We start from the raw sequence: 45,511 nt of genomic DNA, 5'->3' as shown, positions 1-45,511 counted from the left end.
GCACCTCACCACCGGCGCCCCCACCATGTCCTCCAACCCCGTCGTCGACTACCACGTCGTCTACGCCCTCGCCATGATCGTCTTCGCCGCGACCGCCGCCGGCACCGCCTGGGGCCTGGGCCGGCTGTGGGCCCGGCTGCCGATCGTCCGCGACCACCGCTGGCTGCGGTAGCCGGCCGGCACGGGCACAGGAACGGGGCACCGCCTACCGGGCGGTGCCCCGTTCCGTCGTGCGGCCGAGCCGCGGGCGCGTGCGTAGGATCGGGCGCATGGCGCTGCGACCTGTGCAGGTGAACGTCAAGGCCGTCGACCACGCGGCGGTCGGGCGGTTCTGGGCGCAGGCTCTCGGCTGGAGCGCGTACGCCGGGCCGGCCGGCCGGACGACGTATGTCGGGCCCGGCGGCGGGCTCGTGTGGCCGCACCCGGTCGTCCTCGGGATCGACGTCGTCGGGGTGCCGGAGGGCAAGCCGGCGGTGAAGAACCGTATGCACCTGGACCTCGCGACGACCTCCGCGGCCCATCAGGCCGAGTGGGTCGCCCGGTTGCTCGACCTCGGGGCGAGGCACGCCGACGTGGGGCAGGGCGACGACGTGCCGTGGGTCGTGCTGGCCGACCCCGAGGGCAACGAATTCTGCGTGCTGGAGCCGCGGGAGGTCTACCGGGACACCGGGCCGGTCGCCGCGGTGGCGGTGGACTGCGCCGATCCGCGGGCCATGGCGCGCTTCTGGGGCGCGGCGCTGGACTGGACCCTGCGCGAAGTCACCGACGACATCGCGGTGTTCCGCTCCCCCGGCGGCGTCGGCCCGTACCTGGAGTTCATCCGCAGGCCGGGCGACGCCAGGACCGTACCGGACCGGCTGCACCTCGACCTCCTCCCGGCGCCCGGTGCCGACCCGGCGGCGGAGGCCGCCCGGCTGCGCGGCCTCGGCGCGGCCGACCTCGACATCGGGCAGGGCGGCGACGTGCCGTGGACCTGCCTGACCGACCCGGAGGGCCACGAGCTGTGCGTCCTGGCCCCGTCCTGACCTGCGCCCAGGGCCCTGGCCTGCACCGGCGTACCGATCCGCCGGGATTGTCAGTGGGGCGTGCGAAGGTGGCGTCATGGCCCACACTTACCGGCGTGTGTACGGCGCCGACCACGAGGACCCCGCGCCGCGGCCCGGGCGGGACTACCGCGAGCTCGTCGGCGGCCCGCTGGACGGGCTGCTGCTCGACGTGACCGGATGGGACGCGGAGGCGCTGCGCCGCGGTGCCGCGCTCACCACGGAGCTGGCCGGGATACGCGGCGGGCGCGCGGTGTACGAGCCGCGCGCCGGGCGCGAGGGGATGTGGGACTGGCAGGGCGACTGCCCGTAGCGCCGGTTCAGGCCAGGGCGCGCAGGTAGGCGTCCAGCTCCGCCGCGCCGTGCAGCATCGCCCGGCCCCGGGCGGCGAGCCGGCCACGCCAGTCGGTCAGCGCGGCCTCCAGCGCTTCCGGGCCGCCGGCCGACCGTACCTGCGCCAGGAGCGGCGCGATCTGCTCCAGGAGGTAGCCGCCGCGGCGCAGTTGGTGAGCCAGCCGGGCATCGCGTGCCGCGGCGGGGTCGTACACGCGATAGCCCGTGCGGGGGTCGCGGCGCGGGCGTACGAGGCCGGCGCGCTCCCAGGTGCGCAGGGTCGCGGGGCGCAGGCCCAGGGCTGCCGCCAGCGGGCCGATGAACGTATCGGCTCCCTCGGGCGACTCGCGCCCTGCCGGGCCCAGTTCGGGCAGGGCGTCGGTCACCGCCTGGAGGGTGCGGCGGTCGTCGAGGAGCCGGGCGTGGCTCTCGTCGATGAGCCGATAGGCCTCCTGCGCCGCGCCCTCCCGCGCCGGGTCCTGCTCCCCCGGGTCCCCCTCCCTTGCGTTCACCGCCCGCATGATCGCCGCCGCCGTCCCGTGGCCGTGCCCCGCGACGAGGGCGAGGAAGGCGCGCAGGGCCTGCGCGTGCAGCCGCGTGTAGGCCCGGTAGCCGGCCGGGGTGCGGGCGGCGGGCGGGAGGATGCCGGCCTCCTCGTAATTGCGCACCGCTTGCGTGGACAGGCCGTGCTCACGCGCCAGGTCCACCGGCCTGAGCCGGTCGCCCCCGCCATGGTCACTTTGAAGGTTTCGCCCCATCGACCTGACGTTATCGCGCCGAAGTTTCCAGCGGAAGTTCAACGATACCGTTGAGGGAATGGACCTCACGGACATCACCCGCCCCGTCACCGCCGCCGCCCTCATGCAGCTGCTCCCGGCGCCCCGCCCGCGGGTACTCGCCCTCGGCGAGCCCACCCACGGCGAGGAGAAGCTGCTCGCCCTACGCAACGACCTCTTCCGCGAACTCGTCGAGCAGGAGGGGTATCTGACGATCGCGGTCGAGAGTGACTGCCTGCTCGGCCTGGCCGTGGACGACCACGTCACCTCGGGCGAGGGCAGCCTCGACGAGGTCATGGCGGGCGGGTTCAGCCACACGTGGTTCAACGCGTCCCAGGCCAACCGGGAGTTGGTGCGGTGGATGCGCGAGCGCAACGCGGGCAGGGCCGCCGCCGAGCAGGTGCGTTTCGCCGGGTTCGACGGGCCGGTGGAGATGGAGGGCGCGGCGAGCCCGCGGCGGGCGCTCCTGGCGCTGCACGGCCACCTCGCGGCGCGGGTCGCCGCAGAGCTGATGCCCTGCACCGCCGAGGAGTTGGACCTGCTGCTCGGCCCGGACGAGCGGTGGACCGAGCCCGCCGCGATGACGGACCCGGCGCGTTCGGTGGGGCGGTCGGCGGATGCCGGCCGGCTGCGGCTGCTCGCCGACGACCTGGTGGCGCTGCTCGACGCGCAGGCGCCGCACCTGCGCGCGACCTCCACGCCGGAGGAGTGGGAGCGGGCGCGGCTGTACGCCCGCACCGCGACGGGCCTGCTGCGCTACCACCACTGGACCGCCGACCCGTCGCCGGCGCGCATGGCGCGGCTGTGCGCCGGGCGGGCGCTGATGATGGCCGGCAATCTGCTCGCGCTCGCCGCGCGCGGTCCGGTGCTCGTGCACGCCCACAACTCCCATCTCCAGCGGCAGCTCAGCGCGCTTCGGATGTGGCAGGGCCCGGTGGAGTGGTGGGGCGCGGGCGCGCTGCTGAGCGCGCGGCTCGGCGAGGGGTACGCCTTCGTGGCCGCCGCGCTCGGCACGCTCCCGCACCACGGCGTGGACGTACCGCCGCCGGACACGAGCGAGGGGATGCTGTACGCACTGCCGGCGGACCGCGCCCTGGTCGATCCGGCGCGGCTGGCGGCGGCGGAGCCGCGTCCGGTGCCGCGGGTGTCGCCGTGGTTCGGTTACGCGCCGCTCGACCCGGACCACCTGCCGTACGTGGACGCGCTCGCGTACGTGCGGGACGTCGTACGGACGCAGGACCCGGCGGCGGGCGGTTGAGCGGGCGGGTCAGCCGGTGTGCTGGGGGGTGCGGGTCAGGTGGCGGGTGAACCAGTCGGTGGCCAGGGCGCTGGCCTCGGCGAGGGTGCCGGGTTCCTCGAAGAGGTGGGTGGCGCCGGGGACGACGGCGAGGGAGTTCTCGCAGTGCAGGGCCTGCTGGGCGTGCCGGTTGAGGTCGAGGACGTCGTCGTCGTGTCCGCCGACGACGAGGAGGGTGGGGGCCCGGACGTCGGACAGGCGCGGGGCGGCGAGGTCGGGGCGGCCACCGCGGGAGACCACCGCGGCGACGTCGGCGGCGTGGTCGGCGGCGGCCCACAGCGCGGCGGCGGCGCCGGTGCTCGCGCCGAAGTAGCCGAGCGCGCGACCCTCGGCCTCGGGCCGGGCCCGCAGCCACTCGGTGGCCTCGGTGACGCGGCCGGCGAGCAGCGCGATGTCGAAGACGTTGGCCCGGTCGCCGGCCTCCTCCTCGGTGAGCAGGTCGAACAGCAGCGTGCCGAGGCCGGCTTCGTTGACCGCGGCGGCGACCTGCCGGTTGCGCGGGCTGTGCCGGCTGCTGCCGCTGCCGTGCGCGAACACGACGATGCCGTCCGCGCCCGGCGGTACGGCCAGCTCCCCGGCGAGCACGCCGCCGGGCACGGGTATCCCGACCTCGACGCTGCTGCGGTGCGGGCGCGCGGTCCGGCCCGCGTCATGCCCGGCGGGGTTCCGGCCGGCGGTGTCCGTACCCGCGGGGTTCCGGCCGGCCGCGCCCGTCCCCGTACGGTCCGCGGCGGGCGTGCCGCGGGAGGACGCCCGGGCCAGGCAGTCCGTGACCTCCTCGTCGCTCGTCTGCGCGAAGTCCTGGTAGAACTGCCCGATCGCCGCGAAGTACGCCGGCGTCTCCACGCTGATGTAGTCGTCCGCGGCGCCGGGCAGGCGGGCGGTCCAGTCGGCCGGGGCCACCGGGACCGCAAGGACGACGCGGCGGGCGCCGCGTTCGCGGACGATGCGGCAGGCGGCCTTCGCGGTGGAGCCGGTGGCGACGCCGTCGTCCACGATGATCGCGGTACGGCCGGTCAGCGGCGCCGGCGGCCGGTTGCCGCGGTAGCGGCGGGCGCGCTGCCGCAGGACGTCGCGCTCGCTCTCCTCGACCGCCGCAAGGTCGGCAGTGTCGACCCCCGCCCCCTCGACGACCTCCTCGTTGATCACCCGGGTGCCGCCCTCGCCGATCGCGCCCATGCCCAGCTCCGGGCGGTACGGGACGCCCAGCTTGCGGACGACGCACACGTCCAGTGGCGCCCCGAGCGCGTCCGCGACCTCCGCGGCGACGGGCACGCCGCCGCGGGGCAGGCCGAGGACGATCACGTCGTCGCCGGCCAGGTGCGCGGTCCTGGCGGCGAGCTTGCGGCCGGCCTCCTGTCGGTCCCTGAACACGGTTGCTCCTCTCCTCTCGTCCCCCGTCGTCCCCCGGACCGTCCTCCCCTCGCATCGTGCCTGCCTCGGAGCCGGCGTCACACGGTGAAGGGTGTGTCCTCCGGCGTGACGGGGGCGTGCAGGGTCGTCGTCCCGGTCAGGTAGCGGTCCGCGGCAGCCGCGGCGGAGCGGCCCTCGGCGATGGCCCACACCACCAGGGACTGCCCGCGCCCGGCGTCACCGGCGACGAAGATCCCCTCGGCCCCCTCGGCGCCCTCACCCGTCTCGGCCCCCTCACCCCCCTCGCCCCGCTCGCCGCCCGCCGCCAGCGCGGCGAAACCGCCGTCACGGGCGATGTTGCCGCGGCCGTCCAGCGCCAGCCCGAGCTGCTCCACGAGCCCCGAGCCCGGCTCGGGCCCGTCGAAGCCGAGGGCGAGCAGCACCAGCTCCGCCGGGATGACCCGCTCGGTGCCGGGCCGCGGGCTGCGTGCCCCCGGCTCCACCTCCGTCAGGTGCAGGGCGCGGACCCGGCCGCTCGCGCTGCCCTCGAAGCGCAGCGTGGCCGCGGAGAAGACCCGCGGGTCGGTGCCGGCCCGGCCGCGGGCCTCCTCGTGGGCGTGCGAGATGCGGTAGACCTTCGGGTACGTGGGCCACGGCTCGCCCTCGGGGCGGTCCTGCTCGGGCTCGGGGTTGATGTCGAGCTGCACGGCGGAGGCCGCGCCCTGGCGCAGCACCGTACCGAGGCAGTCGGAGCCGGTGTCGCCGCCACCGACGATGACGACGTGCTTGCCCTGCGCGGTGAGCGGTGGCTCGGCGTAGTCGCCCTCCTGGACCCGGTTGGCGAGCGTCAGGTACTCCATGGCCTGGTGGATGCCGTCCAGGTCGCGGCCCGGGACGGGCAGCTCGCGCTGCCGGGTGGCGCCCACGGCGAGCACGACCGCGTCGTGCCGGCGGGCGAGCTCCGCGGCGTCGAGGTCGCCGCCGACGTCCGCGCCGGCGCGGAAGGTGGTGCCCTCGGCGCGCATCTGGTCGAGCCGGCGGTCGAGCTGCCGTTTCTCCATCTTGAACTCGGGGATGCCGTAGCGCAGCAGCCCGCCGATGCGGTCGGCGCGCTCGTAGACGGCGACGGTGTGCCCGGCGCGGGTGAGCTGCTGGGCGGCGGCGAGCCCGGCGGGGCCCGAGCCGACGACGGCGACGCTCTTCTCGCTGTGGCGTTCGGGCGGCTGGGGCTCGGCGTAGCCGCGCTCCCACGCCTGGTCGGCGATGGCCTGCTCGACGTTCTTGATCGTCACCGGGTCGGCGTTGATGGCCAGCACGCAGGCGTCCTCGCAGGGCGCCGGGCACACGCGTCCGGTGAACTCGGGGAAGTTGTTGGTGGCGTGCAGCCGCTCGGCGGCGGCCTGCCAGTCGTCGTGGGCGGCGTAGATGTTCCACTCGGGGATGAGGTTGCCGAGCGGGCAGCCGTTGTGGCAGAAGGGGATGCCGCAGTCCATGCAGCGCGCGGCCTGCTCGGAGACCACGGGCAGCAGGGCCTGGCCTGCGTAGACCTCGTTCCAGTCGCCGAGCCGTTCCTCGACGGGACGGGGTGGTACGGGGCGGCGGGGGTATTTGAGGAAGCCCTGGATATCGGTCATGCGGCGCCTCTAGCGCACGATCGCGTTGGTTGCGGTTTGTCCTAGTTTACGCCGAAGTGCGCGGGTGCCGGGCCCGGCGCAGGAGCCGGGCCCGGCGGGTGACGTACAGGGGCTCCCCGGAGGTGTCCGGCCGGGCGGTGTCAGCGCCAGCCGAGCGCGGGGGCGACGTGGGTGAGGATGCTCTCCAGCACATGGCTGTTGTAGTCGACACCGAGCTGGTTGGGCACGGTGAGCAGCAGCGTGTCGGCCTCGGCGACCGCCTCGTCCTCGGCGAGCTGCTCGGCCAGCACGTCGGGCTCGGCGGCGTACGTACGGCCGAAGATCGCCCGGGTGCTGGCGTCGATGTAGCCGACGTGGTCGGCACTGCCGGCGTCGCGGCCGAAGTAGGCGCGGTCGCGGTCGTCGGTGAGCGCGAAGACGCTGCGGGAGACCGAGACGCGCGGCTCGCGCTCCCAGCCGGCCTTCGCCCACGCCTCGCGGTACGCGCGGATCTGCGCGGCCTGCTGGACGTGGAAGGGCGCGCCGCCCTCGTCGTCCTTGAGGGTCGAGCTCATCAGGTTCATGCCGAGCCCGGCGGCCCATTCGGCGGTGGAGTTGGATCCGGCGCCCCACCAGATGCGCTCCCGCAGCCCCGCCGAGTGCGGCTCGACCCGCAGCAGCCCCGGCGGGTTGGCGAACATCGGCCGCGGGTTGGGCTGCGCGAATCCCTTGCCCTCCAGGACGGTGAGCAGCACTTCGGCGTGCTTACGGGCCATGTCCGCCTCGGTGTCGCCCTCGCCGGGCCCGTACCCGAAGTAGCGCCAGCCGTCGATCACCTGCTCCGGTGACCCGCGGCTGATGCCGAGCTGCAGCCTGCCCCCGGCGATGAGGTCGGCGGCGCCGGCGTCCTCGGCCATGTAGAGCGGGTTCTCGTAGCGCATGTCGATGACGCCGGTGCCGATCTCGATCCGCGAGGTCTTCGCGCCGATCGCCGCGAGCAGCGGGAACGGCGAGGCCAGCTGCCGGGCGAAGTGGTGCACCCGGAAGTAGGCACCGTCGGCCCCGAGCTCCTCCGCCGCCACGGCGAGGTCGACGGCCTGGAGCAGCGCGTCCGAGGCGGTTCTCGTCTGCGAGTGGGGGGTGTCGGACCAGTGTCCGAAGGACAGGAAGCCGATGCGTTTCATGTCCCGCACAACACCTCGCCGATCTGGTTGATTCCTCAACCACTGGACCGGCGCCGCCGGTCGGGTCGGCGGCGCGGGAGGCGGTGTGATCAGCAGGTCTTCCCGTCCTCCGGTCAGCAGAATTGCAGGTCAGGCGGTCCGCTGGTCCTCCGGTCAGCAGGTCCGCCGGTAGGGCACATCGGGGATGTGCGCCTTCCACTCCTGCCGGGTCAGGCCGCCCGCCGTGCCGCACAGCTCGTGCACGAGGCGGGCCGGGGCGACGGCGTACGTCCGGAACGTGCCCTGGTCGTCCAGGCTGACCAGGGTGGAGTCGTCGGCGGTGAAGGTGAGGAGCAGCCCGCTGACGGGCCCGGGCAGGCCGGGGCCGATGCGGCGGCGCGACGGCACGTCCCACAGGCCGATCGCGGGGGCGGAGGTGTCCGTGCGGCCGGCCGGCGTAGGCGTGTAGAGGGCGGCGAGCAGCCGGCCGTCCGCGGAGTGGGCGACCGGGTCCTCGTCCACGCTCAGCTCGCCGGCGTTCTCCCCGACGTTCAGCGGGTCGCCCTGGGGGCGCAGGGTGCCGGGGTCGAGGAGGAGCAGGTCGTCGCGCTCGCTGCTGGGGTCGGTGTAGGCGCTCTTCCCGTCGGCGCCGAAGCCGTCGACGTGCAGTTGCGTGCTGCCGGGCACCAGGGTGCGGCCGGTGGGGAAGGCCACCAGTCCCAGGTCCGGGGTGACGGCCACGGCCCTGCCGTCGGGGCGGAAGGTCACCGTCGGGGCGTAGCCGGCCAGGGCGGCTTCGAGGGTGTAGGTGGTCGTCAGGACCGGCCGCATCGTCCGCAGGTCGTAGAACTGCAGGGACCGGGTGACCTGCCCCGGGCCGGCCGCTCGTCCCGGGGCGGGGCCGTAGGTGGCGTACGTGCTGTCGTCCGGCGAGAAGGCGACCGTCCTGCCCGGTCCGCGCAGGCTGCCCGGCAGCCGGCCGAGCCGGGTGCCCTTGGCCGCGTCCCAGATCTCGACGCTGCCGTCCTCGTCCCGCGCGACCAGCCGGCCGTCCGGGCTGAGCAGGACGAAGTCCCCGCCGGGGATCGGGAGTTCGGCGCGCTCGGCCAGTGGGGCGGTGGACCAGACGTGGACGGTGCCGCGGTCGGGGAAAGCGATCGTCGAGCCGTCCTGGCTGGCCGCCGCCGTTCGCGGGTGCTCGGGCAGGCGCGGGCCGTCCGGCCGCAGGGGCGCCAGGTCGAGCGAGTGGAACGTCCCGTCGACGGCGACGCAGCGTAGTTCGGTGCCGTCGGCGGAGAAGCGGAAGGTGCCGGCCGCGCAGTCGCCGCTGACGGTGGGATGGGTGAAGAAGGGCGGCCCGGTCGCCGCGGCGGCCGGCCACACGCTGAAGCCGACGGCGACGTACGTCCCATCGTGGCTGAAGTGCACGTCGCCGGAGTCCAGGATCCGGCTCTGGTACGAGGGCGGGGCGGTGACCTGGGTGAAGGTGACCCGGCCCTGCTCCAGCGCGGCGGTGAACAGGCCGCGGCGGCCGAGCATCGCGACCCGGCCGCCGTCCGGGGCGAAGGAGAGCGGCGCGTCGTAGTCGGTGGCGGCGAGGCCGAACGCCGGGGCGGGGAGGTCCTTGCCGCCGGCCGTGCCGATCCACTCCAGGCCCCTGCCCGCGACGCCGGTCAGGGCCAGCACGCGCTCGTCGGGCGAGAAGGTGGCGTGCAGCGAGGGCACGTCGGGCAGGCCGGCGGTGTCGCGGCGCAGCACCTCGCGGCCGGTGCGGGTGTTCCAGACGACGGCGAGCCGGTCTGTGCCGCCGGGGCCGGTGGCGGCGAGGTACGTGCCCTTGGCGCTGAGGGTGAGCCGGGCGCCCGACGTCGGGTACGTCCCGCCGCCGAGCCTGTGCAGGCCGCGGGCGGCCAGGACGGTCGTCGTACCGTCGGCGGTGCTGACCGCGACGGTCGTGCCGTCTGCGGAGACGTACACGCCCCGTACCGGGTCCGCGGTCTGGTACGAGCCGAGTTGCCGGCCGGTGTCGACGTCCCATGTGCCGACCCGCCGGCCGCCGGCGGCGGCCAGGACCCGGCCCGCGCCGTCCAGGTCGCTGGTGGTGACGTCGAAGGCGGGGAGCCGGGCGGCCCGCTTCTCGGGCTGGTAGCGGGTGGTGAGCAGGGCGGACCATGCCTCGGGGGTGTCGTCGAGGGCTTCGGCGGCGACGGCGAGGCGGCGGGCGAGTTGCGGGTCGGTGGGGCCCAGGGACTCGGCCAGGCCCGCGACTTGCGCGGAGGTGGCGCGGTCGCGCTGGTGGACGACGGTCTGCCGCTGCTCGACGGCGACGCCGGCCGTGACCCCGGCGACGAGGGCGAAGACGGCGAGGAGGGCCAGCAGCGTCCGGCGGAGGGCGGCGGCGCGGCGCTGGTGGGCGCGGCCCCGGGTGAGGTAGGTGTGCTGCTCGGCGTCGAGTTCGGGGTCGCGTTCCGGCAGCCAGTCCCGGGCGGCGGCGAGGGTGGTGGCGGTGGGCAGCAGGTCCCGGGGCCGGCCGGCCCGCCGCCAGCGGGCGACATCGGCCCGCAGGCTCTCGCGCCAGCTCAGGAAGAGGGCGTCGGCGGTGGCGTGGTCCCTGAGCCGGGGCCAGTCGGCGATGAGGGTGTCGTGGGCGAGCTCGACGGTTTCGGTGCCGCCGTGGCTGCTCTCGGCCGGGCCCTCGCCGGCCCCGGCGGTGCGCAGCCGGCCGCGGACCAGGATGCGCGCGTCGGCCAGGCGCCCGGCGATCTGCCATTCCCGGTCGGCCATGTCGACGCGCAGCGCCACCCTGCGGACCGGCTTCTCGGCGCCGAGGGGGGTACGGACCAGCCGGGTGAGCAGGCGCGCGGCGTGCTCGCGGTCCTCCTCGCCGACGCACTCCGCCCAGGCCCGGTCGGCGTGCCGACCGAGCGCGCCCCTGACCCCGCCGAGGGCGTCGTACGCCTCGTGGGTGAGCCGGCCGGCATGCCGGTGGTCCCACAGCTGGGCGAGGGCGAAGCTGAGCAGCGGCAGGATGCCGGGCGCGTCGCCGGCGTCGGCCAGGATGCGGGGGACGAGCCCTTGCGCGTACGCCATGGCCGGGACGGCCGCGACGGGTTTGGTGACGGCGTCCTCCAACTGGTCCGGGCGCATGGGCTCCAGCGCCTCGACGCGGGTCCGCACGAGCGGGCCGAGGCGCGGGTGCGCGAGGACCGGGTCGAGGAAGTCGCTGCGCAGAACGGCCAGTACGGCGACGTTCCGCTGTGCGGGCGGGACGCCGAGGACGGTGGCGAAGTCGTCGATGTCGGCGGCGGTGAAGGCTCCGGTGGCGAGGAGTTCCTCGAACTGGTCGACGACGACGAGCAGTCGGCGGGAGCGCTGGACGCGCAGCACGGCGCCGGCGACCTCGCCGATCCCGTGCCGGAGCAGTTCGCCGGCGACGGCGGAGATCCGTACGAACTTCTCCGACTCGGGGCGGCCGGGCTCCAGCAGGTCCAGCAGTACGGCGGCCAGGCCGCGCACGGGGGTGGCGTGGTGGGCGGGGCGCAGGACCGCCACGGTGTCGCCGTCCGCGCGGCGCCGGGGTGCGACACCGGCCCGCGCGAGCGAGGACTTGCCGCAGCCGGACGGTCCGACGAGGGTGGTCCAGCCCTGCCGGGCGACGGCGCGGGCGAGGCGGTCGCTGTCGGCGTCGCGGCCGAAGAAGGCGGCGGCGTGCTCCTCTTCGAAGGGTTCGAGGCTGCGGAAGGGGGACGGCGGCCGGGCCAGGACCTCCAACGGCGGCCAGACGGCGGCCATCTGGCGGACGGGGACCATGAACGAGACCGCGGGCGCGCCGACTTCGGCGGTGGCGACCATGCCGACGACCGCGCCGGCGTCCTCGTCCCACACGGGGCTGCCGCTGAAGCCCGGGGCGACGGCGTAGCCGGTTCCGACCCGGTCGATCTGGACCAGGCCGCCGGCCACCCGCCCGCGTACGACGCCTTGGTGCCAGGCGCCCTCGTCACCGTGGCGGGGGAAGCCGACGGTCCGGACGGCGTGCCCGCGGATGTCGGCGGGTTCGGCGTCGGCGAGCGGCGCGGGCCCCGCGCCGGGGACGGCGGCGTCGAGCCGCAGTACGGCGACGTCGGGGCCGTCCACGGCCGGGGAGGATCCGGGCGGCGCGCCGTGGGAAGGGCCCCACCGTACGACGCTCGCGGTCGCCGTGGCGGGTGGGCTGCCGGGTTCGGAGGGCAGCGGCAGGTCGACGAACACCGTTGCGTCGGCGCCGGGTTCGTCGCCGGACGCGAGGCCCAGGGCGTCGGCGACGACGTGGGCGCAGGTCAGGATGTGCCGGTCGTCGACCAGGAAGCCGACGCCGAGCGGTTCGACGGCACGGCCGGATCCCGGCGGGTAGGCCAGGACGCGCAGCACGGCGGCGTCCGGCTCCGCGGTCCGGCCGCCCGCCGCCTCCATCACGCCCCCGGACGGTCCGCCCGGTCGGCGGTCCCGTCCGCTCCGCGCGCGATCGGCGCCCCGACCTGCCGCACCGTCGCCCCTTCCGCCCCCAACGCCCAGCACCGGGCCCATCATGCTGCGCCGCCGGCCGGCTCCGCGCCGCGCCGGCGCGATCCCGTCCCGACCCGGCGCATTCCCGCCCGACGCGATCCCGCCACCGGCCCGGCCACCCGAGCGAACACGGGCGCCGGGCCGGCGGGCTCTGGGCGGGCTCCTGGGTGGGGGTTACTTCTTGGTGGCGGTCAGGGTGATCGTCGTCGTGCTCGGGGCGGTCTTGGGGTCGCCGGAGTAGTGGAGGGTCAGGGTGTGGGGGCCCGCGGTGGTGAAGGGGGGGAGGAGGAAGAGGGTCTGGCCGAGGAGGAGGGGGGCGGTGTAGGTGTGGCCGTCGACCGTGAGGGTGGCCTTGCCGGTGGGGATGCGGTGCGGGGCGGTGACGGCGACGTAGAGGAGGGGGAAGGTGCGGCCGACGACGGGCTTGGACGGGAGGGCCGTCACGGAGACCTTGGACGCGGTCCTCGCGGGGGCGGTGTTGAGGCCGACGATCACCGGGTCGTGGTCGGAGGCCGCGAACGGGTCGGTGGCGTCGAAGAGTGGGGTGACGTTGTAGTTGTAGCGGCTGTAGGCGTAGCCGACGGACTCCTGCGCGTTGATCTGCCAGACGGTCGCGCCGGTGACCATCGTGAGCGCGGCGGGGCTGGCCACGATGTGGTCCAGGGAGCCTTCGAGGCCGTTGTAGGAGTACGACCAGTGGTTCGGGTCGTAGGTGGAGCCGAGGTCGGTGTAGCCCTGGCCGTACAGGTACTGCATCGGGTCCTCGTGGGTGTAGGCGTTGAAGTCGCCGACGAGGAAGACCTTGTCCGTGCCGAGCGCCTGCGCCTGGGCCTGGGCGAACGCGGCCATGTCCTGGGCCTGGTGGGTGCGGGTCTCGTTGTAGCCGCCCTGGTCGTACGCGGGGCGGGTGTCCTCGGTGTCGCCGGGGTAGAGGCCGGCGGCGTCGTTGCTCTTGGACTTCAGGTGGTTGGCGACGACCAGGAAGGCGTCGGAGTCGTCGGTGCCGACCGCCTTGAAGCCCTGCGCCAGCGGCTCGCGGGCGATGGAGAAGTCCTGGCCGGGGCCGGAGAGGGTGTTGAGCACGTGCGAGACGCCGACCGGGCTGACGTCGGCCGGCTTGTAGATGAACGCGGTGCGGATGACGTCCTGGTCTGCCGTCGCCGGCAGGTCCGCGGCGGCCGGTGACGGGGCGTACGCCCACGTGCCCGCGCCCGCCTTGGCGTTGAGGGCGTCGACCAGGCCGGCCAGCGCGCTGTCGCGGTCCTCCCCGAACTTGACGGAGTTCTCGACCTCTTCGAGCGAGACGATGCTCGCGCCCAGCCCGTCGATGCCGGTGACGATCTTCTGCTGCTGCCGCTGGAAGCTGGTGTCGTCGGCGGCGCCGCGCGGGCCGGTGGCGCCGCAGTCGTCGACCGCGATGTGGTTGCCCTGCCGGTCGTTGTAGTACGAGCACGAGCCGAGGCCGCTCGCGGCGTAACGGGCGCCGGTCATCGGGAAGTAGTTCTCGACGTTGAACGTCGCGAGCCGGACCTTGCCGCCGACGGCGGCCGGCGCCGCGTTCTGGGTGCGCTTGTCGGAGAACGACACGATGTCGGTGCCGGCGCCGTGGACCGGGCCGGTGGTGGGCTGGAGGTTCCACAGCGAGTTGCGGTAGTCCAGCACGACGGGCTGGTGGAAGGTGGCCTTCGCGCCGACGCTGACCGGGTTGCCGGCGGTGAGCCACGGCAGCGGGTCGGCAGCGGCGCTGCCGGTGGGGCTGTAGGTGACGCTCGCGCCGTCGTCGAGGGTGATGGCGTGCGCGGCGTTGCCGTCGGCGGCCTGCTGGGCGGCGGCGCTGCCGGCCGGCCCCGCGTCGGTGGGCTGGCGCAACGGGGTGTCGCCCGCGGCGAGTTCGACCTGGCCGTAGAAGTTGGTGTCGTAGTTGTCGGTCACCGTGAAGTCGCCCTGCGGGGCGAGGAGTTCGCCCTCGTGGGCTTCCTTCTGCGCGTCGGTCTGCAGCTCGCTCCACGGCAGTTGGTCGGCGGTGACCGGCGGCAGCGCGGTGGCGAGCTTGCTGACCGTCGGGAAGGAGATCTCCGTCTCGCCGGCGAACTCCTGGACGGTGCCGCGCACTTGCACGCTCTCGCCGACGGTGACGGTGGCGGCGGACTGGGAGCCGTAGACGAAGACCGCGTCGGAGGCACCCGGCGTCGGGTCGTCGGCCGCGGTGCCGCCGGCGCCGCCGGTCTCCAGGTAGAAGCCGTTGAAGCCGCCGGTGGCGTAGACGGCCGTGACGACGCCCTGGGTGCTGACGGTCTTGCCGGCCAGCGGCGAGGTGTCGGTGCCGGTGCCCTGGATCTGGGCGATCGTGACGTCGCCGGCGTCGCCTCCGCCGTCGCCCGTGCCGATCTGGCCGGCCGCGTTGACCGGGACGGGCCGGCCGGTGGTGAAGTCGGCGTGGTTGTCGTCGGTGTCGGCGCCCTCGGGGGTGCGCAGCGCGGCGACGTCCGTGCCGAGGTTGGTGCCCTGGGCCTGGCCCTCGAAGGTGTCGGCGTCGCCGTAGCCGAGCGCGTCCACGACGTGCGCGGTGCCGGTGATGTCGCCGGTGGGCAGCGCGGGGGCGGTGGCGGTGTCGAGCAACGCCACGAACGAGCCGAGGTAGTTGAGGTTGACCGGGATCGTCGCGTCCGGTGTGGGCAGCGCCGCGCCGTCGCCCGCGGTGTCGGCGCCGGCCTGGACGAGGAAGTGGCCGTGCGCGGGGATGGTGCCGGAGATCGGGTAGTCGGCGAGCGCGGCGCCGGCGCCGCGGTTGTAGGCGCCGTAGCCGATCGACCAGCCGGTGAGGTCCACGGCGGTGCCGGTCGGGTTGTACAGCACGATGTAGTCGTGCGCGAAGGGCGCGTCGGTGTAGCCGCCGTCGCCCCACACCTGGCTGATGAGCACATGGCCGGCGCCGGCGCCCGCCGCCCGGGACGTCAGCGTGAACGTGGCGCTGCCGGTGGCGCCGGCGGCGTCGGTGGCGGTGAGCTGCACGGAGGCGGTGCCGGCGGCGTCCGGGGTGCCAGTGACGGTACCGGTGGCCGGGTCGAGCGAGGCCCACGCGGGCAGGCCGGTCGCGCTCCAGGTGTAGGGGGCGGTGCCGCCGGTCACGGCCGGGGTGAAGGAGAAGGCGGTGCCGACGACGGCGCTGCGCGGGCCGATCGCGGCGACCGTGGGCTGCGCCGAAGTGCCGCCGTCGTAGCCGGAGTTGTGCGGGGCGGGCGGGGCGACGGCGAAGTCCGCGTTGTTGTCGTCGGTGTCGGCGCCGGGCGTCGTACGGGTCACGGCGGTGGTGTTGCCCGGCGCGGGGGCGTCGCCGCCCTCGGCGATCGCGGCGGCGCCGAAGCCGACGGTGTCCACGACGGTGCCGCCCGCGTCGGTGAGCGTCACCGAGCCGGCCGTCGCGGACAGGGCCAGCTGGCCGCTCGCGTCGGGCGCGGGCAGCGGCGTGCTGCCGCCGGCGCCCTGCGACTCCTGCACGAGGTAGTAGCCGCGGGCCGGCACGCTGCCGGTGAGGGCGGTGGCGCCGCCCAGGTTGCCCTTGGCGCTGTAGTACGACACGAGCCAGCCGCTCAGGTCGATCGGCGCGGCGGTGGGGTTGTAGAGCTCGATGTAGTCGTGGGTGTACGTGGAGCCGGAGTTGCCGCCGCCTCCGTACACCTCGTTGATCACCGGTCCGGTGCCGGCCGGGTCGGCCTGCGCGGGCGGCGCGACGACGCCGCCGAGACCGGTCACGGCGATCACGATGCCGGTGGCCGCCCCGATCAGCGCCCGCCGGGATCGGGAGTTCCTCGGGTGAGGAAGGGACATGAGTCAGCTCCTGAGACTAGGGACTCGCCACGCGGGACCTGGAACCCCGAGACGGCCGGGCAATGCAAAAGGAGCCAAACCAGCGGGCTTTGACCACCACGCGAACAGCACATGAAAGGGAGCGGACCGGCGGGGTCCCGGGACGGGAGGGGGTGTGTCCGGGACCCCGCGGCGCCGCACCGGGCGCGGTGGGCCGGGTCAGTCCCGGGTGGCCTGCCGCCACAGGGCGTAGACGAGGGCGAGAGCGGCGAGGACGACCCCCTCGTACGTCAGGAGCGGCTTCCAGTCGGTGGTCCCGCTGTCGCCGAAGAGCGGCCAGGCGACGGCCGTGACCAGCACTAAGAAGGGGTAGACGACTGCGCACACCCCTAGTGCGCGTATGAAGTGACGAAACATGATCGCAAGTATCCCCTGCGAGCTGACGAATCGTTGGCCAGGGGTTGGTTCCTGCAACCGGGCTACGCGCGGCGGCGGCCCTTCACCCGCCGCGGGTACGGGAACAGCCGGGGGCGGCGCTTGGCGGCGGCGTCCTCGACCCAGCCGAAGAGCAGCAGCGCCAGCACGATGAGCGGGATCGCGACCAGCAGCGGGAACCACTGGCTGGTGAGCAGCCAGCGCAGGTGGGCGTACGCGAAGTGGTTGTTCCACAGCTGGTCGATCAGCGGCTCGGTCATCACCAGCGCCACGCAGTGCCACAGGTAGACGGTCACCGCACGGGAGTTGAGCAGGGTGATGACGCCGTTGAACCGCTCCAGCGGCTTGGGCCAGCGCTCCCACGACGGGCTCAGGTGCAGCAGCAGCATGACGCAGCCGAAGGACCACACCGCCTGGGCCAGCGGCACCGCCTCCAGGTCGGGGCCGATGCGCGGGTCGTCGACGGGGGCGCGTTGCAGCAGCCAGAAGCCGGCCGCGAGGACCAGCGGGGCGAGCGAGGGGACGACGTACTGCGGGATGCGCCGCAGCAGGCCCTCCTGGTGGGCCATGCCCAGCACCCAGCACGCGCCGAAGGTCGTGAAGTCGGTCGCGGTCTCCATGACGCGCCCCGACTGGTCCACCAGCCCGGAGTTGAGGACCGCCGAGAGCACCAGCGGCACCGCGAGCGTCACCCACGGCACGCGCCGCACGAGCTTCAGCATGAGCGGGGACAGCAGCACGTACCACAGGTACGCGCGCAGGTACCACAGCGGGACGACGACCTGCTCGGCCCAGCTGTGCGGCAGGTGGCCGGAGAAGCCGTGGACGGTCCCGGCGAAGGGCGGGGTGCTCAGCGGCAGCACCCAGAAGGCGAGCTTGCCCCACCACCAGTGCGGGTGGCCCTCGGAGTGCGGGCCCCAGCCGTCGAGGATCATCGCGGTCACCACGACCGCGCCGAACATCCACATGGGCGGCAGCAGCCGGCGCAGCCGGGAGCGGATGACGCCGAAGGCGGGCCGGCTCAGCGAGCGGGCCATGAGCGAGCCGGCGAGCGCGAACATCACGCCCATGGACGGGAAGACCAGCGGCAGCCAGGTCCAGCCGAAGTTGTGGTAGATCACCACCCGGACCAGCGCGAGGGCGCGCAGCAGGTCGAGGTAGCGGTCGCGCACCCCGCGGGCCCTGGGCGCGGCGGGCTGCTCGGCGCCGGGTCCGGCGTCCGGTGCCGCGTCGGGCCGGCCCGGCTTGTCGAGGTGCTCGGTCCTGCGGACGAACGCCTCGGGCACGCTGATGGTGCGCAGCTGGACGGTCTCGTTGTCGGCCATCACGTACGTGCCGCGCTCGGCGGCGCTCATGAAGGTGCCGCGTTCTGTGGTGTTCATGACCTGGCCGCCTCCGCCGTCGTGACGTCGAGGCCGACCTCGCCGGTGCGGCGGAGCTTCTGCCAGCGCAGCCGGCCGCCGGTCAGGGCGGTGATCCAGGACTGGAGCAGCACCATGTACATCAGCACGCGGTAGACGACCTGCTGGACCGGCAGGGTGATCAGGTACCAGGGCTTCTCGCGGTCCAGCCGGAAGGACCACCAGGCGCAGAACGCCTGCAGCGCCAGTACGGCGAACCAGGCGCCGAGGCTCTTGTAGGGGTCGACGAAGAAGCAGCCGTAGAGCATGGCGATGTCGATGGCCGGGGCGAGCAGCGGGGTGACGACCATGAAGAGCGCCACGAAGGGCAGCCCGATCCGGCCGAAGCGCCCGCCGGGGCCGCGTTCCAGGACGGCGTGGCGGTGCTTCCACATCGCCTGCATGGTGCCGTAGCTCCAGCGGTAGCGCTGCGACCACAGCTGGCTCATGCTGCCGGGGGCCTCGGTCCACGCGCGGGCGTCCTCGGCGTAGACGATCTTCCAGCCGGCCCGGTGCAGCGCCATCGTGACGTCGGTGTCCTCGGCGAGGGTGTCGTCGCTCATGCCGCCGACCTGGGTGAGCGCCTCGCGGCGGAAGGCGCCGACCGCGCCGGGGATGGTGGGCATGCAGTCCAGGACGTCGTACATCCGGCGGTCGAGGTTGAAGCCCATGACGTACTCGATGTGCTGCCAGGCGCCTATCAGGGTGTCGCGGTTGCCGACCTTGGCGTTGCCGGCGACCGCGCCGATGCGCGGGTTGCCGAAGGGCTGGACGAGTTCGCGGACGGTCGCCGGCTCGAAGACGGTGTCGCCGTCCATCATCACGATCAGCTCGTGCGAGGCGGCGGCGACCCCGGTGTTGAGGGCGGCGGGCTTGCCGCTGTTGGGCTGCCGGATGAGCCGCACCATGGGCAGGCCCAGCTCCGAAACGATCGCGGCGGTGTCGTCGGAGGAGCCGTCGTCGACGACGATCACCTCGATGGGGTGGTCGCTCGCGGCGAGCGAGAGCAGGGTGTTGGTGATGCACTCCTGCTCGTTGTACGCGGGCACGATGACGCTGACCGGCTCGGTCACCGGCGGCCCGTGGGCGAAGCCGGGTCTGCGGGTGCGGCGCACGTGCAGCAGCGACAGCACGAGCATGAGCGCGAACCGGGCGAAGACCAGCACGCCGACCACGGCCAGCAGCCCGACCAGGAACGGCATGAGCCAGACGGAGAAGGCGGTGGACTTCACGAAGACCCGGCCCGCCCACAGCGTGGAGCCGCTGACCTTGGTGTTGGCCGAGCCCGCGCCGAGCGCCTCGCCGACGGTCTTGAAGGTGTAGCCCTGGGCGCGCAGCTTGTCGATGATGAGCGGCAGCGCGGCGAGCGTCTGGGAGCGGTTGCCGCCGGCGTCGTGCAGGAGGATCATCTCGCCCTGCCCGGCGAGCTTGGGCATCGCGGCCTGCACGATGGCGCCGACGCCGGGGCGTTTCCAGTCGTCGGTGTCCTTGTCGATGAAGGCGACGAGGTAGCCGTCCTTGCCGACGGCCTTGCTGACCGGCCAGGACCAGTCGTCGAGCGCGTCGGCGGTCGAGGAGTACGGCGGGCGGAACAGGCTGCTGTGGATGCCGGCGACCCCGGCGAGCGCGAGCTGGGTCTCGCCGAGTTCCCAGTCCAGCCGCATGTTGTTGTGCAGGGCGAGGTCGGGGTGGGTGTAGGTGTGCACGCCGATCTCGTGGCCGCCGGCCACGATCCGCCGGATCAGGTCGGGGTTGCGGGTCGTCATGGAGCCGGTGACGAAGAAGTCGGCCTTGACGTGCTTTTGTGCGAGCACGTCGAGGATCTTGGGGGTCCAGTCCTTGGAGGGGCCGTCGTCGAAGGTCAGCACGATCGTCTTGTCGGGGACGGTGTAGCTGACCGGCTTGTCCTGCTTGTCGCCGCGGGCGTCCACGACCGGGCCGCCCTCCAGGACGCTCTTCGGCACGGTCTTCTTGTCGACGGAGACGGCCACCTTCTCGTCGTGGAAGACCTCGTTGTTGGCCATGCCGCGCAGCACCATGAACGCCAGCAGGGTGACCAGCACCGAGATCGGCAGGAAGAAGCGCAGCGGCGGCGCCGCGAGTCTTCGCGGGCGCAGCACCGTCTGCCGAGGTCGTTGATGGCGCGACATGGTTCGGGGACGTCCTTGCGCTGTTACGGGGCCGGCGGCGGCGGGGCGGGCGGCGTGACGGGACCGGGCGAGCTGCGGGGGGATGGAGCGAGCGGGTGGGGTGAGCGGGTGGCCGCGAGCCGGTGGGGCGGCCCGGCGTCAGCCGGCGGGGGGTGCGGCGGGCGGCGGGTCGTCGCCGGTGGGCTGCGTCGGGGGCGCCTGCGTCGGGGGGTCGGTGTGCGTCGGGGCGGGCGCGCTGTTCGAGGGCTTGGCCGAACTGCTCGCGGTGGCCGGGGGCTTGGTGTGCTTCGTGCCGCTGCCGCTGTCGCTGCTGCCGCCGGGGGTGCCGGTGGCGGTCGCCGGGTCGTCGCCGGCACCGGAGGACGCGGTCGCGCTCGCGGTGGGGCTGGTGGTGGCCGTGGGGGTGCCGGAGGGAGTACCGGAGGCGCCGGGCGCGGCGGTGCGCGGGGCGCCCTTGCTGCGGTCGGCCTTGCCGGGCGGCGCGGGCAGCGGCGCGTCCACATACTGGCCTGGGGGCAGGGTGTCAGCGCTGCCCGGGACGGTGAAGGACGGGGCGTCGGACTGGGTGCCGAGCAGCCCGGAGACCATCGCGAGGGTCATGCCGACGAAGGCCACGCCGAAGACCCAGCCGAGGCCGCGCAGACGCCGGCCGCGGCGGCCGGACTCGTCGACGAAGACCGGTGAGGGCTCGACCTCCGACAGGGTGCTGGTCACCGAGGGGCCTCGGCCTTTCGTGATCGTGCCGTCACTGCTCCGGTGCCGAAAATAGCGTGGGTAAGCGGCACATGTCCGAACGCTTGACCTACTTATCCGGATTTACCGGGCCTGCGTGACCAGATTGAGATGGAAATATGTTCAGCTGCCCGGAGATGCATAGGATCCTGATGCTCGCCCCCGCCTCGTCGCGTCGCCGCCCGCCCGATCGGACTCCCCCATGGCCAGATCCCGCCGCACCGGTTGCTCGGTCGCAGCCGTCCTCGCGGTGGCCGTGCTGCTGCTCGCGTACTCCTGCGCCGGCCACGGCTCGGGCGGCGGCAACAGCGGCAGCGGCGGCGCGGACGCCACGGCGGCGGCCGGCGGGACCGCCCACACCACCTCGGCGGGGCCGTACGACGTGGCGCCGCTGCTGCACCCGGCGGGGCGGATGCTGGGCGTGGTGGACGACAAGTCGCCCTGGCAGTACGACATCGTGAAGACCTTCACCACGCAGGCCGGCCGGGCGCCGGACATCCGCGAGTACTACGCCACGTGGGGCGACGACTTCGACGCCGAGGGCAACACCTTCCTGTGGGGCAAGGGACAGTTGCCGATGATGGCGCTGGTGCCGTCCGACACCGCGCTCGCCGACATCGGCGACGGCTACGACGACGCGTACGTACGCAAGCTCGCCCAGCAGATCGCCGGTTACCACGGGCCGCTGGTGCTCTCCTTCGCCGGCGAGATGAACGGCCCCTGGAACTCCTGGGGTCCGGGCCACGCCGAGCCCGCGGACTTCGTGGCGGCCTGGCGGCACGTGCACGACGTCTTCCGCGAGCTGAAGGTCCGCAACGTCATCTGGACCTGGAGCCCGCACGTCGTCGACAGCGGCACCACGGCGAAGCTCAAGCCGTACTACCCCGGGGACGCCTACGTCGACTGGGTCGGGCTGATCGGCTACTACGGGCCCATCGACGGCGCCGCCTTCGCGAGCCTGTTCACCCCCACCATCGGGCAGGTCGCCGGCTTCGCGCACAAGCCGCTGCTGATCACCGAGACCGGGGTGGCCGAGAGCTCCGCCAAGGAGGCGCAGGTGCGCGACCTGTTCGCGGGCGCGGACAAGGCCGGGGTGATCGGCCTGGTCTGGTACGACCAGCGCAAGGACTGGCCGGGCAGCACGCAGATGATGGACTGGCGGATCGACACCTCGGTGGGCTCCCGGGCCGCCTTCCGCGCGGAGTCCGCGCGCCACGGCTTCGGCCATCCCTTCGGGAGCGGCTGAGCGCATGGGGCTGAGCCAGGGGGCTGAGCGCATGGGGCTGAGCGCATGAGGCGGCCGGGAGTACGGAACGGGTGGGGGATGACGGCATGACGACGCAGGCACCGGAGCAGGTCGCGGCACGGCCCGACCGCAGGGCGCCCAAGCGGCGGCCGGGGCGGCGCGGGCGGATCGCGCTCGCGCTGGTGGTGCTGGCCGCGGCGGGCGGCGCGGCGGCGGTGACGATGCACCGCGAGGAGTCCGGCCCGTCGGCGTCCAAGCACCTCACGCGGGCCTGGCAGCTGCCCGCGCCGGCGGCCGACGACGCGCTCGTCGGCAGCTGGCTCACCGGCAAGCTGCTCATCCGGGCGAGCACCGAGGGCGGCGTGACCGCGTACGACCTGGCGGACGGCCGCCCGGTGTGGACGGCGGCGCTGCCCAAGAGCGCCGGGGACGGCGTCACCCGGCCGTGCGCGATGTCGCCGGCGCTGACGGCGGCCGGGCTCGGCACGGTCGCCTTCGGCAAGGACGGCAACTCCTGCACCGCGCTGGCCGGTATCGACACCACGACCGGCACGGTGCTGTGGACGGTGCCGCTGACCGACGCGAAGCACCAGGTGGCGATGGCCGCGGAGACGTACGTGCAAGGTGACGTCGCCACGATCGTCAGCGAGAACTTCCTGGGCGGCCTCGACGTGCGCACCGGCCACCGGATATGGGGCTTCGCGCCGCGCGGCTACTACTGCAACGCCTACACGTGGGGCGGCGACGGGGTGGTCCTGGTGGACGACTACTGCGCCGACGACAAGAACGCCTTCACCTTCGCCGCGTACGACGGGGCGACCGGCAAGAAGCTGTGGAGCCGCACGCAGGACGCCCATACGGACGTGGCGCACGTCTTCTCCGGCTCGCCGCTGATCGTCTCGGAGCACACGGCGGGCGAGGACAGCGTACGGGTCGTCGCCGCGTCCGGGAGCAGCCGCAAGCTCGCGGTCGGCAACACGGAGGTCGCGCCGGGCAACGACAGCGACGCCGACCACTCGGCGCGGATCGTGGACGGTGTGCTCGTCACGCCGGCGACGACGGCCGCGGGCGCGGAGATCGACGCGTTCGACGTGGCGACGGGCGCGAAGCTGTGGACGTACCCGGCGATCGCGCTGGCCACCGCCGTCCGGCCCGACGAGCCGGTCTACGCGATCGCCGGGCCCGCGACCGAGCAGCAGCTCGTCCGGCTCGACCCGCGCACCGGCGCCGTCACGGCGGTCGCGGCGCTGCCCGCGGAGACCGGCAAGCAGCACTTCACCGCCGGGACGGTGTACGTGACCGCGGACGGCGGGGTGCTGGAGCTGGACGCGCAGGGGACGAGCGGCGGGACGACCTTCGCGCGCTGAGGCTTACGCGGGCGGGGGCTTACGTGGGCTGGGGCTTGCGCGGGCCGGGGCTCTCGGCGCTGACGCTCTCGCGGCTGCCTGGGCCGTACGGGCTGGTTGGCGGGGCGGCGGGCGGGAACGCGGCCCTGCATGGGACGTGCGGAACGGAAGGCGGAGGGCCCGGCGTTCGTGCTGGGCGGCGGTGGCGCGCTCGGGGCGTACGAGGTCGGCATGCTCAAGGCGCTGTTCGCGGCCGGGGTGCGGCCGGGCATGGTGCTCGGCACCTCGGTCGGGGCGATCAACGGCGCGGCGGTCGCGGCGGAGCCCTCGGGCGCGTCCGTCGGGCGGCTCATCGACCTGTGGACCGGGCTCGGGCGGGCGGGGGTCTTCACCGGCTCGCTGGTGGGGCGGGTGACGACCGCGGTCCGCAGCCGTACCCACCTCTACACGCCGGCGCCGCTGCGCGAACTGCTGGCCACGCATCTGCCGGTGGCGCGTATCGAGGAGCTGGCGGTGCCGTTCCAGTGCGTCGCGGCGAGCATCGAGCTGGCGGCGGAGCACTGGTTCGACCGCGGGCCGCTGGTCGAGGCGGTGCTCGCGTCGTCCGCGGTGCCGGGCCTGCTGCCGCCGGTGGGGCTGGACGGCGAGCACTTCGTGGACGGCGGGCTCGTCAACAGCATCCCGGTGGGCCGGGCGGTCGCGCTGGGCGCCCGGGAGATCTACGTCCTGCAGGTCGGCCGCATCGAACGCCCCCTCACTCCCCCGCGGCTGCCCTGGCAGGTCGCCACGGTCGCCTTCGAGATCGCCCGCCGGCACCGCTTCGCCCGCGACATGGCCGACCTGCCGCCGGACGTCACCGTCCACGTCCTCCCCAGCGGCGCGTACGCCGCCGAGGCGTCGGGCGGCACGCTGAGCCAACTGCGCCACCGGGCCTTCGGCCAGACCGCCGACCGCATCGAGCGCGCGTACGCGGCCTCCGCGCGCTACCTGGACACCGCCCTGGCCTCGGGCGGCGGGGCGTGAGCGGCGCGGACGCCTGCGCGCCGGGCGAGCCGGCGGCTGCCGCCGCGGGGGCGGAGGGAGCGGCTGGGGCAGGCGGCGGGCCGCGCGCCGCGGGCGCGGAGGCGGCAGGGTGGGGGCAGGGGCAGGCTCCGTCGCCTACGGGAGCGGCCGTGAGCGGGGAGGCCCGTGTCGCGCGGGCGTTCGGGCGGGCCTTCGGGCGGGTCGGCGGGGCGCTGGTCACCGCGGGGCGGCGGGTGGTGGGGGTGGGTTGCGTGGTGGCGCTCATACCCGTGGTCGCCGCCGTGGTGGTCGTCGTGACGGTGCTCGGGGCGCCGGTCTCCGTGGCGGGGCGGGGGGCCTGGCGGGCGACGCGGATGGGGGTGTTCGCGCTGGTCTACCTGGTCGTGGACCTCGTGGGGGTGCTCGCGGCGGGCGGGCAGTTCCTGCGGGCGCCGTTGCCGGGGGCGGCGGCGCGGGAGCGGCGGGCGCGCGGGGCGTACCGGCTGCTGGGGCGGCTGCTGCGGGTGCTGCGGCGGGTCGCCGGGCGGCTGTTCCGGCTGGAGGTGGAGGTCGTGCCCGCGCTGCCGGCGGGCGGGCGGCGGCCGGACGTGCCGCTGGTGGTGCTGGTGCGGCACGCCGGGCTGGGGGACTCGTTCCTGCTGCTCCAGATGCTGCTGACGGAGGCGGGGCTGCTGCCGTGCACCGTGCTCAAGGGCATGCTGCGGGCCGATCCGTGCCTGGACGTCCTGCTCGGGCGGGTCCCGCACTGCTTCCTGCCGCCGGCCCGGGGCACCGCGGGCGAGGCCGTCGCGGGGCTCGCGGCGGGGCTGCGGGCGCCGGAGGCGCTGGTGATCTTCCCCGAGGGCGGCAACTTCACGCCGGGCCGGCACCGGCGGGCCGTGGCCCGGCTGCACCGCCTCGGCCGGCACCGGCAGGCCGCGCGGGCGGCCCGGCTGCGGTACGTGCTGCCGCCGCGGGACACCGGGAGCCTCGCGGCGCTGGCCGCCGCGCCGGACGCCGACGTGGTGTTCGTCGCGCACGCCGGGCTGGACGTCATCGCCTCGCCGCGCGCGGCCTGGTCCTTCCTGCCGCTGCGCCGCCCGGTGCGGGCGACCTGGTGGCGGGTGCCGGCTGCGGACGTCCCGCGCGGGGACGCGGCACGCAGCGAGTGGCTGATGGCGCAATGGGAGCGGGTGGACCGCTGGGCGGCGCAGCAGGCGGTGCCGGCGACCCCGCACGCGTGAAGTCCCCCGCGCCCGGGCCGCGTCGGACGGCCGCACGCGAAGACGCCGGCCCGGTTCCCCGGCCGCCGCGGGCGCACCCCCCGCGGGGACGGGAAACCGGGCCGGCGGGTCTCAGGCGGGCAGGTTCCAGTGCTGGTTGGAGCTGTTGAAGCAGGTCCAGATCTGCAACCGGGTGCCGTTGGCGGAGCTGGGACCCGTCGCGTCCAGGCACTTGCCCGAACCGGTGTTGACCAGCTCGCCGTTGGACTGGTGCTGCCAGGCTTGCGCTGCCGAGCCGTTGCAGTCGTAGAGCTGCACCTTCGTCCCGTCGGCCGTGCCCGCGGACGCCACGTCCATGCACTTGCCGAGCGCCTTGACCGTACCGTCAGAACCCACCGTCCACTGCTGGGCGTTGCTGCCGTTGCAGTCGTAGAGCTGGACGGCCGTGCCGTTCGCCGAGTTGGCGCCCGCGACGTCCACGCACTTGCTGCCGTAGCCGGTGATCTGCCCGGTGGCACCGCCGCCGGGCGGAGGCGGGGTGGTGCCGCCGGAGCCGACCCACGCGGTCGCGGCGGACGAACCGGCCGAGTCGATCGCGGAGTTGTTCTCCACCGGGTTGGGGACGTGCCCGGGGAAGACGATGAAGGTCACCGGCCCCTCCGTGCCGCCCGTCGCGGGGTTCGGGTCGATGCCGAGCGCGGTGGCCAGCGCGTACGAGCCCTCGCCGATGATGTCGTCGGGGCCCTCGTCGGCGAAGACCGCGTACGCGACCTTGCCGTTGTAGACGACCGCGGCGACGCTGCCGGGCGTGATGCCGCGGGCCTGGTAGTCGAAGCGGCTGCTGGGCAGCGGGATGACGAAGTACCGCGTGACGTCGGAGGTGAAGTACGAGCCCGTGGAGGTGGTGAAGGAGGTCTGGGCCTGGTACCAGGGGTCGGTGGACGGGCTGCAGTGGGCGGTGGTGATGCCGTCGCAGTCGATGTCCATGTCCGAGGTCCAGTAGTACGCCGAGCCGCTCGCGCAGATCGGCACGGTGGCCGCGCCGCCGTCGTCGGTGGCGTAGCGGCCGTTGGAGACCTGGGAGCAGGAGGAGGTCTTGGCCAGCAGCTGGGCCGCGGTGGGGCCCGAGGCGGTGGCGGCTGCGTAGGAGTCGGCGGTGCCGAGGGACAGGCCCGCGAAGAGCGCCAGGGCGGCGACCGCGAGGGTGGAAAGGACCGTGCGCAGACGTCCGGAGAGCATGCGTGCTTCCTTCCGGTCGAGGCCCGTGGCGGGCCGGGAGGGGACGTGCTCCGCCGCGCGGGCCGGCCGTGGCGGCGGCCGGCCCACGGGTTCAGCTGGGCAGGTTCCAGTGCTGGTTGGAGCTGTTGAAGCAGGTCCAGATCTGCAGCCGGGTGCCGTTGGCGGAGCTGGGGCCCGTCGCGTCCAGGCACTTGCCCGAACCGGTGTTGATGAGCTCGCCGTTGGACTGGTGCTGCCAGGACTGGGCGGCCGAGCCGTTGCAGTCGTAGAGCTGGACCTTCGTGCCGTCGGCGGTGCCGGCGGCGGTCACGTCCATGCACTTGCCGAGGGCCTTGACGGTTCCGTCAGAACCGACCGTCCACTGCTGGGCGTTGCTGCCGTTGCAGTCGTAGAGCTGGACGGCGGTGCCGTTCGCGGAGTTGGCGCCGGCGACGTCGACGCACTTGTTGCCGTAGCCGGTGATCTGGCCGGTCCCGCCGCCGCCGGGCGGGGGCGGGGTGGTGCCGCCTCCGCCGGTGATCTGGTTGAAGATGCGGGAGTAGGCGTAGCCGGTGCCCTTGTCGTAGTAGTCGACCTCCCAGAAGGACAGCTCCTGCACGCCGTTGGTGGCGGCGAAGCTCTCCAGGGTCTGGGCGTCGGACTGCGAGAAGTACTCGTTGTCGTCGTTCTGCCCGGCGATGGGGGTCAGGCCGATACGGCCGTAGGCGGCCGAGGTGGAGATGCCGTAGAGGCCGGCGAGCTGGCTCGCGGTGCCGCGGGCGGCGGACAGGGCGTCGTTGAGGGCGTTCTGCCCGTTGCCGAAGTCCATCGTCATGATGTTGACGGCGCTGACGTTGACGCCCTTGCTCTTGGCGTCGCTGAGGACGTTGTACTCCTGCGAGGGCAGGCCGCCGGGGTCGACCGCGAGGGTGTAGGCGACCTGGACGGCGGGGTTCTGCGCCTGGAGCGCGGCCAGGGCCTGGTTGCGGCGCTGGTTGGCGGCGGTGTCGCCGAGGGTGCCGCCCTCGATGTCGAAGTCGAGGCGGTTGATGCCGTAGGTGTTGACGATGTTGGCGTAGGCGGCGGTGAGGGACGACACCGAGGTGCAGGTCTGGGCGAGCTCGCCGCCCTCGGCGCCGCCGGAGGAGATGATCACGGTGCCGCCGGCCGCCTTGAGGGCGTTGATCTGCGAGGTGTACGCGCCGATGCCCTCGCCGCTGGCCTCCCAGTAGGGGGTACAGCCGGAGCGCGGGATGAGGAAGGCCAGCGTGTAGTACTTCAGTCCGGTGGCGTTCATGTCCGCCGCCATGTCGTTGGCGGTGTTGCCGTCGATCTGGAGGTAGGGGGCGGCGAAGTGGGCGGGCAGGGCCGGGCCCGCCGCCTGGGCGCTGCCGGCGCCGCCGAGGAGGGCGCCGCCGGCGGCGAGGCCGAGGGCTGCGACGGCGGCGATGCTGTGTTTGACGCGCATGAGGGCTCCGAAGGGGCCGAAGGTGTGGGGGTGTTCCGGCCGGGCAAGCGGGAGTCTGCGCGTGTACACGACACGGCGTCAAGGCTTTTGTCAGGAAACTTTACTAGTAGATAAGGCGTCACTACTCGCATCCAGTGCGCCGCCCGCCCTGACCTGTGCGTTCAGGATCGGCAGCGACGACTCGCGCCGGGCGCCCGCACGGCCCGGCTCTCGTACAGGAGTTGAAGGGACGGCCGCGCCGGTGGCCCGCGGCCGTGGTGCGCGGGATGCGGCGGGACGCAGCGGGATGTACGGGCCGTGCTCCGGCGGTGCGGCGGGCGGGCGGCCGTGGCTCCTGGGAGCCGATCCGACCAGCTGACGCATGGCACGTCAAGAGATGACGCAAACGCGGCAGCAGCGCGGCTCCTCTAGACTGTCGCGGCATGAAGGGGAGCTCTGTCCCGGGTGGGTAGGCGGCCGGGCGCGCGGGTCACGATCCGGGCCATCGCCGACGAGGCGGGCGTCTCCGTCGCGACCGTCTCCCGGGTGATCAACGGGCGGGCCACGGTGGCTCCCGCGACGCAGGAGATGGTGCGCCGGGCGGCGCAGCGGCTGGGCGAGGCGTCGGTCTCGGTGCCCGGCGGCCAAGGGGCCGCGGCCGGGGCGGTGTTCGTGTACTGCCCGTACATGCTGACCGACTACTTCGGCACGATCGTGACCTCGGTGATCGAGACGCTGGAGCTGCACGGCCGGCAGGCGGTCGTGCACGCGGGCGTGAGCGAGCGGAGCCGGTCGTCGGTGTCGCTGCCGGACCTGCCGCGCCGGCCCGGCATCGCGGGCGCGGTGCTCGTCCTGCCGCCCAGCTCCACCGAGGAGCTGGCGGCGCTGCACGCCCGGCACTACCCGCTGGTGGTGATCGACCCGCGCGCCGAACTGCCCGAGGACGTGGCCTCGGTGTCGGCCGCGCACGCGGCTGGCGCGCGCCGGCTGACCGGGCACCTGACCGCGCTCGGCCACCGCCGTATCGGCTTCGTCGGCGGCCCGCAGGACTGGCTCGCCAGCCGCAACCGGCTGGTGGGCTACGCCTCCGCGCTCGCCGAGATCGGCATCCTGCTGGACCCCGGGCTGGTGCGGCACGTCGAGGAGCCCACCGCCGACCACGGCCATCGCGCGGCGCTGTCGCTGCTGGACCACCCGCAACCACCCACCGCCGTCGTCGCGTTCAACGACAAGACGGCGGCGGGCGCGCTGCGGGCGGCCAGGAGCAGGGGGCTGCGGGTGCCGGAGGACCTGTCGGTGACCGGCTTCGACGACAGCGAACTGGCGTCCTCCACCACGCCGTTGCTCACCTCGGCGCGTCAACCCCTGGAGGAGATGGGCAGGATGGCCGTCTCACTGCTGATGCGCCTGGTGTCCGGCCATGCGGTGGACACCCTGCACGTCGAGCTGGCCACCCCGCTGGTCGTACGCGAGTCGACCGGCCCGGTGCCGCCGGCCGGGCGGCTCAGTAGACCTCCAGGCCGTACCAGGCCAGCGCCTCGTTGACGGGCTGGAAGTACGACAGGCCGCCCGAGCCGTTGGAGCCGGACAGGATGCCGACGGCGGCCTTGCCGATGGACAGCGGGCCGCCGCTGTCACCGGGGTTGCGCCGCATCGACAGCACGTCCATGCCGGTGACCCGGCTGCCGTCGGTGTAGTTGATGGTCTGGTTCTTCGCGCCGACCAAGCCGCAGCCGTAGCCGGTGGTCGCGCCGAACGCGCACGCGGTCTCGTAGAGCTTGGTGTCGCGCGAGGTGTTGATGTCCTGGATGCCGCCGCTCTTGTTGATGGCGACGCCGCCGTTGAAGGTGATGGCGCTGGTGTCCTTGCGTACCCAGCCGAAGTCGTTGCCGTCGTAGTAGCCGCCGGCGGTGTAGCCGATGTACTGCGAGTTGTAGCTCTGCCAGTAGGTGTAGCCGGCGTCGCGGGCCTCGACGGTGCAGTGCCCGGCGGTCAGGAAGCCCTGGACGGAGGGCTGGCTCTTCAGCCGCACGCTGAAGCCCCAGGTGCAGTAGAGGGCGGGCGTCTTGACGTACCAGCCGCCGGCCATGGTGGTGGCCGTCTCGGTCGTGGTGCCGGCGACCCGGGAGATGGTCGCGGCGTCGCCGTAGGGGGCGATGGCGTCCGCGAGGGCCTGGTAGTCGGCGTCGCTGACGGTGGAGTCGGCCGTCACGGCGACCTTGTTGGCGGCGACGTCGATGCCCCAGGTGGTGCCGGGGGTGCGGAAGGTGTCGTCCAGCATGGTCTGGATCGAGGCGAGGTAGGAGGTGTCGTACGTGACCAGGCGCGCCTCGGCGCCGGCGTCGCGCACCGTGCGCGCGCTCGCCTCGTCGGTGACGGCGACGGCCATCCGGTGGGTGGTGTTGTCGAGGTAGACGCCCGCGGTGTGGGTGTTGCCGAGCGCGTCGGCGACGGCCTGGGTGGCGTCGCCGCTCGGGCCGGAGGTCACGGCGACACCGTAGGTGCCGTCGGGGTCCGCGGCGTGCGCGGGCACCGTGGGACCGGCGAGCAGCGCGCCGGCGACGACCGCCGCCGTCGCGATGATCCTGCCGGTCAGGGCCCGGCGGGCGCCGGCGGCGCGGCCGGCTCGTGTGCTGTTCATGATCGTCCTCCCCTGTCCGCCGTAGCTCGGCGGACAGGTGCAGCCGACCACTTTCCGGTGAACCACAGCCGCCGCAGAGGTGAATGGAAGTACGAGTTCCATAGAAAATCGCAACCGTCCGTGCTGCGATGGCGGTGTCGCGATCACCGAGGAGGGCGCGCCCGTGGAGCTGCTGCTGACGACCGACACGCATGTGCCCAAGCGCGCCCGGCGCCTGCCCGCGCAGCTGCTGGCGGCGGTCGAGGCCGCCGATGTCGTCTTCCACGCGGGCGACTGGGTGGACGAGGCGACGCTGGACCTGCTGGCGGCGCGGGCCGGGCGGCTCGTCGCGGTGTACGGCAACAACGACGGGCCGGGGCTGCGGGCGCGGCTGCCCGAGGTGGCGCAGGCCGAGGTGGCGGGCGTGCGGTTCGCGGTGGTGCACGAGACGGGGCCGGCGCAGGGGCGCGAGCGGCGCTGCGCCGAGCGGTTCCGCGGGGCGGACGTGCTGGTCTTCGGGCACAGCCACATCCCGTGGGACACCACCGCGCCGGGCGGCCTGCGGCTGCTGAACCCGGGCTCGCCGACCGACCGGCGGCGGCAGCCGTTCTGCACGTACATGACGGCGACGGCCGAGGACGGGGTGCTGTCCGGCGTCACCCTGCACCGGCTGCCGCCGCGGACGGCCGGCTGAGCGGGCGTAAGGGCGTCCGGGAGGGCGTCCGGAAGGGGTGCGCGGGCGCAAGGGTGAGCGGCGCGGGGGTCGTCACGCCCTCGCGCCGCCGTCCTGCTCCCTGGCGCCTACCCGGGATCGGCGCGGGGCACCGGCGAGTTTTCGCCGTGAGGCCGGTGGCCGGATTTCTGCGGTCGGCCGCGGTGGTCCCCCGGCGGCCCGGGCGGGCCGCGGCGGGCGCGGGGGCTGGACCACCGGGGGCGGTGGCGTTCGTTGTCATGGGCCCGGCGTGGCGGGTTGTGGTGTAGACCAATTCGCGTGCCCGGAGCCGTACGCCGGGTGACCGGCAGCGCTGCGGCCAGCGAGGATGCGTAAAGGTCCAGACCTTATTGGTTTAGACCTTGCGTCGGCGTGGGGGCGGTGCGACGGTACTCGCCGAGGCCGCCCGGGGCGTGGAGCCGGCCGGGCGGGTGGCGTCCGGCCGGGGACCGCGGGCCGGGCGGCCACGCGTCGACGAGGTAACAAGCGGCCAGTGCTCCGATGCCGGGCCGCGGTGACCCCACCGGCCCGCGGCGCGAGGCCGCGGGCCGCACACCCGATCGTTCGCGACCGAAGGGAACGACCCACCATGCGCGGAAAGTCCACCGGACTCGGCCTGGCCGCCAGTCTCGGCACCGTCACGCTCCTCGCGGGGCTCGCGGCGTTCGCGGGCGGCAGCCCCGCGTCCGCCGACCCGAACACGACCACCCCGGTGAGCGCCGGCCCCGCCGACTTCACCCAGGCCGTGGCCACCGGCCAGCCGTCCCAGTACAACGCGCCGCTGGAGCGCTGCGCCAACGGCACCGACCACCCCCTCAGCGGGGCCAACCCGCTGCTGAGCGAACCGCCCACCACGCACTTCACCAGCAACGTCGGGCTGTCGGAGTACGTCACCTTCACCGGCAACCAGTGGTACGGCGACTGGAACTTCGTCTTCACCAACACCACGTCGCACGTGCTGTCCACCGACTGCGCGGTCCTGGTCTTCCGGGCGCCCTCCGGCTCGGACGACCACGGCTACACCGCGACGCAGAGCTACGGCCACCCGCAGCAGGACTACCTCGAAGTGCCGCGCGGCGACGGCACGTCCTTCTACGTCGCCCGGCTCGGCTTCCACGACGTGCCCCTCGACCAGCGCCAGATCGCGCCGGGCCAGTCCTTCACGTACTCCCTCGGGGGCGTGCCGAGCACGGCGATCAGCACCGAGCAGATCCGCGACTCGCTCGCCTTCACCGCGGATCTGGACCTCAAGGGCAACGAGTCCCTGATCGAGCACTACGGCACCGACCGGCTGACCAACTGACCACTCGGCGCCACCACTTGGCGGGAGCGGGCGCGTACCGGGCGCGTCCGCTCCCGGCACATCCCGTTGCCCGGTCACGACGTCGAGGAGGGGCCGTGCGCCGCATCCGTACCGGCTGGGTCGTCCTGGGGGCCGCCGGCCTGGTGCTCGCCACCGTGGCCGCCGTACGGTCCGGGGCGCCGTCCCGGCATGACGGGCCGGGCCTGGGCGGGCCGCAGACGCAGCAGGCGTACGCCCTCGCCCGGCAGGAGTTCGGGCGGCTGTCCGGCGGCGACTGGGGCGGCGCCTGGGACTTGTGGACCGCCGAGGGCCAACGGGCCGTGCCCCGGGCGGAGTTCGTACGCGTCAACGCCGCGTGCCGGCCGGCGCTCGGGGTGCCGTACGTCATCGACGGCGGTACGGCCGCGGGGGCGGAAGAGGTACGGGTGGCCTGGCACCGCGGCGCCGACTCGGGGACGGACTCCGTCGCCTGGCAGGCCGGCCGGTGGCGCTTCGCGCCGGACCCGGCGGTGCTGGCGGACTACCGGGCGGGCGAGGCCGGGGCGCTCACGCGGCTGCGGGCGACGGGATCATGCGCATGACCGCGCGGGGCGGGGTGGCGGGGGGCCCGCGGGGGCGGCGCCGGGACCGTACGGCGGGGCGGCGGGCCGTTGCCCTTGCGGCGGGGCGCCAGGCCGTTGCGGCGGGGCGGGTGCGCGGCCGGGCGGGCGCCCTGGTGCGGGCGCTCGGGGCCGCGCTGGTCCTGGCGTGCGCGGTGCTGATCGCGGCGCCGGGCACGGCCGCCGCGCACGCGTCGCTGCTCTCGTCCTCGCCGGCCGACGGGGCGGTGCTCGCGCACGAGCCGGCGCAGGTCACGCTGGTCTTCTCCGAGCCGGTGACGCTCGGCCTCAGCTCCGTCTCCGTCGTCGGGCCCAGCGGGCGCCGGGTGGAGCAGGGCGCGCCAGTCGCCGCGGGCCCCGGCGGGGACCGGCTGCGGGTACGGCTCGCGCCGGACCTGCGGACCGGCACGTACGTCCTCACCTGGCGCACCACCGCGACGGACGACGGCCACACCACGTCGGGCGCCCTCACCTTCTCGGTGGGCTCCCCCGGCGCGGCCTCCGGGCCGGCGAGCGCGACCGGCGGTGGCGGCGACCGTACGACCGACGCGATCCTCGACGTGGCGATCTGGCTGGGCTTCGCGGGGCTCGCGGGCATGGTCGGCTTCACGGCGGTGCGGCTGTGCTGCGCGCCGGCGGAGTCCGGGCGGGCCGCGGCGGAGGACGAGGGCGGCGGCGCGACGAGAGGGAATGCCGCGGAGCAGGGCCAGTGCGGCGGAGTCACGGCAGGCGGGGTGCCGGGAGGGGATGCCGCGGGCTCCGGGCCGGGGGCCATCGGTGAGGGGGTGCCCGGGTGGTGGGGGTTGCGGTGGCCGGGTGGGGTCGGGTGGGGGGTGCTGCTGGTCGGCACGCTCGGGCAATTGCTTGTCCACGGGCCCGCCACGCAGGGCGAGTCGGTCGGGCACGCCTTCGAACGGGCGCTGCTGTCCGCCTCGTTGGCGAGCCATGTGGGCCACACCCTGGTGGCGCGGCTGATGTTGCTCGCGCTGGTCGCGGCGGTAGGCGAGCAGGTGCTGCGGCACCGGCGGGCCGGGGCGGTGGGCGGCGCCGTGCTGGCCGTGCTGCTCGCGCTCACCTGGAGCGAGATCAGCCACGCGCCGGACCAGCCCATGGCGCCGCTCGCGGTGCTGCTCACCGCGCTGCACGTGACGGCCATGGCGGTGTGGGCCGGCGGGGTCGCGACCCTGGCCGTACTGCTGCTCCGGCACCGCGAGCCGCAACTGGCCGACACCGCCCGCCGGTTCGGCCGGGTCGCGCTCGGCGCGGTCGCGGTGCTGCTGGTCACCGGCCTCGTCCAGGCGTACCGCGAGGTCGGCACCCTCGGCGCCGTCACCGGCACGCGCTACGGCCGGCTGCTGCTGGTCAAGGTCGCGCTCGCCGTGCTGGTCCTGGCGGTGGCCGCCGCCCGCCACGCCCGGTCCCGCCGCGCCGGCGGCAAGGACCAGGGTGGGCACGTACGGCGCTCGGTGCTGCTCGAACTGGGCGGCCTGACCGGCGTGTTGGTCGCCACCGTCGTCCTGCTCAGCACTGCTCCCGCGGCCTCGCACGTACCGGCGAAGGCACCGGCGTCGGCGCCCGCGCCGGCCACCGCGGCCGTCACGCCAGGCGGCTGAACCAGTCCACCGTCAGCGCGAGCCCCTTGTCGAAGTCGACGACCGGCTGCCAGCCGAGCGCCCCGCGGGCCAGCGAGATGTCGGGGCGGCGCAGCGCCGGGTCGTCGGTGGGGCGGGGGACGAAGGTGAGCGGGGAGTCCGAGCCGCACAGGTCGCGGATGCGGCGGGCCAGGTCGAGGATGGTGAGCTCGACGGGGTTGCCGAGGTTGACCGGGCCCGGGTGGGTCGCGGTCGCCGCGGCGAGGATGCCGGAGACGGTGTCGTCGACGTAGCACAGGGACCGGGTCTGCGAGCCGTCGCCGGCGACGGTGAGCGGTTCGCCGGCCAGCGCCTGGGTGACGAAGGTCGGGACGGCGCGGCCGTCCTTGGGGCGCATCCGCGGGCCGTAGGTGTTGAAGAGCCGCACGATGACGGTGTCCACGCCGTAGGTGGTGCGGTAGGCGGTGGTCAGGGCCTCGGCGTAGCGCTTGGCCTCGTCGTACTGGCTGCGCGGGCCCACCGGGTTGACGTTGCCCCAGTAGCCTTCGGGCTGCGGGTGGACGAGCGGGTCGCCGTACACCTCGGAGGTGGAGGCCAGCAGGAACCGGGCGCCCTTGCGGCGGGCGAGGTCGAGGGCGTTCTGCGTGCCCTGCGCGCCGGCCCGCAGCGTCTCGACGGGGTGGCGGGCGTAGTCGTACGGGGACGCGGGCGACGCCAGGTGCAGCACCAGGTCGACCGGTCCCGGCACGTCGAAGGGGTCGCACACGTCGCGGACGTCGAGGGTGAAGCCGGGGTCGGCGGACCGGGCCCGGACGTTGTCCTCGCTGCCGGTCAGCAGGTTGTCGACGCAGACGACCTCGGTGCCCTCGGCCCGCAGCCGGTCGCACAGGTGCGAGCCGACGAATCCGGCGCCGCCGGTGACCACCGCCCGCCGTACCGTCCGCGGGACCGGGGCAGGGCCCGGGCCCGGGTCCGCAGCCGCCGCCGCATCCATTGCCGTCGGCTGCCTCGGCTCGCTCGTGGCGCCCATGTCAGGACTCCCGCAGCGAGCGGCCGGTCTTCGTCAGGAAGACGTCGTCCAGCGTCGGCCGGTGCAGCTCGATCGTGGTCAGCTCCACGCCGACGTCCGCGAGCGCCCGCATGACGCGCGGCATCGCGGTCTCGCCGGCGTCCACCGACAGCCGTACGTCGCCCTCGTCGCGCACCTCGGCGCTGCGTACGCAGTCCAGCGCGGCCAGCACCTCGGCGGCCTTGGCCGCGTGGTCGGCGACCTCCAGCGTCACGACCTCGCCGGCGATACCGCGCTTGAGCTCGGTCGGGGTGCCCTCGGCGACGATGCCGCCGCCGTCGATGATGGCGATCCGGTCGCAGAGCGCGTCGGCCTCGTCGAGGTAGTGCGTGGTCAGGAAGACGGTCATGCCGGCGGTGCGCAGCCGGCGGATCTCGTCCCACATGTGGGAGCGGCTCTGCGGGTCGAGGCCCGAGGTCGGCTCGTCGAGGAAGAGCACCTTGGGGCGGTGCACGACACCGAGCGCGATGTCGACGCGGCGCCGCTGACCGCCGCTGTACGTACGGCAGTTGCGGTCGGCGAAGGCGGTCAGGTCGAAGGCGTCGAGGGCTTCGGCGGCGCGGGCCTGCGCCTCGGCGCGGCCGATGCCGTGCATGCGGGCCTGCAGGACCAGCTCCTCGCGGGCAGTCACGTCGTCCCAGGTGCCGCCGCCCTGGGCGACGTAGCCGATGCTGCGGCGCACCTCGGCCTGGGCGGTGCGCAGGTCGGCGCCGGCGACGACTGCTTCGCCGCCGTCGGGCGGCAGGAGGGTGGCGAGCATGCGCAAGGTGGTGGTCTTGCCGGCGCCGTTCGGGCCGAGGAAGCCGAAGATCTCCCCCTCGCCGACGGTGAGGTCCAGGCCGGCGACCGCCTCCACGGTCGTGGACTTGCGGCGCCGCCCGGTGCGGAAGGTCTTCCGCAGTCCCCTGGTTCTGATCATCGGGCTGTCCTTGTCGTGTGTGGGCGGGCGGGGCGGTCAGCGTACGGAGCGGGCGAAGAGCCGGGCCGACCACGCGAGGGCGACGAGCGCGACCGCGGCCAGCAGCGCGATGCCCTGCCAGACCGAGGAGTCGCCGGCGTGCCCGGCGAACAGCGCCCGCATGCCGACCACCGCCCGGCTGAAGGGGTTGACGTCCGAGATGCGGCGCAGCCACAGCGGCGCGAGGGCCAGCGGCAGCAGGGTGCCGGACAGCAGCATGAGCGGCTGGGCGATGTTGTTGACGACCTGGCCGAGCGCGTTGGGGTCGCTCACCTTGAGCGCGAGGCCGTAGGAGACCGCGGAGCTGGTGAGGGTGATCAGGGCGAGCAGCGCGTACGCCAGCAGCAGGTCGGTGATGTGCACGAACAGGCCGAGCGGCATGGCCAGCACGATGATGACGGCGGCCTGGATCACCAGCACGACGACGTCCCGCAGCGCCCGGCCGAGCAGCAGCGCGACCCGGCTGACCGGGGTGACGCGGGCGCGTTCGATGACGCCGGAGGCGAGTTCGGCGAGCAGGCCGAAGCCGACGTAGAGACCGCCGCCGAGCGCGAGGGCGACGAGCATGCCGGGCACGTAGATGCGGTACGCGTCGGTCATGGAGTCCGCGCCCATGGAGGCGAGCGCGGGTTTGAGCAGCGGGGCGAACAGCGCCATGTAGACGACCGGTTGGGCCACGCCCAGCAGGATCGACAGCGGTGACCGGCCGAGCAGCAGCATGTGCCGCTGGAAGACCAGCCAGGTGTCCCGGAGCGTCTTCACGTCGGGTCCCCCGTTTCTTGCGTGCGTGGTGTGCTGTGGGTGAGTCGTTCGAGGTGCGCCGCGGCGCTGTCCGCGCCGCCCGCGGCGGCGAAGGAGTCGCCTATCCGGCGGGCGGCGGCGCGGTAGGAGGGGTCGTCGAGGACGGCGAGCAGGTCCTCGCGCAGCGGCTTGGGCCGTACGCTCGCGAACCTGACCCGGCGGCCGGCGCCGACCGCCGCCACCCGGGCGGCGTTGATGGGCTGGTCGCCCTTGATGGGGGCGACGACGAGCGGCACGCCGTGCGCGAGCGTCTCGCATACGGTGTTGAGGCCGCCGTGGCTGATGACCGCGTCCAGCCGCGGCAGCAGCTCCAGCACCGGCACGCGCGGGCGGACCAGCACGTCGGGGGTGTCGGCGACCGTGCCCTCCGGCGCCACGACGACCGCCTGCACGCTGCCGGCGAGCGGGCGCAGCGCCTCGACGACCCGGGCGTGGAAGTCCTGCGCCAGGTCCAGGGCGAGCGTGCCGACGGTGACCAGGACCAGCCGGCGGGACGGGTCCAGCCGGTGCCAGGGGAAGGCCGTGTCGGGCGGGCGCGGGGCGAGGGCCGGGCCGACCAGCACGGCGTTGCCGGGCCACTCCAGCGGGCCGTTGAGGGCCTCGCCGGTGAAGGCGACCAGCAGGTGCGGGGAGAAGCGCAGGTCGTGCGGGGGTGCGCCGGGCATGCCGGCGCCGGTCCAGATCTCGGCCATGCGGTCCTGGAGCCACGCCTCGACCTTGGGCAGGGCGCGGTAGGGCCGGGTCAGCTCCATGGTGGTCGGCGCCATGCTCGCCCAGGGCAGCCCGGCGCGGTGCGCGGCGACCGCGCCGGCCACCGCGTGCTGGTCGACGACGAGGGCGTCGGGCCGGAAGGACGCGACGGCCTTCTCGATGCCGGGCAGCGTCACCCGGGCGTGCGGGACGATGTAGCCCTCCCAGCGCGACTTCGCCGCGGCCATGCCCCGGTCGGCCTGGCCGCGGTGCGCCCGCAGCGGGATGGCGGCGATGGGCGTGTCGGGGCCGAGCACCGGGCGCAGGAAGGATTCCGAGCCGGCCCACATGACGTCGTGCCCGCGGGCGACGAGCGCGCGGGAGACGGCGGCGAGGGGGTTGACGTGGCCGCTGAGCGGGAGCGAGACGAAGAGGTAGCGGGCCATCAGCCACCGTCTGCGGGCTGCGGTGGCGCGGGTACGTCGGGGGTCCCGGCCCCGTGTACGTCGCCGGTGGCGTCGCCCTGCACGCCGGGCGTCTCGTCGCGGCGGGCGGCGACGTACGCGGCGACGTCGGCGACGGTGAGGGCGATGATCTGGTCGATGCCGAGCTGGGCGACGTGGCCGGCGAGGTCGACGCGCTCGCCGTAGCGCTCGCGCAACGCCTCGCTCCACGCGGCGAGTTCATGGCTCTCGACCAGCAACTCGGCGTCCACGCGGGTGCCGGGGGTGACGGCGTCGAGCCAGGCGTCGTCCTCGCCGACGATCTCGCGCAGCAAGTCGGCGACGGGGCGGACGAGTTCGCCGGTGCCGGCGGGGTGGCCCGTACCGGCGGCGTGGTCCGTGCCGGTGAGGTGGCCCGCGCCGGTGAGGTGGTCCGTGCCGGCGGGGTGGTGGTCCGCGTCACCGGACTCCGCGGCGGCTAAGTCGCCGGAGGGCGTTCCCGCGGCCCGGGGCCGGGTCGCCCGCAGCGCCCCGTAGGTGATGACGCCGGTCTCGAAGCCCTTGGTCATCAGCGGCCCGGCGTGGAAGAAGCCGAGGACGTCCACCCCGCGCTCGCGGGCGAGTTGGCGCATCACGCTGCGGCCCTTGTCGTACTGCGGGATCTGCGCGAAGGCCGGGTCCCAGGAGTTGGCGACGGCCCGGCTCCAGTCGACGATCGCGACATCCGCGAAGCCGGCCGCGCGGGCGAGCCGGTCGTGCTCCTCCAGCGAGGAGAAGTCGGGCATGACCTGGTGGTGCAGGATCTGCCGGACGAGCTCGCGTTCGTCGTCGTCGAGGACGCCGTCGCGCACCGCCCAGGTGGCGACCGCGAGCGTGCCGCCGGGGCGCAGCAGGCGCAGGGCCTCGGCGAAGAAGGCGGCGCGGTCGGGCAGGTGCATCACGCTCTCCAGCGCCCACACGACGTCGAAGGAGGCGTCGGGGAAGCCGGTGGACAGGGCGTCCAGCTGGTGGAAGCGGGCGCGCTCGGCGACGCCGGCGGCCTGCGCCTTCTCGTTGGCCCTGGCCGCCTGGCGGGCACTGAGGGTGACGCCCTCGACGGTGCAGCCCATCGCGCCGGCGAGGTGCAGGGCGGGGCCGCCGATACCGCAACCGATGTCGAGAACGCGCGACTTCGCCGGTATGCGCGCGAATTCGACGAGTTCACGGACCAGCCGGTCCGTCGCGGCATGCCGATCCGCGCCATTCTCACCGGGGACTTCTCCGGGGTCCCAGAAACCGTGGTGGACGTGTTCTCCCCACAGGTCCTCGTAGAGATCGAGCGTGATGTCGTAGTAGCGCTCCACGGCCGTGTTCAGGCCGGCGCCGGTCCCAGGTTCCAATGACGGCCAATCCTCGAAAGCTGGACAGGAATGTGGGAATGCGTGACACATACTCCGGGCACGGGTAAATGTTGCACCCGGAGGGTGGGGAAAAGTTGCACCTGATGAGTACGGGGAGCAGTGCGTACGGCAGTGCTGGAGGTACCGGAGTGCCGGGGAAAACGCGCAGGAGGGCGCGGAAGCGCGGGCCGGGAGGCCGGCCGCACGAGAATGGGAGCACCCAGCCGTGAGGGGCGGCTAGGGGATCACCTGAAGTGTTGCGGTGGTGCTGAGCTGGCAACTTCCGTGGTCGACTTCTGGCCGGGTTACGGCAGTCGACCAATTGGCGGCCATGCTAGCGGCGGGTGTCGTGGCACGTCAATACGAGAGAATTTGTGTCGCGTGTGACGCGTTGATACGACCGAGATTCCTGGGAAGACCGGGAACTCAGGGCGGGTCTTGACAGCGCCGAATTCAGAGTTGAAAGTTCGGCATGGGAAATTCGGTCGCTCCCTTTTCGATCTAGACCTTTGACCGGCATTCGGGCCGGCGCGCCGCGGCAGTACGGCCCGGGCGCCGCGCACCGCACGTACAAGGCCGGTGCCGTGCACAGCGACCGGCGCGCAAGAGCCACCGGAACGAACCGGGAACGGCGGCCCCGCGAGGGCCGGGAAACGGGAATGGGGTTCGGGTTCTTCATGAAGGCTGCCTCGACAACGCCGCGTGACGGCCGGGCGACGCCGCCCGACCCGTCCTGGGTCGACGACGTCCTGCTGGCCGGCGCCGGCTCGGGTGTCTGCCTGGTCTTCGACGCGCCCGTCACCCGCGACGAGCTGCGCCGGCTCGTCGGCGAGGCGCAGGACGCGCTCACCGGGGCGGGCCTGCGGGCCGGCGGCACGGCCGCGCTGTGCCTGGCGCCCTCGCTCGCGCTGGTCGCGCATCTGCTGGCGGGCTGGCGGACCGGGGCGCAGGTCGCGTTACTCGACCACCGGCTCACGCCGTTCGAGACCGAGCAGGCCCTGGGCCGGCTGGGATCGCAGGTCGTGGTGTCCGCAGAGCCGGTCCCCGCGGGGCCCGCGCGCGGCTTCTACGACCAGCGCCCGACCGTACGCGCCCGGGCCGCCGGCAGCCCCGCCCGTACGCCGCACGCGCTGGTGCAGCTCAGCTCCGGCTCGACCGGGCCCGCGAAGATCATCGGCCGGACGGCGGCGGACGTCGTCGCCGAACTCGGCCGCTACGCACGGATCGAGGGCGTGCCGCGGGCCGGCGAGCGCATCGTGTCGCTCGCGTCCATGGTCCATGTCCTGGGCCTGGTCGGCGGGTTGCTGCACGGGCTGCACGCCGGGGTGAAGCTGGCCTTCCCCGAACGTGCCACCGCGGAGGGCATTCTGGCGACGGTGGCGGCCGGCCGCGAGCCGACGACGCTGCTCGGCGTGCCCTTCCACATCGACCTGCTCAGCTGGGTCGCCGAGCCGCCCCGGCTCCCCCAGCTCACCGGCATGACCACCGGCGGCGAGCTGGTGCGGCCCCGGGTGTACGAGGCTTTCACCAGCCGTTACGGCGTCCGGCTCGGCAGCATGTACGGCATGACGGAGGTCGGCGTCATCGCCACCGACCTGTTCGGCGCGCACCGCCCGGAGCTGACGCCCGCGCCCGGCATGACGCTGCGGGAGTCCGAGCGGGGCGAGTTGCTGATCGCCACGGACGCCTCGCCGTACCTGAACTCCGACGATCCCTCGCGCTGGGCCGACGGCTGGCTGCACACCCGCGACGGCGGGCGGGTCGACGCGGCGACCGGGCGGATCCGGGTGCTCGGGCGGCTCGACTCGCAGGTGTCGGTGGGCGGGTTGAAGGTCGACCTCACCGAGGTCGAGCACACGCTCGCCGAACTGCCCGACGTGGCCGCGGCGGTGGTCGTCTTCGGCTCGTCGATCGAGGCGTACGCGGTGCTGCGCGAGCCGGGCGCCCCGGGGGCCGCCGCGCGGCTGGAGGCGGGGCTCGCGGAGCGGCTGGCCCCGTACAAACGGCCGCGGCTGCTGCATGTCGTCGAGCGGCTGCCGCGTACGGCCACAGGCAAGCTCGTACGCGATCTCGCCGCGCTGCGTGCCGCGGCTTCCGGCTCGGCTGCGGCTTCCGGCTCGGCCGGCGCTTCTGCCTTGCCCGGCGCATCTGCCTCGTCCGGCGCTTCCGCGTCGCCCGGCGCCGCTGCCTTGCCCGGCGCCTCCGCCGCCCAGTGACACGCCAACCGCAAGCCAACGGGAAGGGAACCCCCGCGATGACCACCGAGATGTCCACGGACGAGATCCGGAAGTTCGTGCTCAGCGCGCTGACCGAGATGAACTACAGCGTCGCCGGCGTCGACGACGACACGCCCCTCGGCCCGGCGGGCGTCGACCTGGAGTCGCTGGCCCTGGCCGAGCTCGGCATCAGGGTCGAGGAGGAGTTCGGCATCGTCTTCGAGGAGGACGAGGCGGAGCGGCTGGGCACGATGACCGTCGGCGAGTTCACCGCGGCGCTCGCCGAGCGCCTGGCGTCCGCGCCGGCCGCGGGCCAGTGAGCAACGGGCCCGCCGGGGCGGGGAGTTCGCCGCACGCGACGCCTGCGGCGCCGGAGGCGGCACCGGAGGTGGCACCGGACGCGGTCGGCGCGGCCGGCGCTAGCGGCGCTCCCGGGCGCGCGGAAGTCGTGGCGATACTCGCCGCCTTCGGCGAGCGCACGCCGGAGGAGGTGCCCGAGAGCGTCGACTCGATGGAACTGGCGTGGCTGGTCCACCAGGTCGAGCAGCGCTACGGCGGCAGCGTGCCGGACGGGGCGCTGGTCCGGATGACGACCGTCTCGGCGGTGGTGACGGAACTCGCGGCGCTCGGGCTGGGCATCACGACCGCCCCAAGCGCCGCCGGGCCGGGGGCGGTTGGCTCCGAGGCGGGCGAACCCGCGGCGAGCGGGTCGGGGGTCGGCGGCTCCCGGGCGGGCGGACCCGCGACGGGCTCCCCGGCGGGCGGCTCCGATGCCGGCGGCTCTCCGGCGGGCGTCCCCGGCGCGGGCGGCGGCTTCGAGGTCGACGTTCCCGGCGCGGGCGGCTTCCCGGCCGGCGGGGTGCGGGTCGGGGGCCGGCGTGAGGAGCCGGGGGGTGGGTGAGGTGCGGCGGGGGGAAGGGGAGGTTGTCGTCACCGGTGTCGGGGTGCTCAGCGCTTTCGGGGTCGGGGTCGGGGCGTTGATGGAGGCCGCGTACGCGGGGCGGTCGGGCTTCGCTCCCGTACGGCGGTTCGGGGTGGAGGGGCGGCGGGTGCGGCATGCCGCGGTGCATCCCGGATCACCCGTGCTGGCCGACGAGTTGCCGCGGATCATCGGGCTCGCCTGCGACCAGGCGGGGCTGTCGGCCGCCCAACGCGGGCGTGCCCCGCTGTACTTGGCGGTGCACGGCGACCCGGACCTGCCGCGTGTGCCGGCGCACGAGCGGGCGGCGCACGGGTCGGACGGCTTCGCGCGGACGGTCGCCCGGCGCGGCGGGCTGTCCGGCGCGGCGCGGGCGTACACCTCGGCGTGCGTGGCGTCGAGCACGGCGGTGGCCGACGCCGCCGCGCTGGTCGCGCACGGGCGGGCCGAGCGGATCGTGGTGGCCGGCGGATACCTCGTGGACGCCGACCAGTTCGCCGTCTTCGACGCCGGGCGCGCGCTGGCCCGCGACGGGCGGGTCCGCCCCTTCAGCGCCGGGCGCGGCGGGCTGCTGCTGGGCGACGCCGTGGTGGCCGCGGTCGTGGAGTCCGCGGCGGCGGCCCGCGAGCGGCGGGCGGAGCCGCTGGCGCGGCTGGCCGGCTGGGGGCGGGCGGGCGACGCCCACCATGTGTGCAAGCCGCGCCCCGACGGCGCCGGGCTCGCCCGCGCCATCGGCGACGCGCTGCGCCGCGCGCGGCTGCGCCCCGAGCGGATCGGCTACGTCAACGCGCACGGCTCCGGCTCCCCGGCCGGCGACACCGCCGAAGCGGCGGCCCTGCACCGGGCGTTCGGCGAGGCCGCCGCGGACTTACCCGTCAGCTCCACCAAATCCGTGCACGGCCAGGGCCTGGAGGCCGGCGCGCTGCTCGAACTCGTCGTGACGATCGCGGCGTTGCGCGCCGGGCGGCTGCCGGTCAACGCCGGCTGGCTCGGGCCGGACCCCGACTGCCGGCTCGGCCTCGTCCTCGACGAGCCCGCGCCGACGACCGCCGCGTACGGGCTGAGCCTCACCTCCGCCTTCGGCGGGGCCAACACCGCGCTGCTGGTGGGTACGCCATGACCGCCGCCCGTTCGCAGGCCGCCGCGCCGCCACCCGCGCTCCCGCCGCCGCCGCTTTCCGTACGGGCCGGGGCCGCGGGGCTGTCGGTATGTGCCGCGGGTGCCTGGCCGGAGGGCCCGGCGGACGGCGAACCGCCGCAGGTGCCGGGCTTCGTGGTCTCGTCCTTCAGCCCGCTCTTCGCCGCCGCCGCCCGGCGGTGCCTGGAACGCCGGCCCGAGGCGGCCCCGGACGCCGTCACGGCAGTGGTCGTGGTGAGCGCGCTGGGGGATGTGGCGAGCGCGGTGCACGTGGCCGCGGTGGTGGACGCGGCGGGCGTCGAGGGCGGTGCGGGCGGCGCCCAAGGCGGCGGCGGGCTCAGCCCGTTGATGTTCTTCCAGGCCGTGCCCAACGCCGTCGCCGGTCATGTCGCCGCGAAATGGGGCCTGTTCGGGCCCGTCGTGTGCGTCGGGGACACCGCCGCGGGAGTGGAGGTCGCCGCCCTGCTCGTCGAGGACGGGGACGCGGACGAGGTCCTGCTGGTCCGGGTGGACCAGGCAACTGCCGGAGCCGGGGCGCGGGATCGGGCCGAGGCCGTACTGGTGAGTGGAGGGAAGGCGCCATGACGGGTGAGCGGGGCGGGAACGCCACGGAGGTCGTGGTCACCGGGATGGGCATGGTCACCCCGGTGGGGACCAGTGCCGCCGAGGTGACGGCGGCGATGTGCGAGGGCCGGTCGGGGCTGGTACGGCCGCCGGCCGGGCACGCGCTCGAAGGCAGCCTGGAGGTGGGGGCGTTCGGGCCGCCGATCGACCCGGAGTCCGTGCTGCCGGCGCCGGAGACCAGGGTCGTCGACCGCTACATCGTGATGGCGCTGCGGGCCGCCGCCGACGCGCTCGCCGACGCCGGGATCGAGGTCGGGCGGGACGTGGACCCGTACCGGATCGGGGTGATCCTGTCGGGCACGGGCGGGCTCGCCACGCTGGAG

The 45,511-nt window shown here is 74.5% G+C and carries 36 protein-coding genes (1 of these 36 running past the window's edge); 18 read left to right on the top strand and 18 right to left on the bottom strand.

The genetic code is table 11. The features are described from left to right. Nucleotides 1–269 precede the first annotated feature (269 nt). Nucleotides 270–1,025: a VOC family protein gene (locus tag HCN08_RS11380; RefSeq protein ID WP_167982852.1), complete on the top strand. Its 756-nt coding sequence runs from the start codon at nucleotides 270–272 to the stop codon at nucleotides 1,023–1,025. 76 nt (nucleotides 1,026–1,101) lie between these two features. Next, complete coding sequence (locus tag HCN08_RS11375; protein ID WP_167982851.1) at nucleotides 1,102–1,356, top strand: hypothetical protein; 255 nt, start codon at nucleotides 1,102–1,104, stop codon at nucleotides 1,354–1,356. Nucleotides 1,357–1,363: 7 nt separating this feature from the next. On the opposite strand, the gene HCN08_RS11370 is transcribed toward HCN08_RS11375, so the two are convergent. After that, the gene (locus HCN08_RS11370; RefSeq protein WP_167982850.1) at nucleotides 1,364–2,134 is read right to left on the bottom strand and encodes a TioE family transcriptional regulator; all 771 of its coding nucleotides are present in this window, start codon (nucleotides 2,132–2,134) and stop codon (nucleotides 1,364–1,366) included. 58 nt (nucleotides 2,135–2,192) lie between these two features. Between HCN08_RS11370 and HCN08_RS11365 the strand changes: the two genes are divergently transcribed. Beyond that, entirely contained in the window at nucleotides 2,193–3,410 is a 1,218-nt protein-coding gene (locus tag HCN08_RS11365; protein WP_167982849.1) for an erythromycin esterase family protein, read from the top strand. Nucleotides 3,411–3,419: 9 nt separating this feature from the next. Here HCN08_RS11365 and HCN08_RS11360 read toward each other — a convergent pair whose 3' ends face one another. From HCN08_RS11360 to HCN08_RS11320, 9 genes are all read right to left on the bottom strand, one after another. Next, nucleotides 3,420–4,823, bottom strand: coding sequence for a phosphoribosyltransferase family protein (locus HCN08_RS11360; RefSeq protein ID WP_167982848.1), 1,404 nt, complete (start codon nucleotides 4,821–4,823; stop codon nucleotides 3,420–3,422). Between the two features lie 77 nt (nucleotides 4,824–4,900). Beyond that, complete coding sequence (locus tag HCN08_RS11355; RefSeq protein ID WP_167982847.1) at nucleotides 4,901–6,436, bottom strand: glutamate synthase subunit beta; 1,536 nt, start codon at nucleotides 6,434–6,436, stop codon at nucleotides 4,901–4,903. 140 nt (nucleotides 6,437–6,576) lie between these two features. Continuing rightward, complete coding sequence (locus HCN08_RS11350) at nucleotides 6,577–7,599, bottom strand: LLM class flavin-dependent oxidoreductase (protein WP_167982846.1); 1,023 nt, start codon at nucleotides 7,597–7,599, stop codon at nucleotides 6,577–6,579. Between the two features lie 153 nt (nucleotides 7,600–7,752). Further along, nucleotides 7,753–12,027: an nSTAND1 domain-containing NTPase gene (locus tag HCN08_RS36120; RefSeq protein ID WP_265738195.1), complete on the bottom strand. Its 4,275-nt coding sequence runs from the start codon at nucleotides 12,025–12,027 to the stop codon at nucleotides 7,753–7,755. A gap of 267 nt (nucleotides 12,028–12,294) precedes the next feature. Then, nucleotides 12,295–15,948 (bottom strand): ExeM/NucH family extracellular endonuclease, encoded by a 3,654-nt coding sequence (locus HCN08_RS11340; RefSeq protein ID WP_167982844.1) that lies wholly within the window; start codon nucleotides 15,946–15,948, stop codon nucleotides 12,295–12,297. Between the two features lie 198 nt (nucleotides 15,949–16,146). After that, on the bottom strand, nucleotides 16,147–16,344 hold the full coding sequence (locus tag HCN08_RS11335; RefSeq protein WP_167982843.1) for a hypothetical protein: 198 nt from the start codon (nucleotides 16,342–16,344) through the stop codon (nucleotides 16,147–16,149). A 62-nt stretch (nucleotides 16,345–16,406) separates the two neighbouring features. Continuing rightward, the gene (locus tag HCN08_RS11330; protein WP_240969983.1) at nucleotides 16,407–17,744 is read right to left on the bottom strand and encodes an acyltransferase family protein; all 1,338 of its coding nucleotides are present in this window, start codon (nucleotides 17,742–17,744) and stop codon (nucleotides 16,407–16,409) included. Continuing rightward, nucleotides 17,741–19,912 (bottom strand): bifunctional polysaccharide deacetylase/glycosyltransferase family 2 protein, encoded by a 2,172-nt coding sequence (locus HCN08_RS11325; protein ID WP_167982842.1) that lies wholly within the window; start codon nucleotides 19,910–19,912, stop codon nucleotides 17,741–17,743. The genes HCN08_RS11330 and HCN08_RS11325 overlap by 4 nt, the downstream gene beginning before the upstream one ends. Before the next feature lie 138 nt (nucleotides 19,913–20,050). Then, on the bottom strand, nucleotides 20,051–20,626 hold the full coding sequence (locus HCN08_RS11320; protein ID WP_167982841.1) for a hypothetical protein: 576 nt from the start codon (nucleotides 20,624–20,626) through the stop codon (nucleotides 20,051–20,053). Nucleotides 20,627–20,846: 220 nt separating this feature from the next. Here HCN08_RS11320 and HCN08_RS11315 point away from each other — a divergent pair, with 220 nt between their 5' ends. The 4 genes from HCN08_RS11315 to HCN08_RS11300 all read left to right on the top strand — a co-directional run bounded on the left by HCN08_RS11315 (nucleotide 20,847) and on the right by HCN08_RS11300 (nucleotide 25,482). Further along, the gene (locus HCN08_RS11315) at nucleotides 20,847–21,890 is read left to right on the top strand and encodes a glycoside hydrolase family 26 protein (RefSeq protein WP_167982840.1); all 1,044 of its coding nucleotides are present in this window, start codon (nucleotides 20,847–20,849) and stop codon (nucleotides 21,888–21,890) included. An 86-nt stretch (nucleotides 21,891–21,976) separates the two neighbouring features. Next, nucleotides 21,977–23,257: an outer membrane protein assembly factor BamB family protein gene (locus HCN08_RS11310; protein WP_167982839.1), complete on the top strand. Its 1,281-nt coding sequence runs from the start codon at nucleotides 21,977–21,979 to the stop codon at nucleotides 23,255–23,257. Between the two features lie 129 nt (nucleotides 23,258–23,386). Next, nucleotides 23,387–24,259 carry a patatin-like phospholipase family protein gene (locus tag HCN08_RS11305; protein ID WP_167982838.1) on the top strand — a complete coding sequence of 291 codons (873 nt, stop codon included), beginning with the start codon at nucleotides 23,387–23,389 and terminating at the stop codon, nucleotides 24,257–24,259. A 149-nt stretch (nucleotides 24,260–24,408) separates the two neighbouring features. Continuing rightward, nucleotides 24,409–25,482 (top strand): lysophospholipid acyltransferase family protein, encoded by a 1,074-nt coding sequence (locus HCN08_RS11300; protein ID WP_167982837.1) that lies wholly within the window; start codon nucleotides 24,409–24,411, stop codon nucleotides 25,480–25,482. A 111-nt stretch (nucleotides 25,483–25,593) separates the two neighbouring features. Here the strand turns inward: HCN08_RS11300 and HCN08_RS35240 are convergent, their stop codons facing one another. Further along, nucleotides 25,594–26,700, bottom strand: a complete 1,107-nt coding sequence (locus HCN08_RS35240) for a glycoside hydrolase family 75 protein (protein WP_167982836.1) — start codon at nucleotides 26,698–26,700, stop codon at nucleotides 25,594–25,596. Nucleotides 26,701–26,791: 91 nt separating this feature from the next. Beyond that, a complete protein-coding gene (locus HCN08_RS11290) occupies nucleotides 26,792–28,147 on the bottom strand; it encodes a chitinase (RefSeq protein WP_206318621.1) in 1,356 nt (451 codons plus the stop codon). A 444-nt stretch (nucleotides 28,148–28,591) separates the two neighbouring features. Here HCN08_RS11290 and HCN08_RS11285 point away from each other — a divergent pair, with 444 nt between their 5' ends. Then, on the top strand, nucleotides 28,592–29,671 hold the full coding sequence (locus HCN08_RS11285) for a LacI family DNA-binding transcriptional regulator (RefSeq protein WP_167982835.1): 1,080 nt from the start codon (nucleotides 28,592–28,594) through the stop codon (nucleotides 29,669–29,671). Here HCN08_RS11285 and HCN08_RS11280 read toward each other — a convergent pair. Beyond that, entirely contained in the window at nucleotides 29,631–30,767 is a 1,137-nt protein-coding gene (locus tag HCN08_RS11280) for a S1 family peptidase (protein ID WP_167982834.1), read from the bottom strand. The two genes, HCN08_RS11285 and HCN08_RS11280, sit on opposite strands and share 41 nt — an antisense overlap. A 163-nt stretch (nucleotides 30,768–30,930) precedes the next feature. Here HCN08_RS11280 and HCN08_RS11275 point away from each other — a divergent pair, with 163 nt between their 5' ends. The 4 genes from HCN08_RS11275 to HCN08_RS11260 all read left to right on the top strand — a co-directional run bounded on the left by HCN08_RS11275 (nucleotide 30,931) and on the right by HCN08_RS11260 (nucleotide 34,973). Then, nucleotides 30,931–31,440 carry a metallophosphoesterase family protein gene (locus HCN08_RS11275; protein ID WP_167982833.1) on the top strand — a complete coding sequence of 170 codons (510 nt, stop codon included), beginning with the start codon at nucleotides 30,931–30,933 and terminating at the stop codon, nucleotides 31,438–31,440. Nucleotides 31,441–32,047: 607 nt separating this feature from the next. Further along, nucleotides 32,048–32,761 carry a hypothetical protein gene (locus tag HCN08_RS11270; RefSeq protein WP_167982832.1) on the top strand — a complete coding sequence of 238 codons (714 nt, stop codon included), beginning with the start codon at nucleotides 32,048–32,050 and terminating at the stop codon, nucleotides 32,759–32,761. Between the two features lie 95 nt (nucleotides 32,762–32,856). Then, nucleotides 32,857–33,342 carry a hypothetical protein gene (locus HCN08_RS11265; RefSeq protein WP_167982831.1) on the top strand — a complete coding sequence of 162 codons (486 nt, stop codon included), beginning with the start codon at nucleotides 32,857–32,859 and terminating at the stop codon, nucleotides 33,340–33,342. 110 nt (nucleotides 33,343–33,452) lie between these two features. After that, nucleotides 33,453–34,973 carry a copper resistance CopC/CopD family protein gene (locus tag HCN08_RS11260; protein ID WP_167982830.1) on the top strand — a complete coding sequence of 507 codons (1,521 nt, stop codon included), beginning with the start codon at nucleotides 33,453–33,455 and terminating at the stop codon, nucleotides 34,971–34,973. On the opposite strand, the gene HCN08_RS11255 is transcribed toward HCN08_RS11260, so the two are convergent. The 5 genes from HCN08_RS11255 to HCN08_RS34760 are packed head-to-tail and all read right to left on the bottom strand — an operon-like array spanning nucleotide 34,957 to nucleotide 40,292. Next, the gene (locus HCN08_RS11255) at nucleotides 34,957–35,982 is read right to left on the bottom strand and encodes a UDP-glucuronic acid decarboxylase family protein (protein ID WP_407648738.1); all 1,026 of its coding nucleotides are present in this window, start codon (nucleotides 35,980–35,982) and stop codon (nucleotides 34,957–34,959) included. The two genes, HCN08_RS11260 and HCN08_RS11255, sit on opposite strands and share 17 nt — an antisense overlap. A gap of 1 nt (nucleotide 35,983) precedes the next feature. Continuing rightward, nucleotides 35,984–36,940 carry an ATP-binding cassette domain-containing protein gene (locus tag HCN08_RS11250; RefSeq protein WP_167982829.1) on the bottom strand — a complete coding sequence of 319 codons (957 nt, stop codon included), beginning with the start codon at nucleotides 36,938–36,940 and terminating at the stop codon, nucleotides 35,984–35,986. 36 nt (nucleotides 36,941–36,976) lie between these two features. Continuing rightward, the gene (locus tag HCN08_RS11245; protein ID WP_167982828.1) at nucleotides 36,977–37,741 is read right to left on the bottom strand and encodes an ABC transporter permease; all 765 of its coding nucleotides are present in this window, start codon (nucleotides 37,739–37,741) and stop codon (nucleotides 36,977–36,979) included. Next, on the bottom strand, nucleotides 37,738–38,916 hold the full coding sequence (locus tag HCN08_RS11240) for a glycosyltransferase (protein WP_167982827.1): 1,179 nt from the start codon (nucleotides 38,914–38,916) through the stop codon (nucleotides 37,738–37,740). Before HCN08_RS11240 ends, HCN08_RS11245 begins: the two co-directional genes overlap by 4 nt. Beyond that, nucleotides 38,916–40,292, bottom strand: a complete 1,377-nt coding sequence (locus tag HCN08_RS34760; protein ID WP_206318620.1) for a methyltransferase domain-containing protein — start codon at nucleotides 40,290–40,292, stop codon at nucleotides 38,916–38,918. The genes HCN08_RS11240 and HCN08_RS34760 overlap by 1 nt, the downstream gene beginning before the upstream one ends. A 659-nt stretch (nucleotides 40,293–40,951) precedes the next feature. On the opposite strand from HCN08_RS34760, the gene HCN08_RS11230 reads away from it, so the two are divergent. From HCN08_RS11230 to HCN08_RS11210, 6 genes are all read left to right on the top strand, one after another. Next, on the top strand, nucleotides 40,952–42,508 hold the full coding sequence (locus tag HCN08_RS11230; RefSeq protein ID WP_240969981.1) for a class I adenylate-forming enzyme family protein: 1,557 nt from the start codon (nucleotides 40,952–40,954) through the stop codon (nucleotides 42,506–42,508). Nucleotides 42,509–42,546: 38 nt separating this feature from the next. Beyond that, on the top strand, nucleotides 42,547–42,828 hold the full coding sequence (locus tag HCN08_RS11225; protein WP_240969980.1) for an acyl carrier protein: 282 nt from the start codon (nucleotides 42,547–42,549) through the stop codon (nucleotides 42,826–42,828). Between the two features lie 128 nt (nucleotides 42,829–42,956). Beyond that, nucleotides 42,957–43,409, top strand: a complete 453-nt coding sequence (locus HCN08_RS35235; RefSeq protein WP_240969979.1) for a hypothetical protein — start codon at nucleotides 42,957–42,959, stop codon at nucleotides 43,407–43,409. After that, a complete protein-coding gene (locus HCN08_RS11220) occupies nucleotides 43,402–44,547 on the top strand; it encodes a beta-ketoacyl synthase N-terminal-like domain-containing protein (protein ID WP_322974377.1) in 1,146 nt (381 codons plus the stop codon). The genes HCN08_RS35235 and HCN08_RS11220 overlap by 8 nt, the downstream gene beginning before the upstream one ends. Beyond that, entirely contained in the window at nucleotides 44,544–45,149 is a 606-nt protein-coding gene (locus HCN08_RS11215) for a hypothetical protein (RefSeq protein WP_206318619.1), read from the top strand. Before HCN08_RS11220 ends, HCN08_RS11215 begins: the two co-directional genes overlap by 4 nt. Beyond that, nucleotides 45,146–45,511 carry the start of a beta-ketoacyl-[acyl-carrier-protein] synthase family protein gene (locus HCN08_RS11210; RefSeq protein WP_167982825.1) on the top strand. It continues 915 nt past the right edge of the window, so 366 of the gene's 1,281 nt are visible here — the first part of the coding sequence; its start codon is at nucleotides 45,146–45,148; its stop codon lies beyond the right edge, outside the window. Before HCN08_RS11215 ends, HCN08_RS11210 begins: the two co-directional genes overlap by 4 nt.

The organism is Actinacidiphila epipremni (genome assembly GCF_012034175.1).
Classification (GTDB): Bacteria; Actinomycetota; Actinomycetes; order Streptomycetales; family Streptomycetaceae; genus Actinacidiphila; species Actinacidiphila epipremni.
The sequence above is the reverse complement of the archived record's forward strand: the minus strand, read 5'-3'. Positions and strand labels throughout refer to the sequence as shown.

What these genes read in the sequence shown, in the direction of transcription:
- HCN08_RS35240 (WP_167982836.1), bottom strand. Translation starts at nt 26,700, where the DNA reads ATGCTCTCCGGACGTCTGCGCACGGTCCTTTCCACCCTCGCGGTCGCC.
- HCN08_RS11355 (WP_167982847.1), bottom strand. Translation starts at nt 6,436, where the DNA reads ATGACCGATATCCAGGGCTTCCTCAAATACCCCCGCCGCCCCGTACCA.
- HCN08_RS11290 (WP_206318621.1), bottom strand. Translation starts at nt 28,147, where the DNA reads ATGCGCGTCAAACACAGCATCGCCGCCGTCGCAGCCCTCGGCCTCGCC.
- HCN08_RS11240 (WP_167982827.1), bottom strand. Translation starts at nt 38,916, where the DNA reads ATGGCCCGCTACCTCTTCGTCTCGCTCCCGCTCAGCGGCCACGTCAAC.
- HCN08_RS11250 (WP_167982829.1), bottom strand. Translation starts at nt 36,940, where the DNA reads ATGATCAGAACCAGGGGACTGCGGAAGACCTTCCGCACCGGGCGGCGC.
- HCN08_RS11255 (WP_407648738.1), bottom strand. Translation starts at nt 35,982, where the DNA reads ATGGGCGCCACGAGCGAGCCGAGGCAGCCGACGGCAATGGATGCGGCG.
- HCN08_RS11370 (WP_167982850.1), bottom strand. Translation starts at nt 2,134, where the DNA reads ATGGGGCGAAACCTTCAAAGTGACCATGGCGGGGGCGACCGGCTCAGG.
- HCN08_RS11270 (WP_167982832.1), top strand. Translation starts at nt 32,048, where the DNA reads ATGCGCGGAAAGTCCACCGGACTCGGCCTGGCCGCCAGTCTCGGCACC.
- HCN08_RS11225 (WP_240969980.1), top strand. Translation starts at nt 42,547, where the DNA reads ATGACCACCGAGATGTCCACGGACGAGATCCGGAAGTTCGTGCTCAGC.
- HCN08_RS11380 (WP_167982852.1), top strand. Translation starts at nt 270, where the DNA reads ATGGCGCTGCGACCTGTGCAGGTGAACGTCAAGGCCGTCGACCACGCG.
- HCN08_RS11375 (WP_167982851.1), top strand. Translation starts at nt 1,102, where the DNA reads ATGGCCCACACTTACCGGCGTGTGTACGGCGCCGACCACGAGGACCCC.
- HCN08_RS11215 (WP_206318619.1), top strand. Translation starts at nt 44,544, where the DNA reads ATGACCGCCGCCCGTTCGCAGGCCGCCGCGCCGCCACCCGCGCTCCCG.
- HCN08_RS11280 (WP_167982834.1), bottom strand. Translation starts at nt 30,767, where the DNA reads ATGAACAGCACACGAGCCGGCCGCGCCGCCGGCGCCCGCCGGGCCCTG.
- HCN08_RS11315 (WP_167982840.1), top strand. Translation starts at nt 20,847, where the DNA reads ATGGCCAGATCCCGCCGCACCGGTTGCTCGGTCGCAGCCGTCCTCGCG.
- HCN08_RS36120 (WP_265738195.1), bottom strand. Translation starts at nt 12,027, where the DNA reads ATGGAGGCGGCGGGCGGCCGGACCGCGGAGCCGGACGCCGCCGTGCTG.
- HCN08_RS11340 (WP_167982844.1), bottom strand. Translation starts at nt 15,948, where the DNA reads ATGTCCCTTCCTCACCCGAGGAACTCCCGATCCCGGCGGGCGCTGATC.
- HCN08_RS11325 (WP_167982842.1), bottom strand. Translation starts at nt 19,912, where the DNA reads ATGTCGCGCCATCAACGACCTCGGCAGACGGTGCTGCGCCCGCGAAGA.
- HCN08_RS11310 (WP_167982839.1), top strand. Translation starts at nt 21,977, where the DNA reads ATGACGACGCAGGCACCGGAGCAGGTCGCGGCACGGCCCGACCGCAGG.
- HCN08_RS11330 (WP_240969983.1), bottom strand. Translation starts at nt 17,744, where the DNA reads ATGAACACCACAGAACGCGGCACCTTCATGAGCGCCGCCGAGCGCGGC.
- HCN08_RS11335 (WP_167982843.1), bottom strand. Translation starts at nt 16,344, where the DNA reads ATGTTTCGTCACTTCATACGCGCACTAGGGGTGTGCGCAGTCGTCTAC.
- HCN08_RS11350 (WP_167982846.1), bottom strand. Translation starts at nt 7,599, where the DNA reads ATGAAACGCATCGGCTTCCTGTCCTTCGGACACTGGTCCGACACCCCC.
- HCN08_RS11305 (WP_167982838.1), top strand. Translation starts at nt 23,387, where the DNA reads ATGGGACGTGCGGAACGGAAGGCGGAGGGCCCGGCGTTCGTGCTGGGC.
- HCN08_RS11365 (WP_167982849.1), top strand. Translation starts at nt 2,193, where the DNA reads ATGGACCTCACGGACATCACCCGCCCCGTCACCGCCGCCGCCCTCATG.
- HCN08_RS11230 (WP_240969981.1), top strand. Translation starts at nt 40,952, where the DNA reads ATGGGGTTCGGGTTCTTCATGAAGGCTGCCTCGACAACGCCGCGTGAC.